The organism is Pseudoalteromonas sp. SG41-5 (assembly GCF_014164495.1).
GTDB classification, from domain to species: Bacteria; Pseudomonadota; Gammaproteobacteria; order Enterobacterales; family Alteromonadaceae; genus Pseudoalteromonas; species Pseudoalteromonas rhizosphaerae.
On sequence record NZ_JACJFH010000019.1, the window covers coordinates 1 to 57,671 of the forward strand.

General features: G+C 40.3%; 48 protein-coding genes (1 of these 48 running past the window's edge). 31 read left to right on the top strand and 17 right to left on the bottom strand.

What is annotated here, in order from left to right:
• From H5232_RS07235 to H5232_RS07265, 7 genes are all read right to left on the bottom strand, one after another.
• The coding region (locus H5232_RS07235; RefSeq protein WP_182830714.1) for a cupin domain-containing protein at nt 1-749 on the bottom strand (749 nt) is incomplete at its 3' end.
• Nucleotides 750-831: 82 nt separating this feature from the next.
• Nucleotides 832-2,202, bottom strand: coding sequence for an adenylosuccinate lyase (gene purB / locus H5232_RS07240; RefSeq protein ID WP_145233128.1), 1,371 nt, complete (start codon nt 2,200-2,202; stop codon nt 832-834).
• Between the two features lie 32 nt (nt 2,203-2,234).
• Entirely contained in the window at nt 2,235-2,837 is a 603-nt protein-coding gene (hflD, locus tag H5232_RS07245; protein WP_149982535.1) for a high frequency lysogenization protein HflD, read from the bottom strand.
• Complete coding sequence (gene mnmA, locus H5232_RS07250) at nt 2,837-3,937, bottom strand: tRNA 2-thiouridine(34) synthase MnmA (protein WP_182717411.1); 1,101 nt, start codon at nt 3,935-3,937, stop codon at nt 2,837-2,839. The genes hflD and mnmA overlap by 1 nt, the downstream gene beginning before the upstream one ends.
• 321 nt (nt 3,938-4,258) lie before the next feature.
• Complete coding sequence (locus H5232_RS07255) at nt 4,259-6,106, bottom strand: ABC transporter ATP-binding protein (protein WP_145233131.1); 1,848 nt, start codon at nt 6,104-6,106, stop codon at nt 4,259-4,261.
• Nucleotides 6,107-6,219: 113 nt separating this feature from the next.
• Entirely contained in the window at nt 6,220-6,531 is a 312-nt protein-coding gene (locus H5232_RS07260; RefSeq protein ID WP_149982533.1) for a DUF962 domain-containing protein, read from the bottom strand.
• Nucleotides 6,532-6,550: 19 nt separating this feature from the next.
• Nucleotides 6,551-7,840, bottom strand: a complete 1,290-nt coding sequence (locus H5232_RS07265; RefSeq protein WP_149982532.1) for an anti-phage deoxyguanosine triphosphatase — start codon at nt 7,838-7,840, stop codon at nt 6,551-6,553.
• A 176-nt stretch (nt 7,841-8,016) separates the two neighbouring features.
• Between H5232_RS07265 and H5232_RS07270 the strand changes: the two genes are divergently transcribed.
• From H5232_RS07270 to H5232_RS07295, 6 genes are all read left to right on the top strand, one after another.
• Entirely contained in the window at nt 8,017-8,823 is an 807-nt protein-coding gene (locus tag H5232_RS07270; protein WP_149982531.1) for a glucosaminidase domain-containing protein, read from the top strand.
• On the top strand, nt 8,816-9,484 hold the full coding sequence (locus H5232_RS07275; RefSeq protein ID WP_182783572.1) for a DUF2987 domain-containing protein: 669 nt from the start codon (nt 8,816-8,818) through the stop codon (nt 9,482-9,484). The genes H5232_RS07270 and H5232_RS07275 overlap by 8 nt, the downstream gene beginning before the upstream one ends.
• Nucleotides 9,485-9,641: 157 nt before the next feature.
• Nucleotides 9,642-10,118 carry a GreA/GreB family elongation factor gene (locus H5232_RS07280; RefSeq protein WP_149982529.1) on the top strand — a complete coding sequence of 159 codons (477 nt, stop codon included), beginning with the start codon at nt 9,642-9,644 and terminating at the stop codon, nt 10,116-10,118.
• A 257-nt stretch (nt 10,119-10,375) separates the two neighbouring features.
• On the top strand, nt 10,376-11,770 hold the full coding sequence (locus H5232_RS07285; protein WP_182830715.1) for a RimK family protein: 1,395 nt from the start codon (nt 10,376-10,378) through the stop codon (nt 11,768-11,770).
• On the top strand, nt 11,770-12,876 hold the full coding sequence (rimI, locus tag H5232_RS07290; RefSeq protein ID WP_149982527.1) for a ribosomal protein S18-alanine N-acetyltransferase: 1,107 nt from the start codon (nt 11,770-11,772) through the stop codon (nt 12,874-12,876). The genes H5232_RS07285 and rimI overlap by 1 nt, the downstream gene beginning before the upstream one ends.
• Nucleotides 12,877-12,890: 14 nt before the next feature.
• A complete protein-coding gene (locus H5232_RS07295; protein ID WP_145233140.1) occupies nt 12,891-13,403 on the top strand; it encodes an MgtC/SapB family protein in 513 nt (170 codons plus the stop codon).
• 11 nt (nt 13,404-13,414) lie between these two features.
• Here H5232_RS07295 and H5232_RS07300 read toward each other — a convergent pair whose 3' ends face one another.
• Nucleotides 13,415-14,647, bottom strand: coding sequence for an EAL domain-containing protein (locus H5232_RS07300; RefSeq protein ID WP_182830716.1), 1,233 nt, complete (start codon nt 14,645-14,647; stop codon nt 13,415-13,417).
• Nucleotides 14,648-15,004: 357 nt separating this feature from the next.
• On the opposite strand from H5232_RS07300, the gene H5232_RS07305 reads away from it, so the two are divergent.
• Nucleotides 15,005-15,823 carry an ABC transporter substrate-binding protein gene (locus tag H5232_RS07305; protein ID WP_182760903.1) on the top strand — a complete coding sequence of 273 codons (819 nt, stop codon included), beginning with the start codon at nt 15,005-15,007 and terminating at the stop codon, nt 15,821-15,823.
• A 93-nt stretch (nt 15,824-15,916) separates the two neighbouring features.
• On the opposite strand, the gene H5232_RS07310 is transcribed toward H5232_RS07305, so the two are convergent.
• The gene (locus tag H5232_RS07310) at nt 15,917-16,927 is read right to left on the bottom strand and encodes a GlxA family transcriptional regulator (protein WP_182717418.1); all 1,011 of its coding nucleotides are present in this window, start codon (nt 16,925-16,927) and stop codon (nt 15,917-15,919) included.
• 126 nt (nt 16,928-17,053) lie between these two features.
• On the opposite strand from H5232_RS07310, the gene H5232_RS07315 reads away from it, so the two are divergent.
• From H5232_RS07315 to H5232_RS07350, 8 genes are all read left to right on the top strand, one after another.
• Nucleotides 17,054-18,958 (top strand): beta-ketoacyl synthase, encoded by a 1,905-nt coding sequence (locus H5232_RS07315; protein WP_182830717.1) that lies wholly within the window; start codon nt 17,054-17,056, stop codon nt 18,956-18,958.
• Between the two features lie 185 nt (nt 18,959-19,143).
• Nucleotides 19,144-20,946: a M14 family metallopeptidase gene (locus H5232_RS07320; protein WP_182760904.1), complete on the top strand. Its 1,803-nt coding sequence runs from the start codon at nt 19,144-19,146 to the stop codon at nt 20,944-20,946.
• Between the two features lie 3 nt (nt 20,947-20,949).
• Entirely contained in the window at nt 20,950-21,591 is a 642-nt protein-coding gene (locus H5232_RS07325; RefSeq protein WP_145233146.1) for an MBL fold metallo-hydrolase, read from the top strand.
• Between the two features lie 89 nt (nt 21,592-21,680).
• The gene (locus tag H5232_RS07330; RefSeq protein ID WP_016707271.1) at nt 21,681-22,139 is read left to right on the top strand and encodes an Lrp/AsnC family transcriptional regulator; all 459 of its coding nucleotides are present in this window, start codon (nt 21,681-21,683) and stop codon (nt 22,137-22,139) included.
• A gap of 123 nt (nt 22,140-22,262) precedes the next feature.
• Nucleotides 22,263-23,819 carry a SulP family inorganic anion transporter gene (locus tag H5232_RS07335; protein WP_145233147.1) on the top strand — a complete coding sequence of 519 codons (1,557 nt, stop codon included), beginning with the start codon at nt 22,263-22,265 and terminating at the stop codon, nt 23,817-23,819.
• 268 nt (nt 23,820-24,087) lie between these two features.
• Nucleotides 24,088-25,701 (top strand): ABC-F family ATPase, encoded by a 1,614-nt coding sequence (locus H5232_RS07340; protein WP_145233148.1) that lies wholly within the window; start codon nt 24,088-24,090, stop codon nt 25,699-25,701.
• Nucleotides 25,702-25,923: 222 nt separating this feature from the next.
• Nucleotides 25,924-27,435, top strand: coding sequence for a BCCT family transporter (locus H5232_RS07345; RefSeq protein WP_246175591.1), 1,512 nt, complete (start codon nt 25,924-25,926; stop codon nt 27,433-27,435).
• 219 nt (nt 27,436-27,654) lie between these two features.
• On the top strand, nt 27,655-28,038 hold the full coding sequence (locus H5232_RS07350) for a hypothetical protein (RefSeq protein ID WP_182739615.1): 384 nt from the start codon (nt 27,655-27,657) through the stop codon (nt 28,036-28,038).
• Here H5232_RS07350 and fghA read toward each other — a convergent pair.
• Nucleotides 27,992-28,834 carry an S-formylglutathione hydrolase gene (gene fghA / locus H5232_RS07355; RefSeq protein WP_182739614.1) on the bottom strand — a complete coding sequence of 281 codons (843 nt, stop codon included), beginning with the start codon at nt 28,832-28,834 and terminating at the stop codon, nt 27,992-27,994. The genes H5232_RS07350 and fghA overlap by 47 nt on opposite strands.
• 59 nt (nt 28,835-28,893) lie before the next feature.
• The gene (locus tag H5232_RS07360; protein ID WP_182739613.1) at nt 28,894-30,015 is read right to left on the bottom strand and encodes an S-(hydroxymethyl)glutathione dehydrogenase/class III alcohol dehydrogenase; all 1,122 of its coding nucleotides are present in this window, start codon (nt 30,013-30,015) and stop codon (nt 28,894-28,896) included.
• A gap of 117 nt (nt 30,016-30,132) precedes the next feature.
• On the opposite strand from H5232_RS07360, the gene H5232_RS07365 reads away from it, so the two are divergent.
• From H5232_RS07365 to H5232_RS07385, 5 genes are all read left to right on the top strand, one after another.
• On the top strand, nt 30,133-31,002 hold the full coding sequence (locus tag H5232_RS07365; protein ID WP_182739612.1) for a LysR family transcriptional regulator: 870 nt from the start codon (nt 30,133-30,135) through the stop codon (nt 31,000-31,002).
• Between the two features lie 137 nt (nt 31,003-31,139).
• Nucleotides 31,140-32,357, top strand: coding sequence for a lipoprotein-releasing ABC transporter permease subunit (locus tag H5232_RS07370; protein WP_145233153.1), 1,218 nt, complete (start codon nt 31,140-31,142; stop codon nt 32,355-32,357).
• Nucleotides 32,350-33,048 carry a lipoprotein-releasing ABC transporter ATP-binding protein LolD gene (gene lolD, locus H5232_RS07375; RefSeq protein ID WP_145233154.1) on the top strand — a complete coding sequence of 233 codons (699 nt, stop codon included), beginning with the start codon at nt 32,350-32,352 and terminating at the stop codon, nt 33,046-33,048. Before H5232_RS07370 ends, lolD begins: the two co-directional genes overlap by 8 nt.
• Complete coding sequence (locus H5232_RS07380; RefSeq protein WP_182830718.1) at nt 33,038-34,282, top strand: lipoprotein-releasing ABC transporter permease subunit; 1,245 nt, start codon at nt 33,038-33,040, stop codon at nt 34,280-34,282. The genes lolD and H5232_RS07380 overlap by 11 nt, the downstream gene beginning before the upstream one ends.
• A 9-nt stretch (nt 34,283-34,291) precedes the next feature.
• On the top strand, nt 34,292-34,825 hold the full coding sequence (locus tag H5232_RS07385) for a DUF924 family protein (protein WP_182830719.1): 534 nt from the start codon (nt 34,292-34,294) through the stop codon (nt 34,823-34,825).
• Here H5232_RS07385 and H5232_RS07390 read toward each other — a convergent pair.
• On the bottom strand, nt 34,822-35,586 hold the full coding sequence (locus H5232_RS07390; RefSeq protein ID WP_182739609.1) for a spermidine synthase: 765 nt from the start codon (nt 35,584-35,586) through the stop codon (nt 34,822-34,824). The two genes, H5232_RS07385 and H5232_RS07390, sit on opposite strands and share 4 nt — an antisense overlap.
• 135 nt (nt 35,587-35,721) lie before the next feature.
• Here H5232_RS07390 and H5232_RS07395 point away from each other — a divergent pair, with 135 nt between their 5' ends.
• The 5 genes from H5232_RS07395 (at nt 35,722) to H5232_RS07415 (ending at nt 40,616) form a co-directional block, all read left to right on the top strand.
• Nucleotides 35,722-36,195 carry a DUF1456 family protein gene (locus H5232_RS07395; protein WP_145233406.1) on the top strand — a complete coding sequence of 158 codons (474 nt, stop codon included), beginning with the start codon at nt 35,722-35,724 and terminating at the stop codon, nt 36,193-36,195.
• 334 nt (nt 36,196-36,529) lie between these two features.
• The gene (gene gdhA, locus H5232_RS07400; protein WP_145233158.1) at nt 36,530-37,882 is read left to right on the top strand and encodes an NADP-specific glutamate dehydrogenase; all 1,353 of its coding nucleotides are present in this window, start codon (nt 36,530-36,532) and stop codon (nt 37,880-37,882) included.
• Between the two features lie 203 nt (nt 37,883-38,085).
• Complete coding sequence (locus tag H5232_RS07405; protein WP_182830720.1) at nt 38,086-39,483, top strand: M28 family peptidase; 1,398 nt, start codon at nt 38,086-38,088, stop codon at nt 39,481-39,483.
• 216 nt (nt 39,484-39,699) lie between these two features.
• Complete coding sequence (locus H5232_RS07410; protein WP_182830721.1) at nt 39,700-40,131, top strand: hypothetical protein; 432 nt, start codon at nt 39,700-39,702, stop codon at nt 40,129-40,131.
• 14 nt (nt 40,132-40,145) lie between these two features.
• Complete coding sequence (locus H5232_RS07415) at nt 40,146-40,616, top strand: hypothetical protein (RefSeq protein ID WP_182830722.1); 471 nt, start codon at nt 40,146-40,148, stop codon at nt 40,614-40,616.
• Nucleotides 40,617-40,734: 118 nt separating this feature from the next.
• Here H5232_RS07415 and H5232_RS07420 read toward each other — a convergent pair whose 3' ends face one another.
• Both H5232_RS07420 and H5232_RS07425 read right to left on the bottom strand, forming a co-directional pair.
• Nucleotides 40,735-41,910 (bottom strand): putative zinc-binding metallopeptidase, encoded by a 1,176-nt coding sequence (locus H5232_RS07420; protein ID WP_182830723.1) that lies wholly within the window; start codon nt 41,908-41,910, stop codon nt 40,735-40,737.
• 129 nt (nt 41,911-42,039) lie between these two features.
• Complete coding sequence (locus tag H5232_RS07425; protein ID WP_182717432.1) at nt 42,040-42,840, bottom strand: SHOCT domain-containing protein; 801 nt, start codon at nt 42,838-42,840, stop codon at nt 42,040-42,042.
• 575 nt (nt 42,841-43,415) lie between these two features.
• Between H5232_RS07425 and H5232_RS07430 the strand changes: the two genes are divergently transcribed.
• The 5 genes from H5232_RS07430 (at nt 43,416) to H5232_RS07450 (ending at nt 52,697) form a co-directional block, all read left to right on the top strand.
• Nucleotides 43,416-46,727: a DUF2126 domain-containing protein gene (locus H5232_RS07430; protein WP_182830724.1), complete on the top strand. Its 3,312-nt coding sequence runs from the start codon at nt 43,416-43,418 to the stop codon at nt 46,725-46,727.
• A gap of 146 nt (nt 46,728-46,873) precedes the next feature.
• Complete coding sequence (locus H5232_RS07435; RefSeq protein WP_182717434.1) at nt 46,874-49,393, top strand: circularly permuted type 2 ATP-grasp protein; 2,520 nt, start codon at nt 46,874-46,876, stop codon at nt 49,391-49,393.
• The gene (locus H5232_RS07440; protein ID WP_145233166.1) at nt 49,390-50,268 is read left to right on the top strand and encodes a transglutaminase family protein; all 879 of its coding nucleotides are present in this window, start codon (nt 49,390-49,392) and stop codon (nt 50,266-50,268) included. The genes H5232_RS07435 and H5232_RS07440 overlap by 4 nt, the downstream gene beginning before the upstream one ends.
• Before the next feature lie 43 nt (nt 50,269-50,311).
• The gene (locus H5232_RS07445; RefSeq protein WP_182739606.1) at nt 50,312-51,766 is read left to right on the top strand and encodes a circularly permuted type 2 ATP-grasp protein; all 1,455 of its coding nucleotides are present in this window, start codon (nt 50,312-50,314) and stop codon (nt 51,764-51,766) included.
• A gap of 1 nt (nt 51,767) precedes the next feature.
• A complete protein-coding gene (locus tag H5232_RS07450; RefSeq protein WP_145233168.1) occupies nt 51,768-52,697 on the top strand; it encodes an alpha-E domain-containing protein in 930 nt (309 codons plus the stop codon).
• A gap of 82 nt (nt 52,698-52,779) precedes the next feature.
• Here H5232_RS07450 and H5232_RS07455 read toward each other — a convergent pair whose 3' ends face one another.
• The 3 genes from H5232_RS07455 to H5232_RS07465 all read right to left on the bottom strand — a co-directional run bounded on the left by H5232_RS07455 (nt 52,780) and on the right by H5232_RS07465 (nt 56,253).
• The gene (locus H5232_RS07455; RefSeq protein WP_182739605.1) at nt 52,780-54,525 is read right to left on the bottom strand and encodes an AMP-binding protein; all 1,746 of its coding nucleotides are present in this window, start codon (nt 54,523-54,525) and stop codon (nt 52,780-52,782) included.
• Between the two features lie 201 nt (nt 54,526-54,726).
• Entirely contained in the window at nt 54,727-55,173 is a 447-nt protein-coding gene (locus H5232_RS07460) for a DUF3010 family protein (RefSeq protein WP_145233170.1), read from the bottom strand.
• A 66-nt stretch (nt 55,174-55,239) separates the two neighbouring features.
• Entirely contained in the window at nt 55,240-56,253 is a 1,014-nt protein-coding gene (locus tag H5232_RS07465) for an endonuclease/exonuclease/phosphatase family protein (protein ID WP_182739604.1), read from the bottom strand.
• 258 nt (nt 56,254-56,511) lie between these two features.
• On the opposite strand from H5232_RS07465, the gene thrS reads away from it, so the two are divergent.
• Nucleotides 56,512-57,671, top strand: the 5' portion of a protein-coding gene (gene thrS / locus H5232_RS07470) for a threonine--tRNA ligase (RefSeq protein ID WP_182830725.1). 751 nt of this gene lie beyond the right edge of the window; only the first 1,160 of its 1,911 coding nucleotides appear in the window; its start codon is at nt 56,512-56,514; its stop codon lies off the right edge, out of view.

Consider the following 57,671-nt stretch of genomic DNA (forward strand, 5'->3'; position numbering starts at 1 on the left):
ACTTCGCAAGCTTGGATCTCACCTTTAGAATCGCGCAGTGTTATTGCAGGGTCTTGATAACGGCTATTTCCCGCTTCTTTATCAATAATGTGATCAGCAAAGTTTGATAATAGATCGCGTTGATTTGGTGCACGAAATCCGATCGAGTAGTTTAATGCGTTTTCTACAGCATAACCTTCATGTGGACAGCCCGGCGGGATGTATAAAATATCGCCTGGTTCTAGGATGCAATCAATCACGGCTGGAAATTGTTCAACTTGTAATAAACTTTTATTTTGTGCAAATTGTTTTAGTTTATTATCTGGCATACCGACACGCCAATGACGCTTGCCTTCACCTTGAATAATAAATACGTCGTATTGATCTAAATGCGGACCGACTCCACCCCCAGGCGTTGAAAAGCTGATCATTAGGTCATCAATACGCCAATTAGGAATAAACCGAAATGGTTCCAGCAGCTGCGCAGCATTAGGATGCCAATGATCGACTGCTTGTACGAGTAGGGTAGAATGTTGCTCGGTTAGTAATTCAAAATCTTCAAATGGGCCATGATGCGCTTGCCAGTCATTATCATGATTAGTGATAATACGCGATTCAATGCTCTCTTCCATGGCAAGACCGGCAAGCTCATTAGCATCAAGCGGGTCGGCAAAGTCTGTAAACCCTTGCTTGATCAAGAGCGGTTTTTTTTGCCAAAACTGTGTTAGAAAGTCTTGCTCGGATAAGTCGTTAATCGTTAATTGATACATGCTGCGCCCATTAAAATGAAAAAAGCGAAAGGCAAGAGCCTTTCGCTTTATAGTGTATATAAAATAAGTTGTCGCAGAAAGCTTAAACTAGGTTGTCGATAAACTCGACAGCACGACCAATATAGTTAGCCGGTGTTAGTTTTTTCATTTCTACTTTTGCTTCTTCCGGTAACTCTAAACCATCGATGAAGTCAGCCATGATCTCTTGATTTACACGTTTACCACGGGTTAAATCTTTTAGCTTTTCGTATGGTTTTTCGATGCCGTATTTACGCATTACCGTCTGAATTGGCTCTGCTAGCAGTTCCCAGTTCTGATCCAACTCGTCAAGTAATCGTTGCTCGTTTACTTCTAACTTGCTTACACCTTTTAGGGTTGACTGGTATGCAATTAGCGCATAACCCATACCAACACCTAAGTTACGCAGTACTGTTGAGTCAGTAAGGTCACGTTGCCAGCGAGATACCGGCAGCTTTTGCGCTAGATGAGCGAAAATAGCATTTGCTAGACCTAAGTTACCTTCTGAGTTTTCAAAATCAATCGGGTTAACTTTATGTGGCATAGTTGATGAACCAATTTCACCCGCAATGGTTTTTTGTTTAAAGTGATTTAGCGCTATATAGCCCCATGCATCACGGTCAAAATCTAATAAGATAGTGTTAAAGCGAGCAATCGCATCAAATAACTCGGCAATGTAGTCATGCGGTTCAATTTGCGTTGTAAATGGGTTGAATGTTAACCCTAGGCTAGTTACAAATTGCTCAGCATGATTGTGCCAATCGTAATCAGGGTAGGCACTGAGGTGAGCATTGTAGTTACCTACAGCACCGTTGATTTTACCTAGCATTTCAACTTGTGCAATTTGGTCACGTTGACGCTTTAAACGCATATATACGTTGGCAAATTCTTTGCCCATAGTTGAAGGTGTTGCAGGTTGACCGTGAGTACGTGTCATCATTGGTACTGCTTTGTACTCAATGGCTTTTTCTTTAATTGCATTAAGTAGTTGATCACAGTAAGGAAGTAATACTTCGTTACGTGCTTCAGTGAGCATTAAACCGTGAGACAGGTTATTGATGTCTTCTGATGTACATGCAAAGTGAATAAATTCATTAATTGCATGTAACTCGGCGTTGTCAGCTACTTTTTCTTTTAATAAGTATTCAACGGCTTTAACATCGTGGTTTGTAGTACGCTCGATATCTTTTACACGTTGCGCATCGGCTTCGCTGAAGTTATCAACAATCGCGTTAAGTAAAGCATTGGCTTCGTCGCTAAATGCCGGTACTTCTTTGATCGCATCAGCTGCTGCAAGGGCTTGTAACCAACGAACTTCGACTGTTACACGGTATTTTATCAAGCCAAATTCGCTGAAAATACTGCGTAGTTCAGTGGTTTTGCTGCCGTAGCGACCATCCACCGGAGAGATAGCTGTTAACGCTGAAAGCTCCATAATAACTCCTAAATTTTAGTTTTGAACGATAATTAAATATGGTTTTTAGCAATGGCGATAATTCTTCTTTTCGCAAAGAAAAAGTGACGGCGTTTACCGCCCATTTGTCGCCATAATACTGCACTGCGAATACCTGCTAATAATAATGCACGTATTTTGTGTTGTACTAATTGCTGTTTTAGTAAGTCAGGCTTGCCATAAACCTGAATTCGGTGCCCTAGGGGGCTAAGCACCTTTGAATAAATATCGGCAAGAGCCGTAATAACAGTGTCATCAGTAATAGCAAAGTGATCAAGACGTCGCTTGATATCATCAATGCTTTTACCAAGCTCTGCTAAGCTACTTGCTTTTGCGCTCAGTGCACGCTCAAGTTGCATTAAACCGCCAACGTATTTGACGATTTCAACATCTTTCTTTTCACCTGCACTGAGTTGATCAAGTAAGATTTTATAACCATCTCTTAGATTCTCAGTGCCTTGATACACATCACTGGGTGAATCAGGGGAGGTTTGTACAATACTGGTTAATAGTTTTTCTAATTCGTAATCGTTGCTACTGCCGTACTGCGCTATTTTTTGAACTTGTTTAGCAACTTGGCACATGGCTGCTAATGCCATGACTTGGTGTTCATTCATTATTTGATCACCGAATCAATAATACCGCCACCTAAACATATTTCGTTGACATAAAACACCGCAGATTGTCCTGGGGTTACTGCTTTTTGTGGTTCATCAAATAATACTCGGGCAAAACCATCATCGCCAACGAGCAGCGTACAGTTTAGGTCTTCTTGACGATAGCGAGTTTTTACCGTGCAGCGGGTGGTACCTTTTGGCCCAACACGATCAACCCAGTGTAATTGGTTGGCATTTAGTCCATTGCTGTAAAGACGCGGATGGTCTTTACCTTGACCAACAATCAATACGTTGCGTTCTAAGTCTTTATCTACTACATACCATGGTTCGCCAGAGCCTTCTCTCATGCCACCAATTAGCAAACCTTTGCGTTGACCGAGAGTGTGATACATTAAGCCTTCGTGCTCACCAACGTTGTTACCGTCTGTGTCTTCAATAACACCCGGTTGTGCAGGTAAGAATTTTTGTAGGAAGTCTTTAAACTTACGCTCACCGATAAAGCAAATACCGGTACTGTCTTTTTTATCGTGGGTAATTAAGTCTTGCTCTTCAGCAATGCGACGCACTTCAGGTTTGGCAATATCACCAACTGGGAACAGCGTTTGTGCAATATGTTCATGACTTAATGTGTATAAAAAGTAGCTTTGGTCTTTGTTATCATCAAGACCACGACACATAACGTATTTATCATCGCGTAATTCACGGCGTACATAATGGCCCGTGGCTATAAAATCAGCGCCAAGCGCCGTTGCTGCAAATTCTAAAAAAGCTTTGAATTTGATTTCTTTATTACACATGATGTCAGGATTTGGCGTACGGCCTGCTTTATATTCAGCAAGAAAGTACTCAAATACGTTATCCCAATATTCTGCGGCAAAATTAACTGTGTGTAGTTCAATCCCCAGCTTGTCACAGACTGCTTGCGCGTCTTTTAAATCGTCGGCAGCAGCGCAATATTCATCATTATCATCTTCTTCCCAGTTTTTCATAAACAGGCCTTCAACTTGATAGCCTTGTTGTTTTAATAAATAAGCTGATACAGAAGAATCAACACCGCCGGACATGCCAACGATGACTTTAATGTGACTATTTTCGCTCATGGATAATTTCGCTTATACAGGTTGCTGTCATTTACACTACTAGAGCTTATGCGAACAAAACAGGGTGATAAAAGCAACCTTGATTGACTACATAGGCTATGAAAGGCCGCGATTATAGCATGTAAATCGACAGCCAAGCCACCCAAAATATGAGTTTTGTCGTGGGGTTAAGTGTGTATAAAAATCTTTGCGTAATTGAGCATTAAGGATATACGGGGGGTTAAGGCTATAAGTTTAGCTTCTAAGCTTGATATGGCTGAGTTTAAGTTGCAAAGGCTCTTTCAGCGATAGTGAAACTTAAACTCATGTATATGTAAGTTGTTATTCTACACCAATAAACCCGCCGGTTTGGTGTGTCCACAACGCGGCATAAATACCATTTTGTGCCAGCAGTTCTTCATGGCTACCTAGCTCTACAATGCCGCCCTCATCAAGTACGATGAGCCGATCCATTTGTGCAATAGTGGATAGTCGATGCGCGATGGCAATGACGGTTTTGCCGGTCATTAAATCATCAAGACTAGCTTGAATAGCCGCTTCAACTTCAGAATCGAGCGCGCTGGTGGCTTCATCTAAAATTAATATCGGGGCGTTTTTCAGCAGCACCCGAGCAATGGCGATACGTTGGCGTTGACCTCCAGAGAGTTTTACGCCGCGCTCACCCACTTGGGCTGCAAAACCTTTGTTGCCTTTGCTATCTTCAAGGTCATCAATAAACTCTAGCGCTTTGGCTTGTTTAGCCGCTTTCATCATTTCTTCATCGCTGGCATCTGGGCGGCCATAAAGGATATTTTCTTTGACTGTCCGATGCAGTAAAGAAGTATCTTGGGTAACCATCGCAATGTACTTACGCAGGCTTTCTTGACTCACTTTTGAGATATCTTGGCCGTCGATGTTGATACTACCGCTATCAATATCGTAAAAACGTAGCAACAAATTAACGAGTGTTGACTTACCAGCGCCAGAGCGACCAACAAGACCTATTTTCTCTCCGGCTTTGATGTTGAGATTTAAGCCATTGATAACAGCGCCGCGATTCGTTTCGTTTGCGGCCTTACCATAGTTAAAATGCACATTATTAAAGTCAATTGCACCTGTGGTTACACTTAATGTGCTGGCATCAGGCAGATCATCGACTTCAATTGGGTTTGATAACGTTTTCATACCATCAGCGACAGTGCCGATGTTTTCAAACAAGCCACTAATTTCCCACATGATCCACTGCGCCATGCCATTTAAACGCAGTGCTAAGCTTACCGCAATTGCAATTGCGCCGGCACTAATGGCACTCAGAGTCCATAAATACAAAGATAATGCCGCAACACTAAATACTAAGAAGTAGTTAAGCGTTTGAATGGCAAAATTTAAACTGGTAACTAAGCGCATTTGCTTATACACAGGTTGTAAAAATACATCCATGCTGTCTTTTGCGTACTGCTCTTCACGTTGGGTATATGAGAACAATTTAATAGTCGAAATATTCGTATAACTGTCAACTATTCGGCCGGTCATCTCAGAGCGAGCGTCTGCTTGCGAGCTAGCCACTTTTTTGAGCTTAGGTACATAGTACATTTGGATCAAAATATACAGAGCTAACCATACAAGCAAAGGAAGCATTAAGCGCCAATCGGCTTCGGCTACTAAAAACACCATAGCGCCAAAATAAACCACTATGTACATTAATACATCAAGTAGTTTCATCACGGTTTCACGCACCGCGAGGGATGTTTGCATTACTTTGGTGGCGATGCGCCCTGCAAATTCATTTTGGTAAAAGCTCACACTTTGGCGAAGCAAGTAGCGATGTGCTAACCAACGAATTGACATCGGGTAATTACCTAACAAGGCTTGGTGCAATATCGCAGAATGAAAAAACACCACGATAGGTAGGACAACAAGTAGCACTATCGCCATTTTTATGAGTTCAGATTTTTGCTCAACAAATAATGTTTCAGGGGTGTAGATACTTAGCCAATCAACAAGCTGGCCCATATAGCTAAACAGTGATACTTCTAAAATCGCGAGCAATGCTGCGCTTAGCGACATAAAAAATAGCGAGACTTCCATACCTTTAGTGTAGTGACGACAAAATGCAAATAGCGTCGCAGGAGGCTGGGTAGGCTTTTGTTCGGGAAACGGCTTGATCATCCGCTCAAATAATCGATACATTTTAATATCTTGAATAGCAAAAATGGCGTTAACTATATCACTGAAAAGCGACAAAAACAGGTTTGCATAATGATCTTTTTGCTTGTTTGTCGGTTATTACAAAACAACAGTGACTACCATTTTATTTTGCCAATCAGCATATCTTTAAACATCACCCAGTCTGCCCATAAGCTATAAAACGGGTATTTGAAGGTAGCAGGGCGGTTTTTCTCAAAGAAAAAATGACCAACCCAGGCAAAACCATAACCAATAATGGGTAGCAACCACAACAGCATAAATTGTTGGCTATACAGCACATACAAAACGATAATAAGCACCAAAGAGCTACCAAAAAAATGTAACCGTTTGCAGGTAATATTTTTATGTTCTTGTAAGTAGTATGGGTAAAACTTCTTAAAGCTAGTAAATTCTGGTGTACTTTTCATATCACATATCTTGTTAATGCTAGCTATTACTTGAAAAAAGGCGTTGGTGTGTTTTAAACGCATACTCGTCAGTCATGCCACTTAAATAATCACAAATTACTCTGTGTGTATTACCATTTTGTTGTTGTGCTAGGCGAAACACATTTGCTGTGGTTTCAGGTAAAAGTCGTAATGGTTCGCAGGCAAATGCTTCAAATAATTCAATAATTAACTTTTGTCCTTTAAACTCAATTTGCTGCATATGTGAAGCACGAATGAGTCGTTGATAAATAAATGACTTTAAAGTCTCAAGTAAATGCTGATAACAGTGGGGTAGTTCAACGGTGTAATTTAAAATTGGATTTTCAAACTCAAGTTCTGTGTGCACAATGGATGATTGAGTAATAAATAAGTTTACTAATTCCCCAATCACATCTTTACGTTGTGCTTCGCTACCTAAAAATAGCCGCTCGGTTAAGTTACTGTCGCCAAGCCACTCACATTGCACAAGCTCAAGTGCGGGTAAGGCATGATTTTGCCACTCTTTTAGGGTGATTTGCTCTGTTGCAATTGCGTCTTCAAGGTCATGTACGGCATAAGCAATATCGTCGGCAAGTTCCATAATTGCTGCATCAAGGGATTTAAAACTGGTTTTAGATCTAAACTCATCGACGGCCTTAAAATCGCCTAAGCGTTGTTTATCAGCGTCAGATAAAGGCGCTACAATCCAGTCAAAGGTCGCTTTATCATCCTTGTATAAACCTTTTGCTGGACGCCAGTCGTCAGCTTTTATAAATGCACGTTGCGGATCATGATGTGGGATGGTGTGCCATAAGTCATCAATAAAAGCCGGGTATTTTATAAAGCCAAGCAAAGTACGGCGCGTTAAGTTCATACCATGACCATCACTGTATGGTTCGAGTCTTGAAACAATGCGCAGTGTTTGTGCATTGCCTTCAAAACCACCATGTTCACGCATCATGTAGTTAAGGGCAATTTCACCGCCATGGCCATAAGGAGGATGGCCTATATCATGCGCCAAACAAAGCGTCTCAAGCAAACTAGGGTCGGGAAAATGTGTGAAGTCAGGGTGTTGTTTCTCTAAATGACGAAGTAAACCACTGCCAATTTGCGATACCTCTAAAGAATGAGTTAATCGTGTACGATGAAAATCATTTAGGCCAATTCCCATTATCTGAGTTTTAGCTTGCAAACGTCTAAATGCAGCTGCATGGATTATCCGGGAGCGGTCTACTTGCCACGCTGAGCGATTGTCATTAGGGCGAAACTTGTTTTGATTTATTATGCGGCTTTGCCAGTCTAATTCCATTAATGAGTATCCGGTAACTTTTTTAGCGTTTCTATGCGCTTAATTGTAGCTGATTTTTTTAGATTATAAATCCTTCCAATGGGTATATTCGCCTTTATTGAAGGGCTTAGGTATAATGAATGGTCAGATGCGTGTGGATATACCATGCATAAATGTTAGTTTCTTTGAGAGAATACATGCTTAAGTATCTTTTTCGTTTAATCGTTAGCCTATTTTTTATTTGGGCATTGAGTTACCCATTTATAGAAAAATCGGATCCAGTTATTGAGGACGAAACAACCTCAATCAAGCCACCAGTCAAAAAGAAAGAAAAGCCATTACATAATGTTAAACTTCCTGACTTTGATGGTTTTAGTGATGTAAAAGAAAAAAAACATGCTTTTTTTAACTTTATTCGGCCGCATGTTGAGGCTGAAAATAAAAAAATTCTGCAGCAGCGGGCAACGTTGGAGATTGCATTGATGATGATGCAATACGATGAACCATTAAGTCGCACGCAAACCAAGCAAGTTAAAACGATTTTAAATAGCTATAAATTACCAGAAACGATTGATAGTTTGTCTTTGCGTAAGGCATTAAGCCGAGTTGATATTATTCCTAAAGAGTTAGCGCTGATGCAAGCGGCCAACGAATCAGCATGGGGGACGTCTCGGTTTGCTCGAATAGGTTTAAACTTTTTTGGTCAGTGGTGTTATAGCAAGGGCTGCGGTATGGTGCCTAATCGTCGTAATACCGGTGCAGATCATGAGGTGGCGGCATTTAAATCTGTGCGCGCAGCCGTGACTTCTTATTTTAAGAATATTAATACTCATGCCGCCTATAAACACTTACGTAGTATCCGCGCCGATTTACGTTTACAAGAAAAGCCAATTTCAGCGACTAAACTAAGCTACGGATTAACCTCATACTCTGAGCGTGGTGAGGCGTATATCGAAGAATTAAATCAAATGATCAACCAAAATAGAGCCTACTTTGATGAATAACCCAGTACGTAGTATCAGTCATATTATGGCAGCTGCCGTTGTACTAATAGCAACGTTTACTGTGCAAGCAAAAGAGTTTGTGGTCTCCTATGATGGCTTTTATGATCGTTTAAAAGTCGTCAATAAAGGTGATTTTCAATTTGCTCAGGTCAATTTTTACATCACCGACATTGCTAGTAATGATGAATGTTTAATTAAAACCGGGCGCATTATTACTGAGCGAGAGGAGTTTCCACTTAATTACACTGAGCATGCTCAGCTTTTACTTCCTTTTGATAAACAACTTGATACAAATAAAGCTGTGGTGGTTATCGAGCCTCAGAACGAAAATCACGATTGCCAGTTAAAACTGCAAATTGAAGCGCGTGAGTTTAATAATAGTAATTTGAATAAACACCAGTTGTATCAGCTTAATAATGAATTTGATGAATTATTATCGGATCTGTCGGGTTTTTTTGTTAGCAAACTGATGAGCTTTTTATTGCCTGAACAACAAGGTGTAGTGCTGACTTTTGCAGAGCCAGTCACTATTGCCGATCCTGCTTTTGATTGCCAAGGGGCAATTTGTCATGTCAGAGTTACTGAGCAGTGGGAAGACGATAAAACAGCATTTGCTGTGTCAGTGCCATTACTAAAAGTAACGCCATGGATTGCTAAGTAGTAAAAAACAGTTCAGCAAGCGTTGTTAACAGCAGCGCTTGATTTATGTTATTACTAATCAATGCCTATGAATAACCTTGTTTTTAGGCAATTAAGTTACACGCAGCCCAAAGCACGTTAAAATACAGTCATTATAGATTTAAAATAATTCCTTAGATATGAATAAAACCCATGTGATTGAATGCCTGCGTTTTGCTTTAGAAGCGCAACTTACTACCGCGCAGGCTGCTGCAAAGACAGCCCATGACACCGCCACTCATGAAGAAAACATTGCTGAAAATAAATACGATACATTAGGCCTAGAAGCTGCCTATTTGGCACAAGGGCAAGCACAGCGTGTGAATGACTGCCATTTGAGTATTATCGAGTTTGAAAAGGCATTTAAAATCGCTGTATCAAGTAAAGTTACCATTGGTTCGCTGGTCTGTATCTGCGATGAAGACGAAAATCTAAAATGGTATTTTTTAGGACCACTTTCTGGTGGTTTAAGCATTAAAATAAAAGACACCACAGTGTATGTTCTCACACCACTGTCGCCATTAGGTCAATTACTGATGGATAAGCAACAAGGTGATGAGTTTAGTTTTACAATAGCAAATAAATCCACGTTATTAGAAATTGTTTCAATAAGTTAGTGGTGCTGAAAGGCGCTTTAACCAGCTTTATTAGACCTTACTGTGGTTGATTAAATTTACTTATCTTAACGCTAAAAATTACTCGTTGGTAAGGTAGCGAAAAACCCTTTATAAATCACCTGTAGATTAAGCAGTAGCTGAATCTAAAGCACCCATCCTGTTAAGTACACCAGTAGCACAACAATGACTTAGCAGTATGGGTGTTTCTATTTACATTCACTCTTATATTTGTATTTTGACTTATTTTAGGAAAAGTCGTGTTTAAAACCTTGATTGTGGTTGATAACAACGAGCAGGCACTTGCTCATTCATTCGAAAACGTAATTACCTTCAATACCTACTTACGAGATTACCCAAAGCATAATGAGCCAAAAACGCGCATTATTAATCTATGCGACTCAAGCCAATACTTGAGTAAAGGCTATTATTGCTCATTACTTGCTGAGGCACGTAAACATCAGGTATTACCAAGTGTAAAAACGATTAATGCGCTACGTAGTGGCCAAACTTTAATGCTTAATGTTGGTCATCTTGATGATGCCTTATATTTTGGGCACGCGGTAAATGAATTACAAAACAAAGCGGCAAAAATGGTATTTAAACAATACCCAGCGCCTATTTTATTTGTAGATGAAGCTGGGCTGTTACAGCAAGGTTCATTGGCGTCGCTTAATGCTCAGCAGCATCAAGACTTTGTTGCTAAATTAACTGAGTTTACGCAAACACAGTGGCGTATAAGCAGTACGCAAAAACGTTACCGCTGGGATATGGCTATTTTAGTTGATCACAATGAAAAAGTGCCACCAAGCGATAAAGATGCAATAGCCCGTTTTATTAAAGCGGCAGCTAAACATGGTATCTATGCTCAAGCGCTAAGCTTTGACGAAATAGATAATATCGCTCAGTTTGATGCGCTATTTATTCGTCAAACAACTGCAATTGACCACCCAACTTATCGTCTGGCAAGTAAGGCGCAGAGCCAAGGATTAGTGGTGATTGATGATGCTGAGTCTATTTTACGCTGTTGTAATAAAGTGTATTTGCATGATGCGTTTAACTATCAAAAAGTACCGAGCTTAAAAACCGTAGTAGTAGCTGATCAAAGTGATGAAACCATCAGTCAGCTTGAAGAGGCATTTACTTATCCATTAGTGCTTAAAATGCCGGAAGGGTCGTTTTCAAAAGGTGTCTACAAAGTAACTGATCGCAATGAGCTGGCAGCAAAATTGGCTGAGCTATTTGAATTTAGCGCTTTAGTTCTAGCCCAAGAATATATGTACACAGAATACGATTGGCGAGTAGGGGTACTAAATGGTCGTGCTATCTATGCATGTCGTTATTTAATGGCTCGCAATCATTGGCAAATTTATAATCATGATGCAAAACGGTTTTTCTCTGGTGGTTTTGAAACACTGCCTACTTTTGAGTTGCCAAAAGCAGTTTTAGATGCGGCATTAAAAGCATGTAAAACTGTCGGTAAAGGACTCTATGGTGTGGATGTTAAAGAACACCAAGGCCGTGCATATGTGCTTGAAGTAAACGATAACCCAAGTATTGACCATAAAGTCGAAGATGGTTACTTAGGTGATGAACTTTATATGATCATTATGGAAGAATTTAAACAACGCCTCGAAGCACGAGGCCGGAGTTAATGACCGAGCATAGTGTGGCAGTTCGCGCTGCCACAGACAGCGATTTAAAAGCGTTACTTGAGATAGAGCAGCAAAGTTTTAATCAAGATAGATTGAGTGCGCGTAGCTTGAAGCGCTGGATTGCAGCCAAACATGGTATTTTAATGGTTGCAGAGTTAGATCAACAGATACTCGGCTATGGCTTAGTGTGGTGTCATAAAGGCACTCGTTTAGCACGTTTATATTCGCTAGCAGTTGCACCAAATGCACAAGGCAAAGGCATTGCTCAGCAGCTTTTGAAAGCACTAGAAAGAGCAACGGCTGAACGCGGGCGGTTATTTATGCGTCTTGAAGTGGCGGTAAATAATAAAGCTGCAATCGCACTTTATGAAAAGCTTGGCTATCGGGTATTTGGGCAATACAGTGACTATTATGATGATCATAGCGATGCCTTGCGGATGCAAAAAAACATTCGTAAAACTAATGAGCTTGAGTTTTCGCGTGTAACGCCTTGGTATCAGCAAACAACCGAATTTACTTGCGGGCCAGCGGCATTATTAATGGCAATGTCATCAATAAAAAAAGCGATTATTTCACAAGTGAATGAGCTTGATATTTGGCGTGAAGCAACCACTATTTTTATGACCTCTGGTCATGGTGGTTGTCATCCATTAGGACTTGCTTTAGCTGCCAATAAACGCGGTTTTACAGCCGATGTGATTATTAATACACGTGATACATTGTTTGTTGATGGCGTAAGAAGTGATAAGAAGAAAGCAATTTTACACACGGTTCATAATCAATTTGTGGTTGAGGCAATTAATCACAAACTAGATGTGAAGTATCAAGACTTAACCCTTGAGCACATAGAGCGCTGGTTAGCAGCCAAAATGGCCGTGGTGCTATTGATCAGTACGTATCGCTTTGATGGTAAAAAGTCACCGCATTGGGTGTGTGTAACGCATTTAGATGAGCATTGTCTATATGTTCATGACCCTTTTTGTGAAAGCGATAAACAGCTGGCGATTGATTGTCAACACGTACCCATCGCTAAGAGTGACTTTTTAAAAATGGCCAGTTTCGGTAGTTCTCGTTTGAGTACGGCACTGGCTATACACATGCAGTAATTTTAGGATTTTGAGTGACTTTTTTTGAATTAGTAGATATCGCCCCCTATTCGTGGTCGGCAATAGGCAGTGCTGCATTTTGTGGCGCTTTGATTGGTATGGAACGCCAGTTACGAGGCAAACCAGTAGGAATAAGAACCTCAGTACTGATTATATTAGGTACTTATTTGTTCTTAGCCACGGCGTTTATGCTCCATGGTGATGTGATTGACCACTCGCGCGTGGTTGGTCAAATTATTACTGGCATCGGCTTTTTAGGTGCTGGAGTGATGCTCGCTAAAGATGGTGCTGTGGTTGGGGTAACATCGGCGGCAACTATCTGGGTTTTGGCATCTATTGGTGTAGTGATTGCAACCGATAATTTATTGGCAGCTATTAAACTATCCATTTTAGTGGTGGGTATTTTATATGGTGTAGATGTCCTTGAAGCTAAGTTTAAAAGCTTAAGTAAAGGTGTACACGCTAAAGTTAAAAGTTATCACAAACGATACTATCGAAAAGAAATTAACGAGTCAGAACGCCACTAAGAGTGGCGTTTTTATGTTGATAAAGTCATGCTTTGATAGCTCAATGCATCTTCAATAGGAGCAGGGCGGCCAATAAAGTAACCTTGCACATTATCAACATTTAATTTTCTTAATGCGTTAAGCTCTGCTTGCGTTTCAATGCCTTCGGCAACAATCGTACAGTCTATTGCTTTAGCAAAGCCACACAGTGCCTTGGCCAGTAAAAACTTCCGATTGTCTTTATTTATATTTTGCGTAAGGCTGATATCTAATTTAATAATGTCGGCTTCTAGTTCTAAAATATGTTGAAACGACGAAAAGCCAGCACCTACATCATCAATAGCCAAACGTAGCCCTTTTTTTCGCAGTGGCGCTAATGCAGCTCGCATTACTGTATAGTCTGATATTGGTGAATGTTCAGTTATTTCTAATACCAACCTTGAACAATCGGCTCCTTGCAGAGTATATTCAAGTGCACCCGAGAGTATATGGGATGGTGAACAATTAATGGCGATATAAGTGGTATCATTAAATTGCGCAATATAGGCGAGGCTGTTTTTTATTGCCAGCATTTCCAGAGATTCACCTAGGCCCACATCTGTTGCCTCTTTAAACCAGAGATCAGGTGTTTTATAAGGTTTGGTAAAAAAGCGTGACAGTGATTCAAAGCCCGCAATTTTATTACTAAATAGATTAAAAATAGGCTGAAAATAAATACTTATATTGTTGCTTGCAATAACCTCTTCAATTGCTAATTTGGTTTGGCCATGCAATGCAGTGTTATGCAGGTTTTTTTCAATTAATCCAGTTGCAATTTCAGAGATCATCTTTAAAAAAGACAAGTCCCGCTCGTTTAAGCTTTCATCATGATGCGATTTGTAACAACAAAATGTACCATATAATTTACCATTTGAAAGATTGATAGGCACACCAATATAAGCGCCTATGTTTAACTTGTCGGTTACTGGCATTATTTGAGTAATTGGATTTGTTTTTGAATTGGTAATAATAGGGCTAAGCTGTTTCTCACTGATTTTATGGCAATATGTTTCATTAATAGGATCGGAATTGCCCACTTTAACCGTTTTATTCGCTGATGGATTATCGACAACTTTGAAAACGCGCTCATCGTTAATAAACTCTGAAATAAAAGCAACATCCATATTTAAATGTTTGCGCACCAATCCCAGCAAATTTGTCAATTTAGCATCGATTGTTGAATTATCTTTTTGATCCAAAAGCACATCGCTAAAATTTGCCGTCATGGCGCCTCCATGTAATTTTTAGCACTTTTAATGCTATTACTATAATTTATATAGATATAAACGTCTAATTAGCGTTTGATTTTATTTGCTGCTTAGTTCGGTTTTCTCTATCTATGATCGAGGGACTAGCTCGTTTAAAGATTTACAGTCCAGCGCGATTAAATCGGTTGTTAGTGGCCTAGCAAGTCCGGCATCTAGATGGTCCTTGTCGTACGCTTATCGTAATAATAAGAGTAAGCCTATGCTTTTGTTATTTTAGCGTTTGAGTAGGTATACTAATTGGGGAAGTTAAGATTTGTAAAAAATATTAATCTGACTACGCTAATAACCAGTGATTATTTATTTAGGTGTTGTTTAATGGAATCAAGTTGGCAAATAATACAGTGGAATGGGCCGAAAAGAATTGCATTACTGCTGTTTGCTTTCTTTTTTACAATACCGGTAGTGGCCAAACCAAGCTATCGTGTTGTGATATTAGTCGATGATAGTTATCCCCCATATTCTTACCTTAAAGACGGTGAGTTAGTGGGCTTATATGTTGATGTAGTTCGTCAAGCTGCCGATTTGATCAGTGAAAAATATATTATAGAGTTGCAACCAGTACCTTGGAAGCGCGGTGTTGACGCACTTAGACGAGGAGAGGACTTTGCCTTACTACCTCCTTATAAAAATGTGCAAGGGCGCAGTTTTATTTGGCCTTACTCAGAGCCGCTGCATGAAGAAGTAATACAAGCTTTTTGTAATCCAAACTCAAGCTTACTCAAGATTGAAAACACAGAATATCCATTAAAGCCGATTAATGTTGGTATCAATGCAGGGTATCTCTTATTCGATCAAGCATTGAACACTGCCCTGGAGCAAAACAAAATAAAAATATGGGAAAACAAAGATACATTATCAAATATTTTGAAGCTGGCTAAAAATAGAATCGACTGTTATATCAATGACAAGTGGGCCATCTTATCAGGTATTAAAGCACTTAAGCAAAGCCATCCATTTGTTGATTTGAGTCAACTTCAGCAAGACAGAATTATTTTCAAGCGAACTGCTCACATTGGTTATTTGAAAGCGCCATCAGAAAAATTTCCATTTAAGGATGACTTTATTAAAGAAATGGACGCAGCATTGAAGTTAGTATTTGAAAGGCGTACTCAAATCGACAGCGATGGTAAATGATGCGCGTTAAACGTCGATACTCATGTTTAACTCGCACTGTATATTTTGCTATCTAAAAGGTTTAACTGTTTAAAAATAACACCCCGCAACTTATTAACCAAATAACTTTCTTCTAACCACTTTTCGATACTCGCTAGGCGTTTGCGAGAGCACTTTCTTAAACACGCGGGTTAAATGACCTTGATCATTGTAACCCACCTCTAAAGCAACCTCCTGAATTGATAAGTTAGATGATGCAAGTAACTCTTTGGCTGTTTGTACGCGTAATTGCTGCCAATATTCAATGGGGCTTTGGTTGGTCGCAATGCGAAAACGGCGGGTAAAAGAGCGGTAACTCAAACTAAATAGTTGAGCGACCTCTGTTAAACTTTGTTCTGTGGTTAAGTTGTTTTTTAACCAAAATTGAATTTGCGCGATGAGTTCATCTGGATGCCGATCAACGGCGCCTTCAAGGTAGCGCTGATCTTCGTAAGGTTTCCTAATTTCGTGAGAAAAGTTGCGCTCAACATGCTGAGCGGCGGCCTGTCCGTAGTATTGGCTAATAATATGCACGATCACATCTGCTAAGGCATTTAGACTTGCCACACTGTATAAGCGCTCAGATTGAGTGATAAAAAAATCAGGCTTGAGCAGCACTTGTGGGTAGTCGCGTTTAAATTGTTCTGCATAATGCCAATGAGTGGTAGCGGGGTGACCATTTAATAACTTAGCTTCAGCGACTAAGCAATTGCCAGTACCCACGCCAATGATTGAGCTACCCGTTTGCCAGCTGCTGGCAAGCCACTGAACTAACCCAGAGTTTGCTCTGACAACAGGGCGAGGATTGCGCCAAATACCGGGCACAATAATCAAGTCACTGTAAGGTGCTGTGCCGTAAGTGTGATCCGGTAATATTGCTAAGCCGCTGCGATTTTTGATAGGTTCGCTGTCCTCAGCGATTAAATTAATCGTTAATGGCCGAAAAATTTTGCTGTTTAGATGCCCCTTGGCGTACGCCTCACCGGCTCTGAGCATTTCAATTGGCAAGGTGACACTGGTGATCAATAAGTGCTGGTATACCAAAATACTTATTTGCAAAGGGCTAAGTACCAAGTTGTTGTCCATTTAATTGCTCCGACCAGTTTGATTTGGCCTCATAGGCTCATTATTTGGCTATTTAAGCACAATGTTGATAATTAAATCCATCTAAACTGCAAGCTTCTCCTATAACACGTTTTCTCAAGGTAAATTATGACAGCATTACCCGTTATTATCGGCATGGGTGGAATTAACGCCGCAGGCCGTACTTCTTTTCATCAAGGTTATCGTCGTATCGTGTTAAATAACTTAGATACTCAAGCCCGGCAAGAAACATTTTTAGGCCTCGCCACGTTAATGAATTTAGTGAGTCTTGTGAATGGGCAACTGCAAGATTTAAAAGGCAATACTGTTGAGCAAAGCGACATAGAAGCACGCTTTGGTGAGCAAATTATTGCCGGTACGTTAATTCGCAAAATTGAAAAAGAGCATTTTGATGTCGATGCAACACCATGGCAGCAAAAAATGACGTTAACCGCGTCAGATGAAAGCGCCATTGTGTTTGAAACACGTCGTCGAGATTTACCTTCGCCGGTCCCTACAAGTTGGCAAGTAGAAGAGCTTGAAAATAAAAAAGTAAAAGTAACCATTGCGGCTCAGTTTGATATTAAACATGATTCTACTCGCGATAATCCGATTAAATCGGCTGGGCAACTACCAACAGGGTTTGATCCATCTATTATGTACAACAGTCGCTACCAGCCACGTGGTTTACAAGCCACTATTTTTGCTGCTACTGACGCGATTAAATCAACCGGACTTGATTGGCAACACATTATGAATAGTGTTGAGCCTGATAAAATTGGCACTTATTCAGCGTCGGTTATTGGTCAAATGGATGACAAGGGCTTAGGTGGTTTAGTAAAAGCGCGCCAGCAAGGTGATCGCGTCAGCACCAAGCAGTTAGCGCTTGGCTTAAATACAATGTCGACCGATTTTATTAATGCCTATGTGACGGGCAATGTAGGCACTACGTTTTCAACTTCAGGCGCGTGTGCAACATTTTTATATAACTTGCGCGCTGCAGTAAACGATATACAAGCAGGGCGTACACGTGTTGCTATTGTGGCAAGTGTTGAATGCGCAATTACCCCTGAAGTTGTTGAAGGCTTTGGTAATATGAGTGCGCTGGCGAATATTGAAGGTTTACGACGCTTGGATAACTTAAGCAATGATGAGCCTGATTATCGTAAAAGTAGCCGCCCATTTGGCGAAAATTGTGGCTTTACTTTAGGTGAAGGCGCACAAGTAGCGATTCTAATGGATGATGCGTTAGCACTGGAGTTGGGGGCAGACATTCTAGGCTGCGTGCCTGATGTATTTGTAAATGCTGATGGCGTTAAAAAATCAATTACATCACCGGGACCGGGTAATTATATAACCATGGCGAAGTCGGCGGCATTAGCCACGAGCTTATTAGGTAAAGAAGCATTACAACAACGTAGCTTTATTTTAGCGCATGGTTCAAGCACACCGCAAAACCGCGTAACAGAGTCATTAATTTATCATAAGGTGGCACAAACGTTTGCCATTGATAATTGGAAAGTAGCAGCACCAAAAGCGTATGTAGGGCACACAATTGCGCCAGCTAGTGGCGACCAATTAGCGATGGCGCTGGGTGTATTTGCACATAATATTATGCCGGGTATTACCACCATAGATAAAGTGGCCAAGGATGTGCATAACCAGTATTTAGATATTCGTACTGAGCATTATCAATGCGAAGACATGGATATTGCTTTTATTAATTCAAAAGGCTTTGGCGGAAATAATGCCACCGCCACTGTTTTGTCACCCATGGTGACCATGAAAATGTTAGCAAAACGCCATGGTAGTGCGGTGATGGATGCATATGCATTGAGCAATCAAACCGTTACAGCTGCTCAGACTAATTATCAGCAACAAGCTGACTTAGGACAATATGAGCTAATCTATCGCTTTGGTGATGGCATGATTGATGAAGATGAAATTGTCATTTCTGATACCGACATGCATATTCCCGGTTTTGATAAAGCCATTGCATTTAGTAAAACGAATCCTTATCAAGATATGTTTTAAGCACATTATTCTTGAGTGGCAAGGCGCTTTTATAGCGCCTTTTTTAATGCGTGAAAATTAGCCCTATAAAATTTTTAAATTGTCATTGGCTGCATTTTTTTGTTGAATCACCGCAGTTTACGCGATCTGTCATTTATCCTTGTTATAATTTCAAGCTATTAAAGAGGCCAACGTTTGAGAGTCCTATGATCGCCAGTTTATTATTGTTAAGTGCCAGTGTTACATTAGATAGCCATTTACCGCCATTGTTGCCATGGCAAGGTCAAAGTTTGGCACTGATACAACAAAAAGGCCCATTAACCACTGATTTCGAACTAAGCGAAGGGCTAAAGTCACCAAATTATCAGCAAACTATGGCCTTTGTAGATCGTCTTGTTGCAGCAAACCCTACCCAATTCCAAGTGCAAACTATTGCACATAGTGCCAGTGGCCGTGCGATCAACATGATGGTAGCAAGCGAAGATGGTGCATTTACACCTTCGCAGTTAATGCAAAACGCCAAGCCGACTATTTTTATTCAAGCGGGAATTCATGCCGGCGAAATTGACGGTAAAGATGCGATGTTTATGTTGCTACGCGATATTGCAACCGGTAAACGTCGAGATATTTTAAGCCAAGTGAACATCTTATTTATTCCTATTTTAAATGTTGATGGCCATGAGCGTAGTAGTCAGTTTAATCGCATAAACCAGCGTGGGCCAGTTGAAATGGGCTTTAGAACCAATGCTAATAATTTAAATTTAAATCGTGATTTCACCAAACTAGATACGCCGGAAGTACGTGGTGTATTAAAGGTGATCAAGCAGTTTAACCCAGATTTATATATCGATGTGCATGTGACTGACGGTGCAGATTATCAATACGATGTAACTTACGGGTACAACCCCGTATTTGCCAGTGAATCGCCAAGTGTGTCAGATGCGCTCAATAATTATTTTAAACCTATCATCGACACAAAACTACAAGAGCAAGGCCATATACCTGGGCCGCTGGTATTTGTAATGGATAAGCGCGAGTTTAAAAAAGGCTTAGCGGGCTGGGTTGCCACGCCTCGTTATTCGAATGGTTGGGGGGATTTAAGATCGTTACCCACAATTCTTGTCGAAAATCATTCATTAAAACCGTATAAACAACGTGTACTTGGCACCTATGTATTTTTAGATGGGGCTATTTCAGCATTGGCGCAACATCATCAACAATTAACCGAAGCGGTTGAAAAAGAACGTACTTTTGTGCCAAGCCAGCTTATTGTTGAACGCGGTTATGCAAAAGAGCCAAACACTATCGCATTTGCAGGGATCAAGTATTCGCGCAGTAAAAGCGCCTTGAGTGGCCAGATGGAAGTAAAGTATTTAGGCGAAAAACAGCACTATGATGCGTTGCCCATTTACTGGCAGAAGGACGCAAAAACCGTGATCACCGTACCAAGTACATTTTATATTCCACCTGCGTATCCACACATTGTCGAAAAACTCAAATTACATGGTATTACAGTAGAAAACGTGAGCAGTGATGAGCTGGTAACTAATTTAAAAGTCGCGGTAGTAACAAAGCATGAATTTGATAAAGCACCGTTTGAAGGACGCTTTCGAGTAAACGCAGATTTTGATTTTGTTGATGTACCAGAAAAGTCTTTGACCGGTTGGTATAAAGTTGAAACTGCTCAACCTTTCGGTGAGTTAGTTGCCCATCTTTTACACCCCAAAGCACCGGATTCATTTTTTGCGTGGGGTGAGTTTAATACGATTTTTCAACGTACTGAGTACATGGAAAACTATGCATTAGCGCCGTATGCTCGCCATATGCTCAAAGAAAAACCGGCACTTGCACTTGAGTTTGATAAAAAAATTCGTGAGGATGCCGCTTTTGCTAAAGATGCACAAGCACGATTAAACTGGCTCTATGAGCATACGCCATTTTATGATCAAGCTTATTTAAAGTATCCTGTGCTGATGACATTTGACACTAAACCGCAAATAAAGAATTAACATATGGAAATAATTACCGTACCGGTGACCGCTTTTGCACAAAATTGCCGAGTGGTTATTTGTAAACAAACACGCCACGCAGCGGTTATCGACCCGGGTGGCGACGCTGATAAAATCATTACTGAGCTTGCCAAGCATCAGTTAAGCTTGCAGTGTATTTTACTCACCCATGGCCATCTTGATCATGTCGGTGCGGCAAAAGTACTTGCTGAGCATTTTTCTGTTGATATTGTCGGGCCACAAAAAGACGAATTGTTTTGGTTTGATGCATTACCTATGCAAGCGCAAATGTTTGGCTTTGCACCAATTGCGCCTTTTCATCCTCAGCATTGGTTAAGTCATGGCGATACGTTTACATTGGGTCAATTGCGATTTGACATTCGTCATTGTCCGGGCCACACGCCTGGGCATATTGTATTTTATGAAGCAACACATCAGTTAGTGATAGTGGGTGATGTTATTTTTAAAGGCTCAGTAGGGCGTACAGACTTCCCTAAAGGGGATGCCCAGCAGTTACTTGACTCGATTAAAAATCAAATTTTGACACTGCCTGATGAAACGCGAATTCTATCTGGGCATGGACCTGACACTAAAGTGCTGACTGAGCGCATATCGAATCCATTTATAAGTGGTAAATTTGGTTAGTTGCGCATAATAAATGCATAAAAGTACAAGACTCAACCTATAAACCAATGTATAATTTAACCAATTTAGTAAAATAAATAAGAAATAAAATGTCTCTAAATCATGTTGACCGCCAAATTTTGGCACTGTTACAGCAAGATGCAAGTCTTTCGACCGCTGATATTGCTGATAAAGTCGGTTTATCTCAATCACCTTGTTGGCGTCGTATTGCTAAGCTTGAGCAAGATGGTTACATCAAAGGCAAAGTTGCCTTATTGGATGAGAAAAAGCTCGGCTTTGATATGCTAGTGTACGCTCATGTTCGTTTATCAAATCATGGCCGTACAAATTTAGCTGAGTTTGAACGACTTATCCTAAGTTATGATGAAGTAACAGAATGTTACAGTATGGCTGGCACTATGGACTTTATGTTGCGGATCATTTCTAAAGGCATTGAAGGCTATGAACAGTTTGTTCGTGATAATTTATTGAATCTTGAATTTGTTCAAGAAGTTCACTCAAACGTCACTATGACTTGTGTCAAACGCAGTACATCGCTGCCACTTTAATCGTATCTAATCATGCTAGCGCTATAAAGGCGTTAGCTTGTTCCTCTTACTGCAATTGTTAACCTTAGCTTAATTTGTTAGAATTCAGCGCTTTTTTGATCCCACACCCCGAAGAGGAATTCAATGTTTAACTTATTAAGCAAGGCGCCGAGCTCTGCTAAAAACGATATCTTATCAGGTATAACGGTTGCCCTAGCACTCGTTCCTGAAGCTGTTGCATTTGCGTTTGTTGCAAATGTAGAGCCTTTAGTTGGTTTATATGCAGCATTTATTGTTGGCTTGATCACCGCTATTTTTGGCGGCCGCCCAGGTATGATCTCCGGTGCAACCGGTGCACTTGCCGTTGTTATGGTAAGTTTAGTGCTAGATCATGGGGTTGAGTATCTCTTCGCGACTGTATTGCTGATGGGGATACTGCAAATACTAGCAGGGGTGTTTAAGCTCGGTAAGTTTATTCGTATGGTTCCGCATCCGGTGATGCTTGGGTTTGTAAATGGTTTAGCGATTGTCATCTTCTTAGCGCAACTAGGTCAATTTAAGGTGTCCGATGGTCAAGGTGGCATGCAGTGGATGACAGGCACGCCGATGATGATCATGCTAGGATTAGTCGCTTTAACGATGGCTATTATTCACTTTTTGCCAAAGTTGACTACAGCTGTGCCATCAACATTAGTCGCTATTGTTACTGTAACCGCCATTGTTATCGGATTTGATTTAGAAGCGCGTACAGTACTTGATTTCTTAAAAGATATGACCGGTGACAGTGCGGCAACTATTGCTGGTGGTTTACCACAATTTCACATTCCAATGGTGCCATTTACCTTTGAAACACTGAAAATTATTTTACCTTATGCACTTATTTTAGCGGCAATTGGTTTAATTGAATCACTATTAACCCTTAGCCTGATTGATGAAATCACAGAAACCCGTGGTCACAGCAATAAAGAATGCATTGGTCAAGGCGCTGCAAACGTTACCTGTGGTTTCTTTGGTGCGATGGGAGGCTGCGCGATGATTGGTCAATCAATGATCAACATTAACTCAGGTGGTCGTTCGCGTCTATCTGGTATCACAGCAGCATTAATGCTCCTAGCATTCATTATTTTTGCCGCCAGTTTGATTGAAATGGTGCCGCTGGCAGCATTGGTTGGCGTGATGTTTATGGTGGTATTAGGCACCTTTGAATGGGCGAGTTTCAAAATGATGAAACGCGTCCCAAAATCAGATGCTTTTGTCATTGTATTAGTATCGGGTGTAACGGTGATAACTGACTTAGCAATTGCAGTATGTGTGGGTGTGATTGTGTCAGCCTTAGTATTTGCATGGCAACATGCTAAACATATTTTTACTACAAACTACATTGATGAAGAAGGTTCTAAAGTCTACGAACTACACGGCCCATTATTTTTTGGCTCAGTGAAAAAGTTCGCGGAGTTGTTTGATGTTAAAAATGACCCTAAAGACGTTATCATCGAATTTAAATACAGCCGAGTGGCAGATCACAGTGCCATTGAAGCAATTGATACTTTAGCTGATAAATACACCAAGGCAGGTAAGCAGTTGCATTTACGCCACTTGAGCCCAGACTGTATACAGTTATTACATAAAGCGCGCGACTTAGTAGAAGTTAATGTAATAGAAGATCCAACTTATAAAGTTGCTTCAGACAAGCTTGCTTAAACGAGACGTTTGATAAAAAAGCGAAGGCACTGCCTTCGCTTTTTTATTGCTATCGAACAAATCATTGGCTGAAACCGTAGATGACATTAAAATTTATTTAAGTCACATAAAAACCAGTGCTCGGTGAGTCAATTATTGAGACTAAGCTCGACTAGTGCAGCTAGTGCCTGTATAATTCGCGGCCTCTTTATACCGTCTTATTGCCTGTATTAACTTTTCCTTATTCAGCGAACAGTGTACTTGTCAGTATTTGCTTAGGAAATTCATTTTGATCTCTACCGCTAATATCACCATGCAGTTTGGTGCCGAACCCTTGTTCGAAAATATCTCCGCTAAATTTAGTAACGGTAATCGTTATGGCTTAATTGGCGCCAATGGATGCGGTAAGTCAACCTTCATGAAAATCCTCAATGGCTCATTAGTGCCAACATCAGGTAACGTATCAATTGGCCCAGGACTGAAAGTCGGTAACTTAAGCCAAGATCAGTTTGCATTTGAGCAATACTCAGTGGTTGATACTGTGATCATGGGTGACGTTGCATTATGGAAAATAAAGCAAGAACGTGAACGTATTTATTCACTGCCAGAAATGAGTGAAGAAGATGGTATGAAAGTCGCTGAGCTTGAAAGCGTTTTTGCTGAAATGGATGGTTACAGTGCAGAAAGCCGCGCGGGTGATATTTTATTAAAAGCGGGTATTGAAGAAGAATTTCATTTTGGTCTAATGTCACAAGTAGCCCCAGGCTGGAAGCTGCGCGTCTTACTTGCGCAAGCCTTGTTTGCTAACCCTGATATTTTATTACTGGATGAGCCAACCAATAACTTGGATATTCATACCATTAGCTGGTTAGAGCACGAACTTAACCAGCGTAAATGTACCATGATCATTATTTCTCATGACCGCTATTTTCTTAATGCGGTATGTACTCATATGGCTGATATTGATTACGGTGAGCTGCGTATTTACCCAGGTAACTACGAAAAATACATTGAAGCATCAACACTTATTCGTGATCAATTACTTGCTGGTAATGCTAAAAAGCAATCTGAAATTGAAGAGTTACAAGATTTCGTTAACCGCTTTGGTGCTAATGCGTCAAAAGCAAAACAAGCGAGTTCACGTGCTAAACGCATGGATAAAATCAGCTTAGATGAAGTGAAGTCGTCAAGCCGAATGGCGCCGTCATTGTATTTTGATGAAGGTAAAAAGATGCACCGCCAAGCATTGATCTTAGAAGACTTTGGCCATGGTTTTGACGGTGAAGTATTGTTTGAAGGCGGCGAGCTGATTTTAGAAGCGGGTTCAAAACTTGCGATTATTGGTGAAAACGGTGTTGGTAAATCAACCTTTATTCGCTGTTTAGTGGGTGAACTTGAAGCTAATCACGGTGTTGTAAAATGGTCAGAAAATGCATCGATTGGCTATTGTCCGCAAGATAGTAGTAAAGACTTTGATAACGATTTAACCTTGTTTGATTGGATGTCACAGTGGCGTACAGCCAAGCATAACGATTTAATGGTGCGTGGCATGTTAGGTCGGTTATTGTTTACTGCGGATGATGCGAATAAAAAAGCTAAAAACTGCTCAGGTGGTGAGAAAAATCGCCTATTGTTTGGCAAATTAATGATGCAAGACGTAAATGTTTTGGTGATGGACGAACCGACAAACCACATGGATATGGAAGCCATTGAAGCGCTTAATAATGCATTAAAAGGCTTTGAAGGTACGCTGATTTTTGTCAGCCATGACCGTGAGTTTGTTTCATCATTGGCAACTCGTATTATTGATATTCGTGACAAGGAAGTGGTTAATTTCCACGGCACCTTTAACGAATTTATGGCAAGCCAACAAGAGCAAGCGAAGCTTTTGGCTGCAAAGTAAAGTTTATTGATCTCAGTTTTATTAAATGCATGATCATGCAAGCGAGTTCAAGAGCTCTGTAAATCAATATAATTGGTATTAAGTATCAGAAAACCGGCTGCGGCCGGTTTTTTTATGTCTAAATTATGTAAAATTAAAAAGTTGCTTTGGTGTAGCTTTAAAGCGTCGTAACGTTAGCGCTGATAAAACCGATTTAATTAGTATAATTTTTAAGGTATCTATGTGGTAATTAAAGCTCGTATTACTAAATTAGTGTCGAATCTTGAAAAACTAGCGCTCACCTTGTGTGTGCTATTTGTTAGCGGGGCTCTATTATTTCCTGATATGCTCACCGCGCATATTCAACCACTGATCATTAATGCATTATCAGTGTTGGGTGGACCATTTTTTCTGTTAGTTAATTTTTTATTGATAAGCGTTATTGTGCTGGCTATTAGCCCACTCGGACAACGTAAAATAGGTGGAGAGCATACATCTGTCGAGTTTTCAACTTTTGGTTGGTTGTCAATGTTATTTGCTGCAGGAATGGGATCGGGTTTAATTTTTTGGGGCGTAGCAGAGCCTGCCATGCACGTATTGCAACCGCCATTAAAGCAAAGTCTTTACCCTGATAGACAAGGTGCTGCATTGGCTATTACGTTAGTAAACTGGGGCGCTCATGCATGGGCACTCTACGCAGTATTTGGCTTAGTCTTAGGTGGTTTGAGCCATAACAGTGGCAAAGCGGGAGATATAAGTGCTCCGGTGTTGAGTGTAACAACTTCATTTTTAAGTCGCGCAGGGCAGCTAAAGTGTAAATACGTGATTCAGTTAGTGGCCATTTTAGCTATTTTTTTTGGTGTAGTTGGCACGATTGCAAATTCAACATTATTACTACGAAAAGGGATTGAGCTTGAGCTTGGCATTAACTCGCCTTGGTTAGTTGGTTTGATTATTATTATGTTATTAGCGCTGTTGTTTAGCTTATCTGCGCGCTTAGGATTAAAAAAGGGTATTCAAACACTCAGTCAATTTAATGTTTTTTTAGCATTTGGAGTACTTATTTGGCTCATCATGATGGTACCACTACAACCGATTATAGATGTGGCGATCAGTGGCGTTAAATTTTATAGCCACTTATTAGTGACAGGGACATGGCAATTATCAAGTCAACTAAATGATCCTGCTTGGGCTAATAGTTGGACGTATAATTATTATTTTTGGTGGCTAGCGTGGGGACCTTTTGTTGGGGTTTTTTTAGCTAAAATAAGTCAAGGTCGGCCAGTTTGGCAATACATTGTTGGCGTAGTAATTGTGCCAACTTTCGTTACTTTAATTTGGTTTAGTGTTTTTTCGGGATCTGCTATTGCTTGGGATAGCGGCCATAGTAGTGGCATTATGGCCGCTATTAAAACTGATTATACACAAGGCTTATTTGTATTTTTTAAGCAGTTAGGTTGGCAAGGAGGTGTGCTTATTTGGTCGAGCTTATTATTATTACTGATCTTTGTTGCTACTTCGGCAGATTCTGCAATTTTAGTGATCCGTAATTTAGCGGGGACAAAAAGCAGTCATCGATTTAGTTTGTATGTGTGGTCTTTTACTTTAGCTCTAAGTAGCTGGGTATTGTTATTACAAAATAATGAATTACTTAACCGAAGTATTGCAATTATTGGTGCAGTGCCATTTTTGTTTATTTTTATTTTGCAGCTGATAGGATTTGTAAAAGAGTTTATGAAGGAGTTACAAGTGTAGTTAAACCTATTACTGTTGCTATGCTCGAGCTAGTTTATAGTTTAATTACTTTATTGTTATTCACTTACAGTTTTTTACAGTGTTTTATACTCGTTCGTTTATAGTGAGTATTACAGATACAACCACTAAGCAATACTAATGCTATTAAAAACTGGCTCATTCGAGGTAGTTAAATAATAACTTACGCATTTAAGCAATGGGATATAAAGGATTAAATTTATGTTCAAGCACTTTATTACTGTTTTACTTGTCAGCCAATTACTAAGCGCATGCACTGTAGCGGGTGTATTAGTTGATGGAGTTATTTATTCAAAAGCGGATACAAATTATGATGCTGATTTAGCGCAGGCCCCTGCACATGTATCGCCTCAAGATAATACTTACTTTAGTCATGAACAGACTTTGTCATTTGCGGACTTAGGCATCGAAGTAGATCGTTTTTTAGTGGGGTTAGTGCAAGATAGCTCAGAGCCTACTCTGGTCTGCAAAAGAATAACTAAATCAATACAACAATGTGAGGAAGTAACGACTGACAACCTCACAGTAGAGGATACAATTAACGCTGAAGATACACTTGATGAAATGATAAGTGTTCGTCGATAAAGCTGCTGATAAAAAAGTAACTATGATCGTAGCCTGCGTGCATATTCAACGTTAGCGGGTAATTAACTTGCTTTGCTACTGCAGTTAGGTTGTCTGGTTTTAGTTGCTCGACTAAAAAATTATCGGCATCACCTTGGTCAATACGCATTGGTAAAAATTCGTTACTGTGTGCCTTTTTCATTAGTTCACAGCTATCGTAATTGGCCCATTGTGATTGATCATCTCCTAAGTACTGACTAAACGCTTTTTGCCCCCAAGGACAGTCAATAGGGTTAGTGATTGGGCTAAAAGCAGAAACACTGGTGTAACTTTTTGGATTGCGCAATGCAATCATCAACGCACCGTGCCCCCCCATAGAATGCCCGCTAATCGCTTTTTTATCAGTCACGGGAAAGTGCTGTTCAATTAGCCAAGGCAATTCATTTACCACATAATCATACATATTATAGTGCGTGTTATAGGGGGCTTGGGTGGCGTTTAAATAAAACCCTGCGCCTTGGCCAAAATCATAACTGTCTTGGTCTGGCACAGTGTCGCCACGAGGACTGGTATCAGGTGCAACGATAGCAATACCAAGCGCTGCCGCTTTTTTAAATGCACCTGCTTTTTGCATAAAATTTTCATCCGTACAGGTTAAGCCTGATAACCAATACAGTACCGGTACTTTATTAGTTTGGCTGGCACCGGGTGGCAAGAAAATAGCAAACCGCATTGGGCAATGGGTGCTTGTAGATGTATGGCTGTATTGCTTGTGCCAGCCACCGCTAACTTTTGTGGCGCTTAAATTATCTAACATAGATTCCTCGCTAAAATACCACATAGCTTACACGCTATGCGGTATCTGTATTTTTAATATTAGTAGTGGATCACAGTACGAATACTTTTGCCTTCATGCATTAAATCAAACGCGTCGTTTATGTCTTCAAGACCCATGGTATGAGTGATAAAGTCATTTAATGCAAATTCGCCAGCCATGTAACGTTCAACAATCTCAGGTAGTTGTGAACGACCTTTAACCCCACCAAATGCGCTACCACGCCAGACACGGCCAGTGACTAGCTGGAATGGGCGAGTTGAAATTTCTTGTCCTGCACCAGCAACACCAATGATCACCGATTCCCCCCAACCTTTATGACAACATTCAAGGGCTGAGCGCATGACATCAACATTACCTATACACTCAAATGAGAAATCAACGCCACCATCGGTCATCTCGACAATAACTTCTTGAATAGGCTTGTCGAAATCTTTTGGATTGATCAAGTCTGTGGCACCTAATTTAGTGGCTAGATCAAACTTAGACGTGTTGATATCAATACCGATAATACGCGAGGCACCAGCCATTTTCGCGCCGATAATTGCTGACAAACCTATACCACCTAAACCAAAGATAGCAACGGTATCGCCTGCTTGAACTTTTGCAGTGTTTGTGACCGCGCCCATACCAGTTGTAACACCACAGCCTAGTAAGCAAATTTCTTCAAGTGATGCTGCTTTGTTTACTTTAGCCAGTGAGATCTCTGGCAGTACCGTATATTCAGAAAAGGTTGATGTGCCCATGTAGTGATAAATTGGTTGGCCATCTTTGAAAAAGCGAGTCGTGCCGTCTGGCATTAAGCCTTTACCTTGCGTTTCACGTACAGCGGAACACAAGTTTGTTTTGCCTGAAGTACACATTTTACATACACCGCATTCTGCAGTATATAAAGGAATAACATGATCGCCTACAGCAACACTGGTTACGTCTTCGCCGATAGCATAAACAACACCGGCGCCTTCATGCCCTAAAATGGCTGGGAAAATCCCTTCAGGATCGGCACCTGATAATGTAAATGCATCGGTGTGACATACGCCCGTAGCAGTAATTTTTACCATTACTTCGCCTTTTTTAGGCATCATTACATCCACTTCTTCTACAGATAGTGGTTGATTTGGACCCCAAGCAATTGCGGCTTTTGATTTTATAAATTCAGACATAGTAACTCTCTTGCTGGTTAAATACGAAGATGACTTGAAAACAATAACGCTATTTTATTTGTTTCTCAAACAATGTTAATCTTCATTTTAATAAAACACTTTTACAGTATGGTAATAATGAGTCGTTGGTTAGGCATAGACGAATTTATCGCAGTCGGTGAAGAAGGCAGCTTTACCCGCGCTGCAACCGCATTAGGGGTATCCGTTGCACACATAAGCCGCCATGTAACGCAATTAGAGCAGCGCTTAAATACCCAATTATTAACGCGTACTACCCGTAAAGTTGTACTGACTAAAGAAGGCGAAGTCTTTTTACATCAAACAAAACATTTACAGCATGCAATGGACGACGCCACCGCGTTATTAGCACAACAGCAAAATGCTCCTAAAGGTAAAATTAAACTCACAGCTCCGGTTATGTATGGCGAAAGCTTCGTGATGCCAGCAGTGCATACTTTTATGCAACTGCACCCTGATGTAGAAGTGGTGATGGCGCTGAGCAATGAACAAGAAAATTTACTTGAGGGCGGCTTTGACTTAGCTATTCGCCTTGGTCATTTAAAAGACTCTAGCTTAAAAGCACGACGTTTAAGTGCACGTCATTTTGTAATTTGCTGCTCAAAAGCCTATTTAGCCCGTTTTGGCGAACCTCACACATTAGCTGAATTACAGCACCATCAATGCTTAGTCGGCAACAGCAGTTATTGGCGGGTGTGCGAGCAAGGGCGTGATAAACATATCAAAATTGCGGGGCGGTTACAGTGTAATAGTGGCTGGGCGTTAGCTGATGCAGCTAAAAAGGGTCTTGGCATCATACAAGTGCCAAACTACTACATTGAGAGTGATTTAGCCACGGGTGATTTAGTGCCTATTTTAACCAATAATCAGCCAAAACCAGAAGGTGTATGGGGAGTGTATCCTCCGCGACAATTTGTTGCGACCAATGTCAGAGCATTACTCGATCACCTTATTAAATCTCTAAACTAAAAGTTTAAATAAAGCGGCTTAATTTTGATACAGCAGTTGATTTGTCATGAATTTTTACACTTTTGCGCATACCCAATGGCACTTTATTTATGCTAGTATGAGCGCTGAATTGGCATTAAATGTGACCATAAATAATTATGTTTCAACCTGTTAGCCTGTTTATCGGGCTGAGATACAGTCGCTCCTCGAAAGGGAACGCATTTATCTCTTTTATTTCGTTTTTCTCCATTGCCGGTATCGCCATTGGTTTAATGGCATTATTTACTGTCAGCTCAGTGATGAATGGTTTTGAAAATAACCTTAAAACCAATATGTTGGGCCTCATTCCTCATGTTGAAATTGCGTCTGATGGACAAACTCAAGCACAAATGATCCAGCTGCAAGATACCATTGTTGCGTCCAAATTTGTGAAAAGAGCGAGTTTGTATCGCCATGGTGAAGCCATTTTACAAACCAATCGCGATTTACATGGCGTGCTATTGCAAGGTTTGTACGACGATAACGCATCGCTTTATAAAATCAGCGATAAAGTTATTCAAGGTAATTGGCAAACAGTCATGACATCGCGCTATCACATTGCGGTTAGTCGTTATTTAACACGTAAACTGGGAATTGGTTTAGGTGATAAAGTGCGCGTGATCATGCCTAATGCGTCAACCTATACACCTTTAGGTCGCGTACCAAGCCAACGTTTGTTCACCGTTGCTGCCATTTATGAAACAGGTTCTGAAATTGATATGGGACTTGCTTTTACTAGCGGCGAATCGCTACAACGGGTATTAAAGTTGCCACAAACTAGTGCTCCTAATTTGAGTATTTCACTGAACGATCCTTTTCAACTAGATGCCTTTAGCGCTTCAGCTAGTGCAATTTTAAGTCAACATACAGTCACCGATTGGCGCCAGTCACAAGGTACTTTGTTTGCAGCAGTCGCAATGGAAAAACGCATTATGTCGATGCTGCTGGCGCTGATTGTATTAGTTGCGGTATTTAATATTGTCTCTGCGTTGACCATGATGGTGAGCGAAAAACAAAGTGAAGTGGCTATTTTACAAACGCTTGGCTTAACGCCGGCTCAAGTGCAGCAAGTCTTTATGATCCAAGGTTTGTACAATGGTTTGATTGGTACCAGTATCGGTGCAGCCCTTGGCTTATTACTCAGTGCTTATATCAACGAAGTGCTGGCAGGCATAGGTTTAAACTTGTTAACAGGGATTGCCTTACCAGTAAAATTTGACGTAATGAGCTTATCGCTGATTGCCGTAGGCAGTATTACCATGAGCTTTTTAGCCACTTTATATCCGGCGCGTAAAGCTGCCAATGTTAGCCCAGCAGAGGTATTGCGCTATGAATGATTTAGTTATCCAATGTGAACAGTTAAGTAAAGTGTATCAAGATGGTGAAAATCACGTTGAGGTTTTAAAAGGGGTTGATTTAACCTTACAACAAGGTGAGATGCTGGCTATTGTTGGCAGCTCTGGTTCTGGTAAAAGTACTTTACTGCACATTTTGGGGACTTTGGATTCACAAAGTGCCGGTGTGGCAAAAATTAAAGGTCAACAAGTTGCTAAACTATCACGTGCTGAGCAAGCGAAATTTCGTAATGAGCATTTAGGGTTTATTTATCAGTTCCATCATTTATTAATGGAGTTTAACGCGTTAGAAAATGTTGCGATGCCGCTGTTGATCAAAGGTCTCAGCGCTAAAAAAGCCAATGCTAAAGCCCTCGTAATGCTCGATAAAGTAGGGCTATCGCACCGTAGTAGCCATAAACCATCAATGCTCTCTGGTGGCGAGCGTCAACGGGTGGCAATTGCGCGGGCATTGGTGAGCGAACCTGATTTAGTATTGGCCGATGAGCCAACAGGTAACTTAGACAAACAAAATGCGATTAAAATTTACGATTTGATCAAAGAGCTTAATAGCAGTTTGAATACCAGTTTTGTGGTGGTGACGCACGACCTAGAATTAGCCGATAAGCTGGGTAAAATTGCTTACCTTGATGATGGGAAATTGGCAATTAAAGAGGCCAGCCATGTTGCTTAGTGCCTATTTAAGTAAACGTTTTAGAGCAAGCTCCGGCAGCAGCGATGAAAAAAATGGCTTTGTTAGTTTTATTACCAAAGCGTCAACCATTGGTATTTTACTCGGCGTTGCAGTGTTAATTGTTGCTTTGTCGGTGATCAATGGCTTTGAACAACAACTAGTACATCGCTTATTAAGCGTTGTGCCACAAGTTGAATATGTTGCGCCTAATCGTCCAATTGATAACTGGCCGGATAAAGTTCAAAAGCTCTCAGAGCAACGTGGCGTAACCGGTGCAGCACCTTTTATTAGTGTCAATGGTATGGCGCAATACAAAAGTGAACTAAAAGCGGTTGAAGTGCGAGGGGTTGATCCTGCTCTAGAAAGTGACGTATCGGCGGTTAATCAGTTTACCCATGGCAAGTTGGTCAGCCAAATAAGCGAAGACGAAATTATTTTAGGCCAACAAATTGTTAAACAATTAGGTGTTAAGCAAGGGGAGTTAATTACCTTATTGATCCCGCAAGTTAACGAGATAAGTACTGAGATTTTAGCACCCAAAAGGGTCACTTTAACCCTTGCGGGTATTATTGAAATGGGTGGCCCTATTGATAGTTCTGCTGCCTTCATCCATCTCAGTAAGGCGCAATCAGTACTTGGTTATGAGCCACTGCAAGTAACAGGGCTTCGCTTAGCAGTAACCGATGTTTTTCAAGCACACCAAATTGCGCTACGGGTTGGCCAAACAATTGATGATTATGTTTATATCTCTAGCTGGTTTAGAACCCAAGGTAGCTTATACCAAGATATACAAATGGTCAGAACTATTGTTTATATTGTGGTGTTTTTAATCATTGCGGTGGCAAGTTTTAATATTGTTTCGTCATTAGTGATGGAAGTACGTGAAAAACAGGCCAACATAGCGATATTAAAAACCATGGGCGCTAAAGACAGTACGATATTAGCGACCTTTATTTTACAAGGACTTAGCCAAGCATTTATTGGCGTGGTACTGGGCTCATTTATAGGTGTGATACTGGCGCTGAACATCAGTGAGCTTTTTACCCTACTGAGTCAGTTGTTAGGCTCAAACCCGCTGGAAGGGGTGTATTTTATTGAGTTTTTACCCAGTAAGCTGGTATGGCAAGATATTGTGATCACTGTTATTGTAACTTTTGTGTTGGCAGTATTAGCCACTATTTACCCTGCATGGCAGGCAACAAGAGTGGAACCAGCCAAGGTATTAGGCAACTAAGGGAAATTTATGTTTAGTTATCAAGTAGTAATAGATTATTGGTTTGATGAACTCGGTCCATCTGGTTGGTATAAAAAATCTGATGCTACAGATATTAAGATACGAGATACATTTAGTGATCTGTTGATAGCTATTACAAAAGGCGAGTATGCGTCTTGGCGAGTGACTGCCTTAGGTGCATTAGCTGAAGTGATTGTGCTTGATCAGTTTTCTCGTAATATTTACCGGGATACCCCTCACGCGTTTAGTCAAGATCCGCAAGCGTTAACATTGGCACAGTTGGCAATCGAAAAAGGCTTTGATCAATTATTACCTGTTGAGCAGCGGGTGTTTTTTTATATGCCGTTTAAGCACAGCGAATCGAGCTTTATACACCAACAGGCGATGGTATTATTTAAAGGTTTGAGTAATGAAGATTATGAACTTGCCCATAAAAATATTATCGATCAGTTTGGTCGCTACCCACACCGAAATACTATTTTAGGGCGTCAGTCCAGCGCCGAGGAAGTTGCGTTTTTAGCTCAACCAGGCTCGCAATTTTAATCTAGCTTAGGTATATAAAATAATTGTTTAATTTCAGCAGCTAAATCAGGCGAGCTAAAATCTTTGTGCTGTTTTATCTGTTCAATATTAATAGCATCAAGGCGTTGCTCACTGGCGATCAGCACAATATTTTTATATTGGTTAAATTCAATCACCACAATATGACTGAATAGACTTCGAAGTGTCGTTAGTAGAGCGATTAATTGTTGTTTATTTTTTGCAGTAAAGTTGATGCAGATCTTACCGTATGTGCTAAGTCGCGCATGACAGTCGCACAAAAATGCCTGCTTTTGTAAAAACGCTGGCTGCGATTTACCACTAAAAACATCAATTAAAATCACATCAAATTTGCGGCTACTTTGAGCAATAAATTGTTCAGCACATTGCGCTACAATATGATTGTTGTCATTGAGGAAAAAATACTGCTTAGCTGCTTTAATTACATTCGGATTAATTTCGACAGTCGTTAATTCAAATCCGGCTTTATTAGTCACTGCTCGTTCAAAACAACCGCTGCCTAAACCTAAATTTAATATCTGTGAGGAGGGTTCGCTACAAAGCAAAAATAGCAGCATAGCTTGATTTACCGGATTACATACTTGCTGCGGTTGTGATTTTTCCATTACACCTTGTAAAGTTAGCTTATCCCCGAGTGTAAGCCAACGATAATCAGCATTTTCAAAAATCTTTAGCGTGTCTTGCTTACTTTGGATTGTTGCTACAAGGTATGCATCGGTAGTAAATGGCGTTAAATCAATCATGCCGTTCCTTCATAATGGGGATGTTGAGCAAAACAAAAAATCAATAGGGTGGCCTTGTTAACTCTGCTAAACTGTATGGCTACTCATAAGCCAGCAATACCTGCTTGGTTGTCTTATCTTACTCTGGAATTTACTTTGACTAATAATGATATTTTACGCCGCCTTCGCTATACCTTTAATTTAGCTGATACTACCATGATTGAAATTTTTGCTGCAGCAGATCATGACGTGACTCAACAACAAGTGATTGGTTGGCTAACCAGAGAAGGGGAAGAGGGTTACGTAGATCCAAGTGATACTGAGTTTGCCATTTTTCTAAATGGTTTTATTAATACAAAGCGCGGTAAGCGCGACGGTGAGCAACCAGCGCCAGAAAGTAAATTAAATAATAATATTATTTTAATGAAATTACGTATCGCATTAAATATGAAAACGGAAGACGTGATCGATGTCCTTGCCTTAACTGATTTTAGTTTGAGTAAGCATGAGTTAAGTGCATTTTCTCGTAAAGCCGATAACAAGCATTATCGTGTATGTAATGACCAAATATTACGTAACTTTTTAACTGGTTTACAGCTACAACTTCGTCCAGAGGCAAGCGGCGAATAATTTACGTGTTCATATCCGTATTTATATCGTACGGGTATGATTTTTAACCCCACTTTAAGCATCGGTGTTTTAAGCAGCCCTCTGCGTTAGTATTTAAATCTTTATTTATTCACATTTCATAAATTTATATTCTTTTTTAATGAGCGTTAATTGTTGCTCTTGCGTATCAACTCAAAAATAATTCACGTTATCGAACGTTAAATATATAGGTTTATCATGTTACAGTGTTAAAAATATTACAATTTTTAAGGCTCTTAACTAGATGACCCATAAACTTGATCACGTCTATTTTAACATCTGAGACAAGCATAACTTTTAACACGGAAGAATAATTATGAATTATATCCATGATACCATTGCACATTTAAAACAAACTAGCCCAGCACAATGCGAATTTTATCAAGCCGTTGAAGAAGTGCTTGAATCACTTGAACCTATTCTTGAAAACTCAGCCGACTATCAAAAGAATGCGATTATTCAACGTCTAGTTGAACCTGAACGTCAAATTATGTTTAGAGTCCCTTGGGTTGATGATGACGGTAACATTCATGTCAATAAAGGCTATCGAATTGAATTTAACTCAAGCTTAGGTCCATACAAAGGTGGTTTACGTTTCCATCCAAGTGTAAATGCCAGCATCATAAAATTTTTAGGGTTTGAGCAAATTTTTAAAAATGCGTTAACTGGCTTACCGATTGGTGGTGGTAAAGGCGGCGCAAACTTTGATCCTAAGGGCCGCTCTGACAGCGAAATAATGCGTTTTTGCCAATCATTTATCAATGAGTTGTATCGTCATATCGGCCCAACCACCGATGTGCCTGCGGGTGATATTGGCGTTGGGGCACGCGAAATAGGCTATATGTTTGGTCAATATAAACGGTTGACCGGACGTTACGACGGTGCGTTTACCGGCAAAAGTTTATTGTGGGGTGGATCATTGGCTCGAAAAGAAGCGACAGGATATGGCGCTGTTTATTTTGCCAATTACATGTTGCAAGACAATGATGACTCACTTAAAGGTAAGCGCTGTTTAGTTTCTGGTGCCGGGAACGTGGCAATTTACGCGATGGAAAAACTTTATCAATTAGAGGCAACACCTATCACTTGCAGTGATTCAAGCGGTACGCTGTATCATGAATCAGGTATTGATGTTGCACTTGTTAAAAAGCTTAAAGAAGGTGCGCGTGAAAGTTTAGCTGTCTATTTAGAAACCCACAGCGATGCGAAGTATATTGCTTGTGCAGATTACCCAAGTGATGGACATGCGGTATGGCGTTTTGTTGCTGATGCCGCTTTTCCCTGTGCGACGCAAAATGAGTTAACTGAAGCTGATGCGCGAACGTTAATAAGCAATGGCTGTATATTAGTTTGTGAAGGCGCAAATATGCCAAGTACTAAAGAAGCGGTCGATGTGTTGCTTGCTGCTAAAATAGCCTATGGCCCTGGCAAAGCAGCTAATGCGGGTGGTGTTGCGACGAGCCAATTAGAAATGGCGCAAAATGCCAGTATGCAAATGTGGACATTCGAAGAGGTCGATACTAAGCTGCAACAAATAATGAAAAATATCTTTGATACTGCAAGTAATACAGCCGCTGAATTTGATCAACCTGGTAATTTAGTGTTAGGTGCTAATATTGCTGCTTTTCGTCGTGTAGCCGATGCTATGATTGAGCAAGGTGTTGTTTAACATACGATAGTTTTACTATGCATAAGCCCACTATATTGGTGGGTTTTTTATTGACGTATATTTGTTCATACCGCGATTATTATCCCGTTTATCTAACCAATCAGTGATTGAACGAGTTAAACAGGTGTTGGTCTCAAAATTATTTGCAGCAGGTAACTGCTCACGTATTGTATATTTATCAAATAATAAAGAGCATCAACACTATGTCTGATCATAAAACCTATCAGCTATCGACCCTCAAGCCCGCAATTTTAATAACTACATTGTTTATTTCAACAAGCACCTTGGCCGCTGAGCTAAATTATCAAGATCAAACCAAGCTTCATGATATTGCCGCTGATGTTTCAGCAACACGTATTGGCAGTGATATTCAAACACTTGTTGATTTTGGCACTCGTCATACGTTATCAGATACGAAATCAAACACCCGAGGAATTGGTGCAGCTCGGCGTTGGATCAAGGCTGAGTTTGAGAAAATTTCTCAGCAATGCGGTGGCTGTTTAGAAGTAATAGAAGTTAAAGATACCATTTCTGGCGAAAAGCGTATTCCAAATCCTGTTGAAGTGGTGAATATTATTGCTATTCAACGCGGTACTGATCAGCCAAACCGGATGGTGATGATGTCGGGCGATATTGATTCACGGGTCAGCGATGTAATGGATTTTACCAGCGACGCACCAGGGGCGAATGATAATGCATCGGGTGTTGCTGGGGTGATTGAATCAGCTCGCGTGTTATCTAAATATAAATTTAATGGCTCAATTGTTTATGCCGCACTTTCAGGCGAAGAGCAAGGACTGTTTGGTGGTAAAATTTTAGCCGACTATGCACAAAAGCAAGGCTGGCAAGTACACGGTGTACTCAATAATGACATGATTGGTAATATTACTGGTATTAATGGCGTTACTGATAACACGACTGCACGTATTTTCTCTGAAGGTACGCGGGTTATCGAAACCAAAGAGCAAGCGCATAAACGCCGTTTTACCGGTGGCGAGGTCGATTCAGCTAGTCGTAATTTAGCCCGTTATATCGATACCATTGCCGATCGCTATATTCCCAATCTTGACACATTGCTAGTTTATCGACTCGATCGCTTTGGTCGAGGAGGGCATCACCGCCCGTTTAACGACATGGGTTATGCTGCTGTAAGGGTAATGGAAACGAACGAAAATTATGACCATCAACATCAAGACTTACGCACTGAGGATGGTATTGTTTATGGTGATACCATTGATGGCGTTGATTTTGATTATACCGCAAAATTAGCAGCGCTTAATGCGGTAAGTTTAGCGTCAATGGCATGGGCACCGGCACCACCTAATAACGTTGAAATATCAGGTGCTGTGCAACCTAGTACGACCTTAAAATGGCAAAAAAATAATGATAAAACGACCACGGGGTACAGACTCTATTGGCGTTATACCAGTGAACCACAATGGCAGTTTAGCCGCTATGTGGGTGATGTAAGTGAAGCGACTCTTAAAAATGTAGTCATTGATAATTATTATTTTGGGGTTGCTGCGGTTAATAAAGACGGTATTGAATCACCGGTGGTTTTCCCTGGCGATGTAGGTGCGTTTGAGCAAACACTAAAGTAATGTGTAGCGTCTGATATTCAAGCGTAATTACAGTTGCGCTTGAATATCAGGCAAGACAATTTAGTAGCGGACTTCGCAATTGAACAGCAATAGTTGTATTTTATGTTGACCTTAGTTTATGAATGTACACTTTTCATACAATAATTTCAGTGAATACTTGAAGTTAATGGCTTTTTCGTATTATGGTGGAGTTAAATGTGAATTAGTTGACAGTGTATGAATCTATTTTTGCTGATTGCAGGCAGCTTAAGTGCTTTAGCCGCACTCGCTCACCTTGGTTGTATTGTTTTTGGTGCGCCGTGGTATCGCTTTTTCGGTGCTGGTGAGCACATGGCAATGCTCGCAGAGCAGGGTAAGTTGACGCCTTCGCTGATCACTTTCTTCATCGCTTTTGTATTAAGCGTTTGGTCGTTATATGCTTTTTCAGCCGCGGGTTTGTTCAAACAGCTACCTTTCATACGCTTTGCGTTAGTTGTGGTAACTGCGATTTATTTATTTCGCGGTATTGCAGGATTATATTTAATGACTAATCCGCTAGGACGCAGTGAGATGTTTTGGCTTTGGAGCTCGATCATTTGTTTACTGATTGGCGGCTTTCATTTTATAGGATTAAAACAACAATGGCTGGTTTTATCAGTTAAATATTAGCAAGGAAGGAAGCAATGTCTTTATTTGTATCGACGGATTTTAACCCCCCAGAAGCGCTGCAAACAACTGCGTTTTATTTTACCCCATTAAATGAGCAGGTAGTCGAGCTTGATTTTACTGCTGTAATGTCAAGTGTGCCGCAGCTAAAAGGTTTATTCGCCCCCAAGCCTGATTGGCCAAAAGCCGATATGACCCTTGAAGAGAATCGTCAAAGCTTAGCTCAACATGCCGCAGAGTTTAACGAAAAAAAAGCATTTGCTTATGCGATATTAAACCCTAAAAAAACACGCTGCCTAGGCTCAGTGTATATCGATCCTGGGGTAAACAATGAATTCGATAGTGAGATTACTTTTTGGCTACGTAATGATAGTCAGGAATTAAATAATACCTTACGGTTATGCATCTTACATTGGCTCGCTGAGCATTGGCCATTTGAACGAGTACGATTAATTTCAACTAAGTATCAGGCAAGCTTTAGTTTGTAACACCAAAAGTTTATAACGCAATACAGGTCATACTCATTAGCGGATGTGTTGTGTTATCTGTGTCAGTACTGTTAATCCGGATAGAGCATTTGCCGAAGTTACATTATCAAAGCTGTTGTTATGTGTTCTCAGCTGTTGTATTTAAATCAGGCATAAGGTTAAGTCTGTTATGGATCGCGTGATGAACAAACGAAAGCTTAGTGCGTACCGCCTGTGTTAAAACAAATGGATAAGCATCAGCTAAGCCCATGCTGCGATTTAACGAATTTAAAATAATCGAAAATTCCATCCAGCTATCCAACATTACTGAGATTGATGTTTGGCTATTAAAGTAATACGAGTTTTGCGGTAGCCTTAACTCATCAGTGTCCTCAACTTCAAATTCATTACCGAGTGTAGAACCGGTAATAGAGAAATTTTTTGCTGTCTCTAAAGTATCAATAATATGCATGTAGTGCGCCCAAGTTTCTGCCCAGTCTTCAAAAGGGTGCATGGTGGCGTATTCACTAATATAGTTTTCATGCCAATTAGCAGGAGCGCCATTTTTATAATGGGCATCAATCGCTTGTTGGTAATCTAAAGAATCATCGCCAAAATATTGTTTACATAAAGCATGTTTTTGCGGTGAATTTGCAATTAACTGGTCAAAATAATAATGCCCTAACTCATGACGAAAATGACCAAGCAAAGTGCGATAGCGCTCACCCATAGCATGCTTTGTTTGTGAGCGAGCGACATCATCAGCTTCAGCCAAATTAATTGTAATATGGCCGCAGTTATGGCCAGTAAAAACATTTTCTTGACCTGCTAATTTAGTCACGAAATGGTCATTAACACTGCGGTCGGTTATAAAATCAAAACTAAGGCCACCTTCGGCATCTTGGCTGAGGTTATTTAATGGTAAAGAAAGCGCTTTAAGTGTATACAATGCTCGGCGTTTTGCTGTTTCCATTTTGGTCCAAAGTGGAATGTGTTGATTAATACTTAGATCTGGGATTGTTTCATTAAACCGACATGCGAAACACAGCACTTCTTCTGTGTCTGGCGCTGGTACAAAACTGTCGATATCAACCATGCCATTGCATGCCTTATAGTGTGCATTGTTATCACATTTTTGATAGGGCACGTCAGGGGCTGACGTTTTGTAATATAAGCCCGTTGTGTCATTAAATTCGTAGGGTTCTACAAGGTTAAAATTATCATCAATACCAACAGTTTTGCCACAGGCAAGGCAGTGACTACTTTCAAAAAACAATATTTGATTATCTTTGCAGTTACATTTAAACGTTTTCATATTTTCTTACCGTATCCGTTGATAAATACAATGACAAATTATTCAGTGAACAGACTTACATTAGCTATATTGCTAACAAATTATATAGTTAGCAAATTATAAAATTAATAAGCCTGAGATTACTTGCCGTTAAATTCGTTGCAATAAATCTGATTTTTTTTCATTAAACTCAGCATCAGTGAGTGCGCCTAAATCACGTAATTGTGCTAATTTTTCAATAATGTCGAGGGTTTCATTCACTGAGTATTGCGAAGCATTAATAGCTGTCGACTCGCTACTCATCATTTTATCATTTAAGCCTGTCTCAGGGGGAGATTGCTGTTGTTTTGCAAAGTCTGTTGATTGGGCAAAGTTGGTATTGTGACTTGAATGTGTCTGAGTGAAGCTATCATCAGCAATCACTGGCAAACTATTTACGCTAATGTTTCCCCACTGGCTACTAAAGGTAAGCGATATATCGTTGCCTTGTTGCTGGCTTACCCCCCCGATCTGGTGATCGAGTGTATCATAGACTGTGACCTGACCATTTTTTTCAATGGCTAAGCGATTAGGGAAGACAGCATATCGGGTGTTGTTTTGTGAACCGGTACTCGATGGATTACCTAAATTAACTGGCCACCACTGGTTGCTTCCTAAAGTACCTGCAGGAATGACGGGGAAAACTTGGTTGTTTGCTAAAATAGTGGCAAGTTCGTTACATAAGTTATCAACGGTGTTTTTCAAGCCATTATTGAACATGTCTCCTACCATTGTCATTCCACCGCGCATCCATTGACCTGAGCCGCCAAGTTCTGGGCAATTAAACTGCGCCATTGAACCGCCGCCATTATTTACTGCAACTAACATATGTACTACTGCCCCATAACTTAAACCATAGCGGGCAGATATCCCTTTAACCAAGTTGTCACCAATGTTTGTTAATGTTTGCATAAATAGCGTCCTTAATATGGAGATAGGCGGGATGTGTATTACGTCATGATCTAACTGTGAACAATCTACCTTAAGCATTGATGCTAATCATAAATTAGCAAAATAAAATGCCAACATTGCTTGTTTAAAGACACTAAGCTTGCTAGTTTGGCTTTCAGGGCGATTAAAAATCAAACTACTATAACACTGTTAAGAAGCTTAATCGTGGTTTTATTGTGAACTATTTTTTAAGTTCGTTTTAGCGAAGCATTTAACTGGTGTTGTGATTAATTGGGACTTTTTTCTATTTAATCGCTAGAAAAAACAGGCATGCTTTATTGGTGAATTACATAAAATAATAAGCGCTGTGTGATTTTTAATACCTAGCTTTGTGCTAATTTGGTGCGGATGTCGCACCAAATAATTCTTCACAGCGCTCGCTCTTTGATTCTAAACAGTCAATAGTGACCAATATATAGGCTAACAGCCTAATTTTATTATGTAATCTATATGGAATGTATATTGCTTAAATAGCAGGCAGGTAGTAGTAAGTTATACTTAAATGGCTATACAAAAAATTAAAGAGGGATTAATCGATGACAATTACTGTTGGTATAGCGCACCATACTCAATACAAGTACGACCGCCCAGTAAATATGGGGCCGCATATTTTCCGCTTACGTCCAGCACCGCATAGCCGAACTAAAATTAAAAGCTATTCATTAAAAATAGTGCCGGAAGATCATTACATCAATTGGCAGCAAGACCCTTTTGGTAATTATCAGGCAAGAGTGGTATTTAATAGCCCCACAACTGAGTTTAGTTTTACTGTTGATTTAGTGGCCGAAATGACGGTAATTAATCCGTTTGATTTCTTTTTAGAAGAATATGCTGAAGAGTTTCCATTTGAATACGATAAAGTCGCAAAGGCTGAGCTTAATCCCTATTTAAAAAAACGTAAGGCGAGTCCTAAGTTTTTAGAATTGATTGATTCGTTACGTCCGGAAAAACCAATCAGAAGTGTTGATTTTTTAGTTGCGGTCAATCAGTCAATTTATAATCTTGTTGGCTACGGCATTCGTTTAGAGCCTGGAGTTCAAACGGCGAACGAAACCATCACAAAAAAAACCGGTTCATGTCGAGATTCTGCGTGGTTGTTAGTACAACTGTTTCGTCATTTAGGTTTGGCTGCTCGTTTTGTATCTGGTTATTTAATCCAACTTACATCAGATCAAAAATCACTTGATGGCCCAAGTGGTCCTGATGAAGATTTTACTGATTTACACGCATGGACGGAAGTATATATTCCAGGCGCAGGTTGGATCGGGCTTGATCCTACCTCCGGCTTATTTGCTGGGGAAGGCCATATTCCGCTTGCGTGCACTCCTGAACCTAGCTCAGCAGCACCTGTCTCTGGTGGCATAGATAAGTGCGAATCAGAATTTAGTTTTTATAACAAAGTAACGCGCGTACATGAAGACCCTCGCGTTACAAAGCCGTATTCAGAAACACAATGGGCTGCAATAAACCGCTTGGGTCAGCAAGTTGATGATGTATATGTTAAGGAAGGGGTTCATTTAACAATGGGCGGTGAGCCGACGTTTATTTCTATTGATGATATGGAACATCCCCAATGGAACACAGAAGCCGACGGTAAAGAAAAACGAGTGTTAGCACAAAGCTTATTTATTGCGATGAACAAAGCATATACCAAAGGTGGCTTTACACATTATGGGCAAGGTAAATGGTATCCGGGAGAGTCACTGCCTCGCTGGCAATATGCATGTTATTGGCGAAAAGACGGTGAAGCTTTGTGGCAAGATGCCAGTTTATTAGCTGATCCGAATAAAGATTATAAATTAGACCACACAGATACCAAGCGTTTTACAGAACAGCTATGTGCAGAAATAGGCCTTGAAACCAAGGCTATCACTACAGCCTATGAAGATATTTTATATCATTTATGGCAAGAGGCATCGTTACCCAAAGAGGTGGGGCCTAAACAGCCTGAACTTCTTAGTGCAATGAGCCGTAAAGGCTTTTTAGCTAAAATGGAACAAGGTATTGAAAAGCCTGTTGGTTATGCATTGCCGCTGCAGTTTAATCAAGCGAAACATTGCTGGCAGTCATGCAAATGGGAATTTAAACGCGAATACTGTTTTTTATTACCAGGTGAATCACCCCTTGGTTATAGATTACCGCTTGATAGCCTTGAGTGGACAAGCAACATTATTGAGCGAGATCCGTTTGATATTCCAGATAACTTTACAAAAGCTAAAAAACTGCAAAAAGGCTTTATTGGTCAACAGATGATCAAAACCGCAATGGCATTGGAAGTAAGAGAAGGGCGGTTGTACATCTTTATGCCCCCAACGAGCCATTTTGAACATTATATGTCGCTATTAAATGCGATTGAAAGCACCGCAAAAACCCTGCGAATCCCGGTTGTTATTGAAGGCTATAGCCCGCCTAAAGATAGTCGTGTAGAAAAATACGCCGTGACACCTGATCCAGGTGTCATTGAAGTGAACATCCACCCATCTTCGTCATGGCAGCAATTGGTAGATAGAACAACGACACTTTACGATCTAGCCAAACAAGCACGTTTAGGAACAGATAAGTTTATGGCGGACGGTCGTCATACCGGCACCGGGGGGGGTAATCATGTCACTTTAGGTGGTGAAACGCCGCAGCAAAGCCCGTTCTTACGACGCCCAGATATTTTAAGAAGTTTTATTACTTATTGGCAGCACCATCCTGGATTATCTTATTTATTTTCAGGTTTATTTATCGGCCCTACAAGCCAAGCACCTCGTGTGGATGAAGCACGTGATGAGTTGCTCTATGAGCTTGAAATCGCATTTTCACACATGCCTGAAGGGGAAGTGCCTGAGCCATGGCTCGTTGATCGTTTGTTACGCAACTTACTTGTTGATTTAACAGGTAATACACACAGGGCGGAGTTTTGTATTGATAAGCTATATTCACCCGATTCAGCAACAGGACGACTAGGTATTGTCGAGTTTAGGGGGTTTGAAATGCCACCTCACTCACAAATGAGCTTAGTGCAAATGTTGTTATTACGGACTTTATTAGCTTGGTTTTGGAAAAAGCCTTATCACAAACCGTTGATCCGTTGGGGCACCGAATTACATGATAAATTTTTATTACCTCAGTATGTTGAAAATGATTTAGCTGAGGTTGTTAGAGATCTGCAGCAAGCTGGTTTTGCATTCCAAGTAAGTTGGCTAAACCCATTTTTTGAGTTTAGGTTCCCTGTTTGCGGCACCCGAGAACTCGATGATGTGACGTTAGAGCTTAGAACCGCGATTGAACCTTGGCATGTACTGGGTGAAGAAGCCAGTGCATCTGGTACTGCTCGGTATGTCGATTCGTCATTAGAGCGCGTGCAAATCAAAGTAATTGGCACAATGAGTGACCGCTATATCGTTACGTGTAATGGCCGACGCGTGCCGCTTAAAATTGTTAAAGGCAAAGCGAAAGATGAAATGGTTGCCGGGATCCGTTACCGTGCATGGCAGCCACCAACAGCGCTGCATCCTACAATTGGTGTACATGCACCGTTAGTATTTGATCTGATCGATACCTGGGAAGGCCGCTCAATGGGTGGTTTTGTCTACCATGTTAGTCATGCTGGTGGGCGAAATCCAGAAACATTACCCGTTAATGCATTTGAAGCTGAAGGGCGAAGGGTTGCACGATTTTGGGAGCATGGTCACACACCATCATTATTAGCATCTGATCAGCCAAGTTGGAGCCCATCGGCTGCGACACAAAGCTTTGAATCAGCACAATCGGTGAGTGAATTTGTTGTTCCCGATGAAGAAAATACTAATTCAGATTACCCTAATACGCTCGATTTAAGGAGACAACCTAAGTTCAAATAAATCATCTTTTTGGGTTGTTCATTGTATGACTCCACTTTGACATTACGCAAAGTAGAGTCATTATTTAACAGACGCTTTTGTTAATACAATTACCAACAAATTGAACTAGAATGATAATTTACTTTCTATAGCGGAGCGCTTTTAGCTTGTACATTAATAATAATACGATGCCAGAGCTGCCTAATTGGTTGTCTTTATACCTTGATAAACGCCACGGTCATGATGAATTGGCGGATCACAGTGGCTTAAACCCTGAGCATTGGGATACTTTATTTAATCGTTTAGCAAGTTTAACCGCTGAAGATGTAAGTAGTCGTGCCATTGAAATTACGCAACTTTTGCAAAATGGCAATATTAAAAGTGAGAGTAATCAACAGTGGCACTTCGATCCACTGCCTTTTATGTTTTCTCGAGCAGATTGGAATACGTTAGAGCAAGGCATAAAACAGCGAACTTTATTACTTAATAAGATCCAACAAGATGTTTATTCTGAGCAAAAGCTACTTTTGAGTGGGCAAATATCACCGCAGCAGCTGTACCAAGATAGTCATTACTTACGTGAAGGATTTAGCTTACCAAGTGATGAGCTAAAACTTTTTTTTACAGCGGTTGATGTGTATCGCGCACCATCGGGTGAATTTAAAGTCTTAGCTGATCATTGCCAATGTCCGTTAGGTCTAGGGCTATTGCTTAAAAACCGCATTATAGCTAGGCGCGTTATGGCTGAAGAGTTTGCTGAATGCAACGTGCAACAAATTAAAGAGTTTTTAAATTTGTTTCAAGAAGGCATTAACGAGTTTATTCATTATATGGATGATCCTCGTATTGTTATTTTAACTCAAGGGATCGATGATCCAAATTATAATGAGCATGCGTTTCTATCTACTTACTTTGGCTATACTTTAGTGCAAAGCGCTGACTTAACAGTGCGTAATGGCGAAGTGTGTTTAAAGTCATTACAAGGGTTGGGGAAAATCAATGTGATTTTACGTTGGATCCCAGATCAAAGTATCGATTCACTTGAACAAACACAATACTCGTTACATGGTATTCCAGGCTTATTACAAGCTGTACGTGAGGGCTCAGTAAAAGTATTAAATCCTTTTGGAAGCGGGGTACTCTCATCACCGGCAATACAATGTAATTTAGCCCAGCTATCAGAGCAACTTTTACAACAACCATTATTACTAGATTGCCCTAAGTACCACAGCATTGAAGATGTTAAATCATCGGATTGGTCACAGTTAGTGTTTGGTAGTTATAAAGATCCTAAACTAACACTTGATGGCCATTTAGACGCGGATAAAATTAAACAACTTATAACTAAGCAACCTAGCGATTATTATTTTCAAGATAAACCCGCATTTAGTAGCGCACCATTTTGGGATGACGGTAAGTTAATTGCAAAACCTGTGGTATTTAGGTGTTATGTATTAACCACAGAAAATGGCATCGAAGTGCTGCCATCGGCACTGTGTTTCTCTTATCAAAATAGTGCTAACGCTAAGGGCGCTGGTTGGCTCAAAGATACTTGGATAAATACCAGTAAAGATATTGATTTAACTGAGCAAAGTGTACCAACACCAATTAAAAAAAGAATGGATGTAAGCTTACTTGAAGGGGTTATATCAAGTCGTACTGCAGAACATTTATTTTGGCTCGGTCGTTATTTAGAGCGCTGTGAAAATACCATAAGAATATTACGTATCTTTATTGATCGTTACACTGAGTTGGCTATTTATCCAGATTTAATACGCCGCAGTACTGTTGCTCGTTTGTTGGCTGCTATCAGCGCTCAGCATATTGTCTACCCTTATGTAGAGCAAGCAATCAAGCTTGAAGAATTTGATAGCGCAGTGTCTAAGCAAACAGCGTTTGCTTTACTCGCTGATGAGCTACGCGCGGGTAGCATAATAAATACGTTACATTATTTAGCGAATGCATCAGTACAGATCCAAGAATTATTGTCTCATGATAGTCGTCGTATTATTGATGAAATCAATGAGCAAGTTAAAGTGCTAAAGCATATCAATATCAATATTTCATCACGTGCGATGCAAAGTATTTTAGATAAAGTGATTGGTTTGATCATGGCCTTTAATGGCTCGTTAGTGGATTGTATGCCAAACAGCAATGGCTGGTTTTTACTTGAGATGGGTCGCAGGATTGAGCGCAGCTTACAAATCACCTCATTAACAGGGGCTTTATTAACGCAAGAACTCGAGCAAGCTGAAGAGCTTGGTTTACTCGAAGCGGTTTTGAGTAGTCAAGTTAGCTTAGTGACCCATAAACGTCGCTATAGAATGTATCAAAGTATAGGTACTGGGCTTGAGCTATTATTACTGGATGCAGAATACCCTCGCTCATTACTTTTTCAGTTAGAGCAAATAAACCAGTTATGCAAGCATTTACCGACTAAACGCAGACAGGGAGTGATAGCAGCACATGAAAAAGCAATTTTACTTTCTAAAACGAGTTGCTATGTCACAGAAAAAGACTACCTGCAAAGGACGGACGCTGGAGTTCGTAAACAGTTAATCGAGTTTAACCATAATATTCGCCTGAACTTAAATACCTTTTGTGATGTATTATTATTGCAGTATTTTTCTCATACACAAACGGCGAATAAATTGAATTGGACTAATATTGAGCAAGCTCAATCGTGAAATATAAAATAAAGCATTCCACAACTTACAGTTATGCCGATTTTGTTAGCTTGTGTCAAAACCAAGCACGGTTAACACCAAAAACAAATCGTGCCCAGATATGCCACAGTAGTCGCATAGATATTGAGCCGCCGGCAAATTATCTACAAGAATTTACGGATTATTTTGATAATAAAGTGACCGCGTTTGAAATAGCCACTCAGCATAAAAAACTGAAAGTGACTATGACCAGTGAAGTGGAACTTTTATTAAGTGCAAATATTAACCTCGTCGACACTGATATGCCTTGGCAAGAGGCTCGCGATATCGTCGCAAAGCCAAATACATATCAGCTGTTAAAAACATCGGAGTTTATTTTGCCATCTCAATATACTCCTTTTGTACAGGGTATAAAGGAATACGCTTTAACGTCGTTTTTAGCTGATATTAGCTTGATTTGCGGCTGTAAAGATCTCATGGCACGGATTTTTCATGAGTTTCAGTATGATCCCGGTTTTACTACGATTAGTACGCCTTTGAGTGTTGTTTTTGCACAAAAAAGGGGCGTTTGCCAAGATTTTGCACATTTTGCGATAGCGTGCTTACGCAGTATTGGTTTAGCAGCACGTTATGTTAGCGGGTATATAGAAACAATGCCTCCCGAGGGGGAAGAAAAGTTAGCAGGTGCAGATGCGACCCATGCATGGTTTTCTGTGTTTGTGCCAAGGTTTGGTTGGGTAGACTTTGATCCAACAAATAATGTTATGCCTAATGAGCAGCATATAACACTTGCTGTTGGCCGTGATTTTTCTGATGTCACTCCTTTGAAAGGCGTGGTTTTTGGTGGCGGTACACAATTGCTTGATGTAGCGGTTGATATGATTCGATTGGAGTGATTAAAACAACTCAATATTAATAATGGATAAGGCGGAAGGATGTATGAAAATTGACTGGAAAGCATATCAAACAAATGGCTTTTTTGATGAATTAATAGACGCACAAGGAAATATTCGAACGCACGGTAAACAGTTAGCACAGTTTTTTTCTAGCTTATCAAAAGAAGAATTAGTTAAAGCCAGAGCTGTTGCAGATCTTGCCATAAAAGAAATGGGCATTACGTTTACAGTTTATAATGAAGGCAATATGATCGATAGAGCGTGGCCGTTTGACATTATTCCGCGCACTATTGGTAAAAAAGAATGGCAAACTATTGAGGTAGGTTTAAAACAGCGTGTTGAAGCGTTGAATCTGTTTATAAATGATTTATACCATGATCAAAAAATAATAAAAGACGGTATTTTTCCAAAAGGCTTACTCGAAAAATCAGTTAACTTTCGCTCTCAATGTGTTGGAATTACTCCGCCAAATAATATATGGGCGCATATCTGCGGCTCCGATTTAGTGCGCGATGGAAATGGCACTATGTTTGTACTCGAAGATAACTTACGGGTGCCGTCTGGGGTGTCTTATATGCTTGAGAACCGCTCTGTGATGAAACGTGTTTTCCCTGAGTTATTCGAACAAGTGTCGATTTTACCAGTTGATGATTATCCTTCACAACTGTTTGATATGTTGGCAGCAATGTCACCTCGTCCAGACGATAAGCCTGAAGTAGTGGTATTAACACCCGGTGTATTTAACTCCGCCTATTTTGAACATTGTTACCTTGCTCAAGAGATGGGCTGTGAATTAGTAGAGGGGCGTGATTTAGTAGTCGAAAAAGACGACTGTGTCTATATGCGCACAATTACAGGCTTGCAACGCGTTGATGTAATTTATCGACGCATCGACGATTTATTCTTAGATCCCGACGCTTTTTTACCTGAATCACAATTAGGTGTACCCGGTTTAATGCGAGCATGGTCGAAAGGTAATGTGGCGTTAGTCAATGCACCCGGTGCAGGGGTTGCGGATGATAAGGTGGTTTATGCCTATGTACCTGACATCATAAAATATTACTTGGATGAAGAACCCAAGATAGAAAATGTGCCAACCTATAAGTGTTTAGATCCTAAAGAATGTGATTATGTTATTAAAAATATCGATAAACTAGTTGTCAAACCTGCAAACGAGTCGGGTGGCTATGGTTTATTGATTGGTCCTAAATCGACTAAAAAAGAGCAACAAGCAACCATTGCACAAATAAAAGCCGATCCACGGAATTGGGTAGCGCAACCAACTCTTGATTTGTCTACGGTTCCCACCCTTGACGGGACAGAGCCTGATGGACGTCACGTTGACTTGAGACCGTTTATATTATCGTCAGGTAAAGACACACAGATCACTACTGGTGGCCTTACTCGTGTTGCGATGGTGAAAGGTTCATTAGTGGTAAATTCATCTCAAGGAGGTGGTAGTAAAGATACCTGGATTGTTGACGAAGAGGCTAAATAATATGTTATCAAGAGTAGGTGAAACTTTATATTGGGTAGCTCGTTACGTTGAACGTGCAGAAAATGTTGCACGGTTAATTAATGTCAACAACATGCTGATGTTGGATTTACCTAAAGGCGTATGTACAGGCTGGGAGCCATTAATAGATATTATTGGCGCGCGTCAGGCGTATGAAGATAAACACGCTGATTACACAGAGCAAAAAGCGCTGCGTTATTTACTTGTAGGTAGTGATAATGGCTCGTCTATTTTAAATTCTATTATCTATGCAAGAGAGAGCGCTCGGACGATCCGAGACGTAATGCCTCGCGATGTATGGGAAGAAATTAACTCCCTTTATTACTATGTAAAAGATAATCAAAAAGAAGGGCTTGCTAAGCGTGGCCGATTTGCTTATCTAAAGAAAATCATCGAATCAGCCCATCAAATATTTGGTGCTTTAGATGCGACTATTAACCATGATCATGGTTTTACGTTTATCCGCTTTGGGTCGTTAATAGAACGTGCTGATATGACGTCACGAATATTAGACATTCGTTCAGAGACGTTGATCACCAGCGATGAAGCAAAACCTTATGAAAATATTCAGTGGATCAGCTTATTGCGCTCGCTTAGTGCTTATCAAATGTATCGACAAGAGATGAGCGTACGGGTGCAACGTGCTGATGTATTAGAATTCGTGATGCACAGTGAAGTATTTCCACGGTCAATTTTGTTTTGCTTAATAGAGCTGAAAACGCTGATTTCACCTTTGCCAAATTCTACAGAGATTATAAATTTAATAGATGCAGTGGTAAAACAATTGAAAGCTGAAGATGTAAGAGCGCTTAAAAATGGCCACTTACACAATTATATGGATCAAATTCAAATTGAATTAGCGGGCATTCATAATGCATTAGCGCAAACGTATTTTTTAAAACCGCCAGAATAGGTCTGTTAAGCTATTAATCTTATAATACGCCCAAGGTTTTAAATTACATTGGGCGTTATTAACTAACGTGAGCTTTGGCTAATTATGAAAACGCGTTGTCTTTTAATTGTGCTTGCATTTGTTCGCGCATTTTAAATTTTTGCAGTTTTCCGGTAACCGTCATAGGGTAACTTTCAACAAATTGAATGTGTTTTGGTATTTTAAAATAAGCTAATTTATCTTTTAAGAAGCTGCGAATTTCTTGCTCTGTTAACACGGCATCATCTTTAGGCTGCACCCAAGCACATACTTCTTCGCCGTACTTGTCGTCACTGATGCCAAAAATAGCAGCATCTTGCACGCCAGGGTAAGTGTAAAGTACTTCTTCAATTTCGCGCGGGTAGATATTTTCGCCACCACGAATGATCATATCTTTAATTCTGCCCACTATTGCAACAAAACCTTCCGCATCCATTACACCTAAATCACCAGAGTGTAGCCAGCCTTCTTTATCGATAGTTGCGGCGGTTTTTTCTTCATCATTCCAATAGCAACGCATAATACCCGCACCACGGCTGCATACTTCGCCAGCAAGCCCTATTTTTTGTATATTACCCACTTCGTCAATAATTTTTACTTCTGTATGCGCCAGCGCGCGGCCGACGGTAGTAACTTGTTTTTCAATGGATGAGTCAATCTCCGTGGCATTATTAATGGGACTACATTCCGTTTGACCGTAACCGATAACAACTTCATTCATATGCATCAGCGATTGTACTTTACGCATTACTTGCTCAGGACACGTCGAGCCTGCCATGATACCCGTACGTAAACTGGATAAGTCAAAACGAGCAAAATCTTTTAGTTCCAGTTCAGCAATAAACATAGTCGGTACGCCATGCAGTGCAGTACAGCGTTCTTTTTCAACCACCTCAAGCGTGATTGTTGGATCAAAAGAATCTCCCGGAAATACTGCCGTAGCTCCTTTACTTATACATACTAAATTACCTAATACCATTCCAAAACAGTGATATAACGGCACTGGAATACACAGCTTATCATCTGCAGTTAAGCGCATTGCATTAGCCATAAGAAAACCATTATTTAAAATGTTTTTATGGGAGAGCGTAGCGCCTTTGGGATTGCCTGTTGTGCCGGAGGTAAATTGAATGTTGATGTCTTGATCTGGTTGCAAAGTTGCACCAATGGCGTTGAGTTCAACGCGGTGGGAGGCAGTTGGCATTGTCATAACTTGACTAAAACTAAACATGCCAGCGGCAGGCTCATCACCAATGCGAATAATATTTTTTAAATAGGGGAGGTTTTTTGCCTGCAGTTGCCCAGCTTTTGCAGCGGCAAGTTCGGGCAGTAATTCATTAAGCATGCCTAGGTAATTACTGGCTTTGAAACTTGAAGCGGTTATAAGAGTTGAACACTCGACTGAATTTAGTGCAAATTGTAGTTCGTTTGGACGATACGCTGGGTTAATACAGACCATGATTGCGCCAATTTTGGCGGTCGCAAATTGGGTTAAGCACCACTCAAGGTTGTTTGGTGACCAGATACCAACACGATCACCTGGTTTTACACCTAAAGCCAGTAACCCCATTGCCAGCTGGTTGATCTGCTGCTGATATTCTTTATAGCTTAAACGAATGTTTTGATGATGCAGTACTATTGCAGGGTGGTCTGGGTTATTGTCGACAATGGAGTCGAAGTAATCACCTATGGTTTTATTGATCAATGCTGGGCTTTGTGCTCCTTTATAGTAGCTATGCTCTAAGCCTGCTGCATCTTTGACTGTTTTATTCGCATCGGTTGCAGTTGTATTATTGTTACTTATTTGCATGTACGGTCTCCGTGTCAATGTTGTGAGAGTCTACTTAGTTAGAAAAACACAGATTGTCGACAAATGAAAGCGCTATACGACCAATGTAGTAATAAAAATGATAAATATTAGGCAATAAAAAACGCTAGCTGTAGCTACAACAAAAACATTGCAGTACACACTAGCGTAGTATCTGATTATAAATTGAACTTTAATTGAAAATTAAAGTTCTTCGCTGCGGTAGGTTTTTTTCATTAAATGTACATATGCATTTACAAACGCATTTTCTTGGTACTTTTTAAGCCCCGTTTCAGCGAAATCAATAGGAATAGGATTACGTTTTAATTGCTCTTTGATCTCGGTTGTGCTGAATAAATAAACACTCAGCTCAGGGATCAATTGAATTGCAGTTTCCATTTTGAAACCGTTCGCACTACCGGCAAATTTACCTTTAGGCGCACGTTGACGAATAGCAACTGAGTCAATTTGATAGTCCTGCATAAGTTTCGCAAAATCAAATTGGAATTTACGCATTACTTCAGTGTCATTACCATTACCTAAGGTAAAGCGAGTTTGGCGAATATCTCGTATATCAAATACATCGTTATCTTTTGTTAAAATACACAGTAGTACGTCACTACCGGTAATTTCTACACCGCATGTTCTCATTGTCATTCTCTAAATAACTAATTTGGGCAGCATTATATCAATTAAACGCCTTAAAAACAGTGCATTTTAAAAACCGATTTCAATCCCAATGCCGCTGTGGTCGCTTACGCAGATATCTTCATCAATTTGGTTTGGATTTAAGTGTTTATCAAAGCTTAGATAGTGCAACGATTTTATCCGCGATAATGCACAATCAGTATTAAAGTGTCCTGAGGTCAAAATATAATCAAGCACATTGCCACGACCTTGATAGTAATGTGTTGCTGGTTTTACTTTACCATTTGCCGATTCACTGCTTAATTCAAACGAATCAGTTAATCCTACAATGGGTTGTTCAAGCTCTAAACAGGGCTCGCAACGAGTAGGGTGAAATCCTTGGGTCATGAATGACAGCGCAGGGCTGTCAATATTGTCGTTAAAATCCCCCATTACTAATGTTGCACAGTTTTTTTCACGCTGGGTTTTTAGTGCATCATAATAAACAATCGAAGCTTCCAGTGAGCGTGATATTTGCGATTGCATCATGCCAACGGTTTGTTGTAATAGATTTAATAAGGGATCGTCTTGATTATGAATGTTTAAAATATGCGCCATTGAATGCACCCGTTGTGATTTAAAGTGCACCACGTAGCAGGTTAAATCACCAAATTCAGGTACATCAAAACTGCATTTAATAGGTGTGCGATTAAATTTAAATTCATTTTGATTATTTAAGTACTCAAGTAGTTCTGGGCAAGGGGTGAGTTCGTGGCATGCTTGAAAAGGGATTTTCGCGGCAATCGCCACCACAGGGTTAAATAATACCTGTGGATAGAGATGATCACTGCGTGGACTGGCAACAGTAGCAAAATAGTCATAGCCTTGCTCTTTACACAAAATTGCCAATTCTTTGGGGCTAAACACCTCTTGGAAAGCAACAACCATTGCTTGACTTTGCTGTAGGAAGTCAGTGATAAAGTGCTGTTTTTGCCGCCATTGCGTTGCGTTGTAACGTTCATGTAATTGATAAAAAGAATAAGGTGGCGCCGTAAAATTAAGTAAATTTAAAGTGGCAAAACGGATACGATTAGACGTCGTCATTAGGTTATCCAACAGCTGAAATTAAATTAAGTATGAAATGCGAGGGTTATTTGTCAATTTGTCTGGCTAAATACTTGTATTTAGTGGCTCCAAACGCGACAATAACTGCTTGTGTTTGCTAAGACTCAACAAATACATTAACCAAATACGGTTAAAATTAACAATGCTTATTCGTAAAAGCGTTGTCGAGTTATTCATTTTAATTTAATAAATACATGTGATGCATTGTAGGCGTCACCACTGTAGTAAGGACTTATAATGCCAGTTATTACTCTTCCTGACGGCAGTCAGCGTAGTTTTGAAAACCCTGTAAGTACACTTGATGTAGCCAATGATATCGGCCCAGGCTTAGCAAAAGCCACTATCGCTGGTCGTGTTAATGGCACTCGTGTTGATGCCTGTGATTTAATTTCTGACGATTCTCGCCTTGAAATCATCACCGCAAAAGATGATGACGGCTTAGAAATAATTCGTCACTCATGTGCTCACTTGATTGGTCATGCAGTTAAGCAACTGTTTCCTGATGTAAAAATGGCAATTGGTCCAACGATTGATAATGGTTTTTACTATGATATCGATATGGAACATTCATTAAGTCAAGATGACTTAGAAGCTATTGAAAAGCGCATGTTGCAACTTGCTAAAACAAACTACGACGTGGTTAAGAAAACCGTAAGCTGGCAAGAAGCCCGTGATGCATTTGCAGCGCGCGGCGAAATGTACAAAATTCAAATCCTTGACGAAAACATTGCTAAAGATGACCGTCCAGGATTATATCACCACGAAGAATACATCGATATGTGTCGTGGTCCACATGTACCGAACATGCGTTTTTGCCAACATTTCAAAATAATGAAAGTAGCCGGTGCTTACTGGCGTGGCGATTCAGATAATAAAATGTTGCAGCGTATTTATGGCACTGCATGGGGCGATAAAAAGCAACTTAAAGCCTACTTACAACGTTTAGAAGAAGCCGAAAAACGTGATCACCGTCGTATTGGTAAAGCACTTGATTTATGGCATTGGCAAGAAGAAGCGCCAGGCATGGTGTTTTGGCACAACGATGGGTGGAGCATTTACCGTGAACTTGAAGAGTTTGTGCGTGAAAAGTTACGCGAGTACCAGTACGAAGAAGTAAAAGGTCCAATGATGATGGATCGTTCTTTATGGGAAAAATCAGGTCACTGGGAAAAGTATTCAGAAGCAATGTTTACCACTGAATCTGAAAAGCGTGAATACGCAATCAAACCAATGAACTGCCCAGGTCACGTACAGATCTTTAATCAAGGTTTAAAATCGTACCGTGATCTTCCACTGCGTATGGCTGAATTTGGTTGTTGTCATCGTAACGAGCCGTCAGGCGCACTTCATGGTCTAATGCGCGTACGTGGCTTTACTCAGGATGATGCCCATATCTT

Excerpts from the sequence above, each read along its gene's own strand:
- purB (WP_145233128.1), bottom strand. The coding sequence starts at position 2,202 with ATGGAGCTTTCAGCGTTAACAGCTATCTCTCCGGTGGATGGTCGCTAC.
- hflD (WP_149982535.1), bottom strand. The coding sequence starts at position 2,837 with ATGAATGAACACCAAGTCATGGCATTAGCAGCCATGTGCCAAGTTGCT.
- mnmA (WP_182717411.1), bottom strand. The coding sequence starts at position 3,937 with ATGAGCGAAAATAGTCACATTAAAGTCATCGTTGGCATGTCCGGCGGT.
- H5232_RS07255 (WP_145233131.1), bottom strand. The coding sequence starts at position 6,106 with ATGTATCGATTATTTGAGCGGATGATCAAGCCGTTTCCCGAACAAAAG.
- H5232_RS07260 (WP_149982533.1), bottom strand. The coding sequence starts at position 6,531 with ATGAAAAGTACACCAGAATTTACTAGCTTTAAGAAGTTTTACCCATAC.
- H5232_RS07265 (WP_149982532.1), bottom strand. The coding sequence starts at position 7,840 with ATGGAATTAGACTGGCAAAGCCGCATAATAAATCAAAACAAGTTTCGC.
- H5232_RS07270 (WP_149982531.1), top strand. The coding sequence starts at position 8,017 with ATGCTTAAGTATCTTTTTCGTTTAATCGTTAGCCTATTTTTTATTTGG.
- H5232_RS07275 (WP_182783572.1), top strand. The coding sequence starts at position 8,816 with ATGAATAACCCAGTACGTAGTATCAGTCATATTATGGCAGCTGCCGTT.
- H5232_RS07280 (WP_149982529.1), top strand. The coding sequence starts at position 9,642 with ATGAATAAAACCCATGTGATTGAATGCCTGCGTTTTGCTTTAGAAGCG.
- rimI (WP_149982527.1), top strand. The coding sequence starts at position 11,770 with ATGACCGAGCATAGTGTGGCAGTTCGCGCTGCCACAGACAGCGATTTA.
- H5232_RS07300 (WP_182830716.1), bottom strand. The coding sequence starts at position 14,647 with ATGACGGCAAATTTTAGCGATGTGCTTTTGGATCAAAAAGATAATTCA.
- H5232_RS07305 (WP_182760903.1), top strand. The coding sequence starts at position 15,005 with ATGGAATCAAGTTGGCAAATAATACAGTGGAATGGGCCGAAAAGAATT.
- H5232_RS07310 (WP_182717418.1), bottom strand. The coding sequence starts at position 16,927 with ATGGACAACAACTTGGTACTTAGCCCTTTGCAAATAAGTATTTTGGTA.
- H5232_RS07315 (WP_182830717.1), top strand. The coding sequence starts at position 17,054 with ATGACAGCATTACCCGTTATTATCGGCATGGGTGGAATTAACGCCGCA.
- H5232_RS07320 (WP_182760904.1), top strand. The coding sequence starts at position 19,144 with ATGATCGCCAGTTTATTATTGTTAAGTGCCAGTGTTACATTAGATAGC.
- H5232_RS07325 (WP_145233146.1), top strand. The coding sequence starts at position 20,950 with ATGGAAATAATTACCGTACCGGTGACCGCTTTTGCACAAAATTGCCGA.
- H5232_RS07330 (WP_016707271.1), top strand. The coding sequence starts at position 21,681 with ATGTCTCTAAATCATGTTGACCGCCAAATTTTGGCACTGTTACAGCAA.
- H5232_RS07335 (WP_145233147.1), top strand. The coding sequence starts at position 22,263 with ATGTTTAACTTATTAAGCAAGGCGCCGAGCTCTGCTAAAAACGATATC.
- H5232_RS07350 (WP_182739615.1), top strand. The coding sequence starts at position 27,655 with ATGTTCAAGCACTTTATTACTGTTTTACTTGTCAGCCAATTACTAAGC.
- fghA (WP_182739614.1), bottom strand. The coding sequence starts at position 28,834 with ATGTTAGATAATTTAAGCGCCACAAAAGTTAGCGGTGGCTGGCACAAG.
- H5232_RS07360 (WP_182739613.1), bottom strand. The coding sequence starts at position 30,015 with ATGTCTGAATTTATAAAATCAAAAGCCGCAATTGCTTGGGGTCCAAAT.
- H5232_RS07365 (WP_182739612.1), top strand. The coding sequence starts at position 30,133 with ATGAGTCGTTGGTTAGGCATAGACGAATTTATCGCAGTCGGTGAAGAA.
- H5232_RS07370 (WP_145233153.1), top strand. The coding sequence starts at position 31,140 with ATGTTTCAACCTGTTAGCCTGTTTATCGGGCTGAGATACAGTCGCTCC.
- lolD (WP_145233154.1), top strand. The coding sequence starts at position 32,350 with ATGAATGATTTAGTTATCCAATGTGAACAGTTAAGTAAAGTGTATCAA.
- H5232_RS07380 (WP_182830718.1), top strand. The coding sequence starts at position 33,038 with ATGTTGCTTAGTGCCTATTTAAGTAAACGTTTTAGAGCAAGCTCCGGC.
- H5232_RS07385 (WP_182830719.1), top strand. The coding sequence starts at position 34,292 with ATGTTTAGTTATCAAGTAGTAATAGATTATTGGTTTGATGAACTCGGT.
- H5232_RS07390 (WP_182739609.1), bottom strand. The coding sequence starts at position 35,586 with ATGATTGATTTAACGCCATTTACTACCGATGCATACCTTGTAGCAACA.
- gdhA (WP_145233158.1), top strand. The coding sequence starts at position 36,530 with ATGAATTATATCCATGATACCATTGCACATTTAAAACAAACTAGCCCA.
- H5232_RS07405 (WP_182830720.1), top strand. The coding sequence starts at position 38,086 with ATGTCTGATCATAAAACCTATCAGCTATCGACCCTCAAGCCCGCAATT.
- H5232_RS07410 (WP_182830721.1), top strand. The coding sequence starts at position 39,700 with ATGAATCTATTTTTGCTGATTGCAGGCAGCTTAAGTGCTTTAGCCGCA.
- H5232_RS07415 (WP_182830722.1), top strand. The coding sequence starts at position 40,146 with ATGTCTTTATTTGTATCGACGGATTTTAACCCCCCAGAAGCGCTGCAA.
- H5232_RS07420 (WP_182830723.1), bottom strand. The coding sequence starts at position 41,910 with ATGAAAACGTTTAAATGTAACTGCAAAGATAATCAAATATTGTTTTTT.
- H5232_RS07425 (WP_182717432.1), bottom strand. The coding sequence starts at position 42,840 with ATGCAAACATTAACAAACATTGGTGACAACTTGGTTAAAGGGATATCT.
- H5232_RS07430 (WP_182830724.1), top strand. The coding sequence starts at position 43,416 with ATGACAATTACTGTTGGTATAGCGCACCATACTCAATACAAGTACGAC.
- H5232_RS07445 (WP_182739606.1), top strand. The coding sequence starts at position 50,312 with ATGAAAATTGACTGGAAAGCATATCAAACAAATGGCTTTTTTGATGAA.
- H5232_RS07450 (WP_145233168.1), top strand. The coding sequence starts at position 51,768 with ATGTTATCAAGAGTAGGTGAAACTTTATATTGGGTAGCTCGTTACGTT.
- H5232_RS07455 (WP_182739605.1), bottom strand. The coding sequence starts at position 54,525 with ATGCAAATAAGTAACAATAATACAACTGCAACCGATGCGAATAAAACA.
- H5232_RS07460 (WP_145233170.1), bottom strand. The coding sequence starts at position 55,173 with ATGAGAACATGCGGTGTAGAAATTACCGGTAGTGACGTACTACTGTGT.
- H5232_RS07465 (WP_182739604.1), bottom strand. The coding sequence starts at position 56,253 with ATGACGACGTCTAATCGTATCCGTTTTGCCACTTTAAATTTACTTAAT.